This window comes from Nostoc sp. (genome assembly GCF_036916575.1).
Lineage (GTDB): Bacteria > Cyanobacteriota > Cyanobacteriia > Cyanobacteriales > Nostocaceae > Nostoc.
This window is the reverse complement of sequence record NZ_JBALGC010000090.1, coordinates 57,458-107,010: the sequence shown is the minus strand read 5'-3', so window position 1 is coordinate 107,010 and position 49,553 is coordinate 57,458. Positions and strand designations below refer to the sequence as shown.

Sequence of the window (49,553 nt, the reverse complement as noted above, 5' to 3'; positions counted from 1 at the left end):
GCGTTTAAAAATTTCCGGCGCACAGTGGAAATTAGAAAACGTACCTCGGATGCTACAACTTCGCTCTGCTTATCTCAATGGTCAACTTACTACCTAATATTTTTGCAAAAGTGAGATGCTCCCGATGAATAGATTACATCTTGGATTTACAAATAAAGAAATAGTGAATCAATTGAAATTACAATTAATGCAGAAGTGGCAACATGAAAAAATTAAGGGAGTAATTAGTAGTAGATTCGTGTATGTTTTAGGAAAAACCAAAAAATACCATAGTAATATTGTATTTCTAATATCCTGGCTTTTTTCCTGCACCACAATTAGTACATTTAACCCAACCGTCACTTTTATAATTAATTCCATAATGTTGTAAACTATTCTTACTATCAACAGTTGTAGAGCAGTTCCAACAATGATTTATGTAAACATTGTAATTATGATTTCTACCGTTTAATCCAGAAATACCTGAACATTCTATTGGATCAGCATTTGGACACCAAAAAACTGTTATCTCCTGTGTAGTTGAATACTTACTGTATTCAGGATTGAATGCCATTAGCTCTCCACAAAATTTACATTTTAATCTCTGAGAATTGTTTTGTACAAAATTAGCCCAAGCTTTAATTTTTCGTATATATTTATCTACATCTAAAGTAACTCGTAGAAATTGAATTTGAATACTTTTAGCAACTAAAAAATGTCTAAGGTTCCACTTGTAACATTTATTAGTACTACTTTCTTTTTCTAAGCAGCTTGTTAAATCACCATTGTCAAAGGAGATATCAGCAAGTAACATGGTTATATCATCCAATGAAATGTTATCAAATAACATTGAATCTTCATTTCTAAATAAAGGAAATAATTGAGATGTATCGCCATTAACACTAACTATCAGTTTCAGCAATGATTCATGTAATTTTAGAAATGAAATTTTAGGATATGCAAAAAGTTTTAGACAAAAGGAGACAAGACTAATATCGTTATTATCAGCTTTTTTTGTTAAAATATTTAAATCCAAGTTTTCTTCAACTGCTCTATATAAACTAAATACCTTTGCCTCTTGTGAAAGTTTTTCCCATATACTAACTGTGTCAGACTTAAATTTATTCCATATAATATCTACCTGAACTGTTGGGAACAAAAAATCAAAAATTATTGGTTGTGCTTGTAACTCAGAAGGAAGTATAGATACAATATACTCAAGTTCTGCTGTATTGGCAGTTTTTAATATATCAACTAGCTTGTTCAATTGTGACTTACTTAAATTATTATTAGATGTGCCAATAATATATTTTGCTTGAAGCTTTTTAGGGGCTATGTCATAGATTTTAGTAATTTTGAGAAGTTGTTGAGGTAATTCAGTTACAAGATTATCATGATTATGAATATATTCGAGTATTTCATCAACGATGTCTTTACTTTCAGTTGTCTCCAGAATTTGACTAAAGAAAGATTTTAATAGCTTGCTGGGGTTGTAATAACTTACGAATATCTTTAGAAATAAGATATAACTCTTGTGGTAAAGATTGTAGAAAAGAATCTTTTTGATAAGTGCTTAACAAATTAAACTTTTTTATACAAAGAGCAATCAATTCATCTACAGATTGGTTTTTATTACTCATACAAGTTTGCAAATATTTGTTAAAAATTGGCTGCCAAAATATGACTTGATTGCTTAAAGCACAGGTTTTTATAACATCCAAATCTTCTTCATTCTGGATTAAATTTATATCAAAAGATTGGTAATTTATATTGCAATTTTTATTGTTAACTGTTTTAAGGTAAAAAGAGACAATAGCATCTTGTTTAAGAGAATTTTCGCTACATTTCATATCACGTTTATTAAAGTATAAATCCTCAGAATTTGTCATATGAGAAATAAAGCCGTAATCATTAGGGCGACCTGTTTTTGAGTTAAACCCGCCATACCATTTAACTTTTCCAACTTCTCTATTCATATTCTGATAAACTTTCGTTCTAAATGTTTATCTAATTTAATATACATAAAAATAAGTAGTCTATGTATAAATACATATTTTTGTGTTAATAAAGAAGTTTTAGTGATTTTAAGTGTGATTACTAGAGTCTTAAAATAATTAGATACTCGACTCTTTTGTAGTTATTCAACTGTCGCGTCAGCCTAATGCCACAATATTTATATCAGTTTTATTCAATCGACCTCTTCTGAATCAGACCTGAATTGCCTTTAAAATGGAAAAATATCAAGAATTATTGGGAGGAATCAATCGTCATGAGTGGGATAGTTGCTAAGTGAACGATTGACGAATATCACCGCATGATTGACGCTGGGATTTTAAGCGATCGCCTTTCGCAGATGATTTCAGGTATCATTTACCGATATAATCAGTAGGCAAATCAAGTAAAGTGGATATGAAGCCCACAAATGAACAAACTCAGGGACTCTACAGGCTTTGTTATCGACTTACTAATGTCATTTACCCTGGATGGCCATATACAAACATCGAACTTGTTAGGGTAGATGAACGTACTGGTAACTTATATGTACTTGCTGGCGAAAATCTAGACTTTGAGATTAAACCAACCGGAGGGTATGAACCATGACAGTAGCTAAGTATGAAGCGATGAATCTCAATGAACTACGTCGCTATGTTCTCACTCACCGGGAAGATGTTGCAGCTTTTCATATGTATATTGATCGTTCAAAATCTGAAGGACGAATGATCACTATAGACTTGAATGATCAGAATTGGGAAGATAAAGTTAAAGAAGCAATTAAATATAGCTCAAATGCTATTCGTTGGTACTGTAATAATACACCAAAATATACTAAAGAAGTTCAGATAATTTCTGAATGGTGGAATCAGTTAGATAATAAATTTGTTACCAAGCATCATATTAGTGGAATAGAAATTGAGCAAGCAACTGGAATCTGGGAACCAATTCAAATTAACCCGCCAGTGCAAATACGCATCAGCGAACCAAGTTTAGAAATTGGCGAATCTACTACGTTGCTCAAATACAGAAGTCAAGATAACTCTATAAATAAAATAGAAGCCGTTGCTATTGATCTGGATATTGCAAAGCAAAACCTATTTGTTTGGCCGACTCAAGCAGCAGAGGTTTTTATTTTCTCAACAGAGGTTACTTAAGACTTTGCTGTACTCAGTTCTAATCTCACTGAGATATTTTTTACTCTCAACATCTCTGTATTTTGTGCGGTGATTCTCCTTTTATTCAAGATTAGAGCCGTGAACCAAAGGATTCCTATCGCTTTTGGGCATAGCTCTAATTTATTTTGGAGATGAAGTGCGATCGCTTTAGCAAGAATAGGTGGTACAGCATTACCTACCTGATTGTACTGGCAAAGAAACTTCTGGTCGAATCTCTCTTCCCGATGTAATAACGTGTAAGATACAACATACAGAAAGATTGGAAGCATTAGTTTGTCATAATGACTTAGAAACATCATCTTGCCGTTGCAACAAAGTTATGGTTCCAATCAAAAAACCGCCATTTGGCGGCTTTTTACGGCAGTTGTTCATGGGGTAAACTCCCTACAGCCCTACGGGCATCCTACGGCAGGTGCTAGCCTCTCCCTTTGGGAGAAGACCACACTGGCTCAACTATGGGCAGTACCAGACTCGAACTGATGACATCCTGCTTGTAAGGCAGGCGCTCTACCAACTGAGCTAACCGCCCTTTTGACTAATCCTTAACTAATATAGCAAAATATTTCGCGTCGCGCTAGTAATTATAAGAAAATCTTTTTTTCTCTTATACTGACTCAGTGAGAACTCTGAGCGGCGGCTACCGCCGTAAAGCCTGCGGCATAGCTACGCTTAGGGCGCAGCCCGCCGCAGGCATCAGAAGTTCGGTGATTCAGTTACTTAGCACTCAGGATTTAGGATGCCCTCTGGTCGGACGCACGATCGCATTACTATGTATGCTCTGCCGTTGGTGGCGGGTGTTACTTTCTGGCAGACTCACAGTAGCAATGCGACTTTGTTAGTTGCAGGCGGGTTTCTCTTTGGAGGGCTGATGTTTGGCCCCGATTTGGATATTTACTCTGTGCAATTTCAACGCTGGGGTTTCTTGCGCTGGATTTGGCTACCTTATCAAAAAAGTCTCCGTCATCGTTCTTTTTTATCCCACGGGCCGATTATTGGCACGATATTGCGGATACTTTATCTTGGCTGCTTGCTAGCTATCTTGGCAATTTTCGTTTTGACGATCGCCCAAAAGTTATGGAATCTGAGTTTTACTTGGCAGGATTTAGGACAAACTGTGGGGCGATCACTCGTACAATACGATACTGAATATATCGCCCTCTTTTTGGGGTTGGAACTCGGTGCGATGAGTCATTCTCTCAGCGATTGGGGCGGTTCGGCATACAAGCGCTTTCAAAAACAGGGCGTTCGGGGGTTGCTTCCTAGTGGCAAAATCAAAAAGCGGAAAGTCACCAGGAGTGGTAGTCGTCGGTCGAAGACAAAGAAATAATTTTTTAAACGCAAAGGTACGCAAAGGTACGCAGAGGTATGGAAGTGAATCAAAATGGGACTTTGGCGGCGTTGCAGGAATTAATTGAGGTGGTGGCGAAATTGCGATCGCCTGATGGTGGTTGTCCTTGGGATTTGGCTCAAACTCCTGAAACGCTGACAACCTATGTGATTGAGGAAGCTTATGAGGTGGTGGATGCAATTAAGAGTGGGGATAAGGGTGCGATCGCAGAAGAGTTAGGCGATTTATTATTACAAGTGGTACTGCAAGCCCAAATCGCTAGCGAATCTGGACAATTTTCCCTCAAAGAAATAACTCAGGGGATTTCCCAAAAGTTGATTCGCCGTCATCCCCATGTGTTTGGTGATGTGTCGGTAACAAGTGTGGATGAGGTGCGGCAAAACTGGGAACAAATCAAAGCTGCGGAAAAAGGCCAACCCTCTCCAGACGCCCAAAAACTTAGTGTTAAACTCGGTCGTTATCGGCGCACCCTTCCCCCACTGACGGCGGCGATGAAGATTTCTCAAAAGGCTGCGGCGATCGGGTTTGAATGGGAAAATATTCAGGGCGTCTGGGATAAGTTTCATGAGGAGTTGGGAGAGTTCCAGCAGGCTTTAGCTGAGGAAACACCAGAACGACAACAAGCAGAATTAGGCGATTTACTATTTGCAGTTATTCAGCTAGCTCGTTGGCATAATCTTGACCCTAGCGTTGCTTTGCAAGGCACAAATCAGCGATTTGTCGAGCGATTAGAAAAAATGGAGGCAGTTGTTGACCGTCCCCTTTCTGATTACAGTTTGGATGAGTTAGAAAACTTGTGGCAACAGGCAAAAGCCCAACTTGCTCAAGAAGGGAGTGGGGAGTGGGGCACAAAAGCAGAGGGGCAAAGGGACAGTGGAAGATGAAAATGGTTATTCGCTGATTCGCAAAGTGCGGGCGCAGGAAGCAGAGCAAGCAAAGAAGATTCCATCTGTAGCACTGACGGCATTTGCTAGTCAAAATAGGTGGTTCGCGATTATTTCTCGCGAACCATATTCCAATACGCTTGGGTTAAGGCTAAAACTCTTTCTTCAAGTCAATTTTTTTAACGTAGACGCGGAGCGGCTTGCCGCAGCGAAAAGTCAGAGCGGCGGTTCCCGCCGATCTGAACTTTTCAAGACAGGCTACCGCCAAGGACGCCAAGGACGCAAAGAGAAGGAAGAAATTCTTAACCCAAGCGTATTGAACCATATTCGACTTCAACTTGCTAGAGCAACCAAAATTAATCTCTTGATTTAAGCTTTTGGTGCAATGACCAGACTAAACCACGGGATTCGGCAAGTCCAGGCCGCGTGAGGATTTTGACTTGCTCAATGATATTCCAGGCGATCGCAAAGAAAGTCGTTACCAAACACAAGCAAAACCGACAGCATTGTTTGCACACCGTCGCGCACGGCTGACATAAATTCACATATTCAACAAGAATGTTTTCCCAGTGCTTAACTTGCTCTATAATTTTGCCAACTTGACTACTTAGTAAGATGGCTAGTGAAATCATAGAAATAGGTTTCAAACATTAATTCAATCAGGAGAATCAACATGAGAATGACTGATCCAGAAACAAGCGAACAAACCATTAACTCTGGATGGCTAACCGCGATCGCGGTTCTCATGATTCTGTTGGGCATTATTACAATTGCGTTTCCTTTCTTTGCTACTGTTGCTTCAACCTTAGCCTTTGGCTGGGTGTTCATCGTTGCTGGAATCGCTCAAATTGTTTATGCTTTTCAATCCAAAGGGGCAGGTCAAATCGCCTGGAAGCTGATTCTTGGTCTTTTGTATCTTCTGTCGGGAATTTTTGTGCTGGCAAATCCGCTTGAAGGTGTCCTTGCCTTTACATTGGTATTGGGAATCACCATTTTCGTGCAGGGCATCATTCAAGTGTCGATGGCGTTCCAACTGCGCCGAGTTTCACCGAACTGGGGATGGATGCTCGTGAGTGGCATTGGGGGCATTATTCTAGGTATTTTGATTTGGTCTAACGTTCCGGCTAGCGCCGTATGGCTGCTTGGAACTTTGATTGGGATCAATTTGTTGTTCGATGGTGTTTGGATGCTAACCCTGCATTCAGAACGCGCTGTTAATGGCAATGATTTATGATCGTTCAGGAAAAGGGAACGATTTGGTGATTGAAGGGGGTCATCCGCTTCAGGACTACCAACTCAAACTGATGTTAATATAACTGGCGATCATCGATCGCTCCGGTGACGAAGAGAAAATGATCGTTGTTGAGGCAAATGCGTAGGCGTAGCCAGCCTTCGGCATCAATGAAATAGCAAATGCGAGCGCCGAAATAGCAAATGCGAGCGCCGAAATAACAAAAGCGAGCGCCAAAATAACAAATGCGAGCGCCGAAATAACAAAAGCGAGCGCCGAAATAACAAATGCGAGCGCCGAAATAACAAATGCGAGCACTGAAATAACAAATGCGAGCGCCAAAATAACAAATGCGAGCGCCGAAATGGCAAATGCGAGCGCCAAAATAACAAATGCGTTGGCGTAGCCCACCGCAGGCATCACCGAAATAATAAATGCGTAGGCGTAGCCAGCACTTCTCTACGAGACGCTGCGCGTAGCTTGCTTCCCCGTAGGGGTACGACATGGTTCATAGGTGTCAACTTAAACCAAAAACCCCTTTAAAACCTCGTTTCTAGCATCTGGCTAGAAATGCTCGTCATTGCGGCTCTGCCGCAAGTAAGAGGCGGAGCCTCTCATTAGGCATTCCCAGTCAGAGACTGGGAACGAGGCAATCTCTAAAAGCTGGTTATAAACTGGCTTTCACGTTAAGTTGACACCAATGGACATGGTTCGACTACTTCGGCTGCGCTCAGTACAAGTGCGCTCACCAGCCGCTCAGTGACCATCGTAGGCATCGCCCGCAAATGCATTAAAAAAACGGAGGCAGTTACTAACTACCTCCTGAAAAATTAAAGCTTGGATGGACTGAGAAATGCTTTTACAGCAGGCTAGAAACTCAGCTAGCTGCTCAAGAACATAATCAAGACCACTCCCAGGATAATCGATCCACTGCCAAGGATGAATGACCAAAAACGATGGTAACTGTTGACAATAGTGCCATTTTCACTTTGGAGTTGAATCAGATCCATCCAAGGTGCAACACCCCGACGGAACCAACCCACAGCCCCAACTTGTTCACCAATCAAGCTTTGGACTCGCTTCATTCCAAACAGGAAATTGCCGATGGGGCCAAAGCGTGAGGCGTAATGCAGATAAAGCATTCCGCTACGATCCTGAATTTTTAAATCGGAACCAAATTTATAACCAGCGTCGCCACGACCAATTAATTGACCTTTAAGTTTTGCAGGTTGTCCACGTAACGGACTAGCGTAGGGATCTGACATCAGGGTGAGAATGTCGGTTTCTGCTGCTTGTTTGTAGTCGGGGAACATCACTAAGGCTTTGACCACAATTCCTATCCCTAAGCCAATAAGTGGCGCACCAAATGTTAAACCTGTGTTTGGGGAACTTGACCACAGAATTACACTTATTATCAAGCCAACTAAGAAACCAATTGTTTCAGCGCCGTACAGCATAACATCTAAAAAGAAGTTACCGTAAAGCTTACTCTTACTCAGAGTTTTGCCTTCTCCAATAACTCGCCCCATATCGAACTCAGTCGGTAAACCCAACTGTTCGGCGTATGTGCTTAACGCACGAACTCGTTTCCCTGTCAATGGGTGAGTGGAATTTAACTCCATCCACCAACCCCAAGGGTTAAACATATCCCACAAAAAGACGCGACCAACTTTTTGAGTATCGGATGTAATGCGGTAGGCGGTTCCTGTGGAAGCGGCGGCTTTATGGTCATAGATACCCAAGGCGCGAGTTCCTTCAATTAAACGGCTGGGTTCTTGTGTGCGCGAACCTTCTTCTAATATTCCATAAGCAATCTTCACTAAAGCGCGGGATAATCCATTGGGATTACCTGTACTTTCGGCTGCAAAGTGGTCAGCAAAGTATTCCCGTGTGCGGGAGAGGTACAGCAGTAGATAAGTACCAATCAGATAAAATACGTAGGCAGCTAAGGCAGCAGTTTGCATCGCATTTTTGATTTTGCTATCACCACCGCCGCGCCCAAATCTTCTAGCTGTGCTGTAAATCAAGTAACAAATTTGCACTAAGGTAGAAGCTACTGTCATCACTGCAAAGTCCCAGTGGACGATGTGCCCCAATTCGTGAGCGTAAACGGTAGCAATTTCATCGTCATCCAAGTATGTGAAAAGTCCCTGACTGACAATTAAACGGGCACTATTCGGCAATGAGCCATAAGTAAAAGCCGTGGGGTTTTGGTCGTTAATAATTCCTAAACGGGGCGCTTTCAGCTTTTTCTGCTGACAGACTTGGCGAATAACTTTAGCTGTCTCTGGACTGAGAGTTTCAACTTCTGCTAACTCTACCCAGCGAGTTTGGTAAAGCCACCTTTGGGTTAAGTCCATAAGAAATGGAGACAGGAAAAAGGCCGCGATATTAAAAACTAGGGTAATACCAATAGCGATCGCTAGCCCTTGGAGTGGATTGTTGCTACCCAAAATAAATACTAAGCTCAAACCTAAAGCCAAGACCATACCAAACAGCAAGGTCATGGTGACACCAGAAGCTAACGCTAAACTACCACCCACACCCCCCATCGCTAATTTCATTCCAGTAGCAACGGCGCGACCAGCTTTTTGGCTGGCGTTAGACTGAGTTACTGGCGTTTGGCGGAAGGATTGACTAGCTTGTTCAGCCCAACTACGAGCCTGTGGGTTTTCACTGATCATTAACTTTTGACACAGGGTCTTGGCTTTTTCGATTTCGCCTGTGGCTTGATAAGCTTTCATCAGCCACATCTGTGCTGAAAGATAATCTGAGGAATCGTGCTTAACACTATTGCGGCAGAATTGTTCTAGTAATTCAACCGCTTCTTGATAACGTTTTTGTTTTAAGGCATCTAATCCAGATTGCAATGACATAGGATCTCCCTAGCAAAGGAGTGGTATTTGATCGATCAATACTCAATAGATCCAGCGTTCGTCATCACAATTTCGTAAAAATTAAAATATCGGCAGTATAAATTATTTACTTAAAAAAAAGCTAGAGAAACATATATTACGATGTCTCTCTAGTCTTCGGTACGCATAAATCATTTTTAAGATTTTCAAATCAGCTCTGCAATAATACTTACAATATTCTTGTTGCTGTAAATTTCCTATCTCTAATTTATCTGTGTTCGATAATTACAGAATAAGTGTTTTGAACCAAGTCTTGCTTCACCCGATCAGAGTAATTATTGATTACCCAGATGGTTCACCCAATTGGGGGAAGACGATAAGCAATAGTGGACTGAGATTGATAAGATGAGGAAAAGGTAAAGATTTGTGCTATGACTATTCTTGATATTGCTTCTTCCCTAATTACGATCGCAGGGCAAACCCGCCAAGCTGCAAGTAAGCTAGCGATTCTCTCCACTGAGGCAAAAAATCAAGCGATTGAAGCGATCGCTCAAGCTTTAGAATCAGCTAGAGATGAAATTTTACAAGCAAATATTGCTGATTGTGAAGCTGCTACTGCCGAAGGAATTCCCAAACCACTTTATAAACGCTTGCAGTTGGATGAACATAAATTAAGAGATGCGATCGCTGGGGTTCGAGATGTTGGTAAGCTAGCTGATCCAATTAGTAAAGTACAGATTCACCGCGAACTTGACACTGGTTTAATTCTCAAGCGAATCACTTGTCCTTTAGGTGTTTTGGGGATTATTTTTGAAGCCCGTCCAGAGGCGGCGATTCAAATTGTTTCCTTAGCGATTAAATCGGGAAATGGTGTAATCCTCAAATGTGGAAAGGAAGCTGTGCGTTCTTGCGAAGCGATAGTCAAGGCAATTAAACAAGGATTATCTCAAACTGCTGTTAACCCTGATGCGGTACAGTTGCTGACAACTAGAGAAGAAACTCTAGAACTTTTGAAATTAGATAAATATGTAGATTTAATTATTCCTAGAGGTTCTAATTCCTTTGTGAGATTTGTACAGGAAAATACACGTATTCCGGTACTAGGTCACGCCGACGGTATTTGTCATCTTTATATAGATAAAGCCGCTGATATTTCTAAAGCAGTTCCAATTACCGTCGATGCCAAAGCGCAATATCCTGCTGTGTGTAATGCAATTGAAACTTTGCTAGTTCACTCCTCTATTGCTAGAGAATTTTTACCAAAAGTTGCCGAGGCTTTGGAAGAACGCCATGTGGAATTAAGAGGCGATAAACGCACATTGGAAATTTTACCTAACATCACTACGGCAACACAAATAGACTGGGAAACAGAATACAGCGATTTTATTTTGTCTATTAAAATTGTAGACTCTATAGAAGATGCGATCGCCCATATTAATGAATATGGTTCTCGTCATACTGACGCGATTATTACTGAAGATTCAGCATCTGTGGAAACTTTCTTTGGACTGGTCAATTCAGCCAATATATTCCACAATTGTTCCACCCGCTTTGCTGATGGTTTCCGCTATGGTTTCGGTGCAGAAGTAGGAATTAGTACACAACAAATGCCTCCCCGCGGCCCCGTTGGTTTAGAAGGATTGGTGACATACAAATATCAAATGACTGGCGATGGTCATATTGTAGCGACTTACACCGGAGCGAATGCTAAAGCTTTTACTCATCAGGATTTAGTGTAAAGTCTTCTCACATATAGGACTCATGTCTGATTTATGAACAAGATTTCAAATGAAACCCCGATAAAATCGGCTTTTCAGTCTCAGGATGTTTTCAAAAATCAAATCAGAGTCCTATAGTAGGGCCAGTTACAAAAAAGTAGATTTCGCATGAGTAGCAAAATATCCAAGATCGGTATTATTGGTGCGGGTAATGTGGGTTCAGACGTAGCAAATGCTCTAGTGCTACTCGGTAAATGTGTAACAGTCGTCCTTTTTGATCGAACCTTATCAAAAGCTGAGGGGCAAGCATGGGATATTGAAGACACCATTCCCCTACTTCGAGATATGGAGATTATACCATCAAATCAGTATGAAGATTTAACGGATTCTGATATTATTATCGTGACTGTTGGGGTGCAGAAAAAACAAGGACAGACCCGATTAGATATGTTGAGCGACAATGCACAGATCATGCGTTCGACGATGAAAGAATTGGATCGAGTTGCACCGAATTCAATCGTAATTATCGTTAGCAATCCAGTGGATGTACTAACGCGGATTGCAATTGCTAGTTCCACTAGAGCAGAAAACCTAATTTTCGGTTCGGGAACCGTTCTTGATACTGCTAGACTGAGATATCAACTTGGTAAGCGACTGAACGTTAGTAAACTAGACGTTCATGTTTATGTGATTGGAGAGCATGGAGACAGTGAATTTGTCGTTTGGTCTAATGCATTTATTGGGGGAATTCCGTTAATTAAATTTCCCATACCACAAGGAGCAACGCTGGAACAAATTCAGGAAGAGTACGCAGAGTTAACTCGTAAGCGAGGCTATAACATTTCTGAACGTAAAGGAAATACTAGCTATGGCATATCAATAGTAGTTTCTCAGTTAGTTGATACCATCCTGCGAGATGAAAAGCAGATATTTCCAGTATCGGTGAGAGCAGATTCTAACTATGGAGTTGGCAGTGAAGTTGTTCTTGGACTTCCATGTATCATTAGCTCAATAGGTATTGAGCGCCAACTGGTGTTACCAAGAAATGCTCATGAACAACGCTTATTAGAAGAGTCAGCCACCAAACTGAATGAAGCCTACAATTCTTTGGATAATTAAAATCAACTCATATAGCTGTTTAAAAATGCCCTTTTTTGAATATGTATAAGGGCTAGTACCGCAAGGCGGAAGTCAAAAGTCACTCATTCAAAAGTCAAAATGAATACAGGATAAGCGTTTCGTTGATTTGGAATAGGTTGTTTATTTCCGCCGCGCTGTACTAGTATGCAGATTAAATAGAGAGCATCCCAGATTTTTTAAAAACATACTTGTTATTACTTTTTGACATAAATTACTAAAAAATAAGAAAACATGCAGAACATTATTAATTTTCATCAGGATTTTAACAGATTCGTGGAAGATAGCTATTGTATTCTTCCAGAAATGCAGTTGCCAATCTCACCTCTTCAATATGTCTTGCGGGAGAAGCTTGTTAATCAAGATAGTCTTTGGTTAGAGTTTGGTGTTGCTAGCGGACGCACTCTCAATCTGATCTGTGAGTATCGGTTACAAGGAACTGTTTATGGGTTTGACAGTTTTGAGGGATTACCATCTGATTGGCGTGGATTACCTAAAGGAGCTTTTAAGCAACCAGAATTACCCCAGGTAAAAAGCAATGCGACTCTCATAATAGGTCTTTTTGAAGATACTATTCCTCAGTTTATTGCTGCTCACACCCAGGAGTATATATCTTTGTTGCATATTGATTGCGATCTTTATTCATCAACTAAAACTATCTTCAAGTATTTAGGAGAAAAACTCACAGAAGGTTCAATAATCGTTTTCGACGAGCTGATCGGATATCCGGGATTTGAGGAACATGAGTTAAAGGCGTTTTACGAATTTGCTCTGGCTTCAGAGAAAAAATTTCAATGGATTGGAATCAATGGAACTAAAGAAACTCAAGAACTACTTGAATATGCCCAACACGGATCAATGGGTGAACTTTTGTTTTCTCAAAATGTTCCACTCAAACAGCGTGTTGCCGTCAGAGTCATTTCTTAGAACCTATATTCTGCACTCTCAACTGTCACATGGATAAAATTAACCCTAGAATGTGGATATCTACTAGTGTTGAGGAGGCGACATGAAAGCTAAAAATTAGCTAAAATAAGTTTCATAGCCCGAATACCTCGTAAATAATACTCCAGCTTGTTACGATTTAATTTGATTAATTCCTCGACTGATCCCCAACAAGAATCCATGAATTTTACCCAACTTTGACCCTAAATTGGTGATTTCAAAAAATAGACTTCATATCGTCATCCTTAACGCTGTTATTTTAAATACAGCATGATTTGGGATTAAATAAGCCTCATCGCCCTTTATCCTTGTTGATAGTTATCAATGAACACGACATTTCTTGTCGTTCTCCACGAGATATGCAACGCGGTAAGTAAAAAAAGTAAACATGTTATTTGTCGTCAATCGCCTGGATTTCAAATATTACTTAAGCGCCTCAAAAAACCAAGTCAGCAGTATAACAAATAGCTGCACCCGACTCAAGCAAATTTTAGTGATTGAGTGTTGCAAAATCATCAGTATCTGAAAAATTAGCCATTAAACTAATGCTTTAAGTAAAGCCTGAAGTTTAAGCTGCACCTCTGCAAACTCTCTATCAGGATCAGATCCAGCCACGATACCAGCACCAGCATACAATCTCGCGCGATCGCCATTGATTAATGCTGAACGAATTCCCACAATAAACTCGCAGTTCCCCTCAGAATCTATCCAACCCAGAGGCGCAGCGTATAAACCCCTTTCAAAGCTTTCATAACGACGAATTTCGGCACAAGCTACATCTCGTGCTGCACCGGCAACCGCTGGTGTAGGATGCAATTGGGCGACAATCTTTAATGGATGGATATTAGCAGGAACCATAGCACTTATTGGTGTCCATAAATGCTGGATATTCGATAATTGTCGCAGGCGGGGTGCTAATATTTGGGGTAATAAACCTAGCTGGCATAGGCGTTGTGTAATGAAATCAAGTACCAGCAAATGTTCGTGCTTTTCTTTTTCACTATTGAGTAAGCGATTAGCATTAGCTGCATCTTCAGCCGGGGTTTTACCTCGTGGTGCAGAACCAGCCAAAGCATCAGTAATTAACTGTTGATTATTAATACTAATTAATCTTTCTGGACTTGCACCAATAAAATTTTGTCCTTTGCCATTACTGGTAGAAAATATATAACAATTAGAATGTATTTGCCTAAGATTATTTAAGGATTTAACTAAGTTAAATTGATTACTTGACTTGACATCTAATATATCTGCTAACACAATTTTACTTAAATAACTAGACCGAATTTTTTCTAAAGCAGATACTACTGAACGTTGAAATTGAGCAGCATTTCTAACGGATTTTTTGTAGAAATTTACTGAAAAATAATCAATATTAGCAGAGTAATATTCTAAAGATTGGATAAATTCAATTTTATTTTGCACATTCTCCAACAATGTTTGAATATTTACATTTGCATTGATAATTATATTTGTTACTAATATACAGCGCTGATTTTTTACAGCTACTTGCCAACGTGGAAGAAAGATGGTAGCAGATGGAAATGGATAATCTACTTGAGTATTTTTATCAAAAAAACTGAAATAACAAAAAAAGTGAGGCCCAGAAAAAGGTTGATTAGCGTTACCAAAATTAATTATATTTTTTAGACAAGATTTGATAAAATATTCTGCTTGACTAAAACGGTCAGCGCCATCAATCTCTAATTTTGCTACAGCATCAATTGCCGCGATCGCTTCTCCTTTACCTCTGTCCTCAAAGTAAAAATTTATTTCATTTGCTTGTGTAAGTTTATCCAATACAAGTAAAGGGTCAACTAAATCGATCTCTTGGGAGATACTAACAATTTGCCTGCAATTATTTTTGAGGCACTTTTCTTGCACTGCTACCAGAAATTGATATAAATCTTTGTGTACAAACAAGTTGCTACGACATGGTGAAACTGTCATGGATCTAAAGTAAATTTTTTTTAAGTTAACTTCCTAAAGTGTAATTAATCGTGGTCGTATTTTTACAGGTAACATATTAAGTTGTCATTTCACCAGCGTAGGATTTGCCTTGTTCGTGGTGTTCCTAGACCCTGACAAGCCAGTTCCAGCCTTGGGCTGCAACCGTGAGAGTGGAGTGTTAACAACACAAGGTTAATGAGCCAGAGTAAAAGTAGGAGTTGTTTTTCCATGATGAATATCTAGCGTCTCTTTAAATCATAAAATCTCAAGTGTGAGTAATATTCCGGCAATTTAATTAATCACCACTGATGACTACCAAGCAGATTTTATATCCCAACACTAAGTTATGGATGGCAGCGATTAAACCGCCAATGTACAGCGTTGCCATTATGCCCATTTGGGTAGGAACAGCAGTAGCATTTGCCGAAACTCAAATTTTCAATGGTGCAGTATTTTCTACTTTTGTAGCTGCGGCAATCTTAATTCTTGCCTGGGAAAATATCAGTAATGATGTCTTTGATTCCGAAACAGGAATTGATCAAAATAAGCACCATTCTCTGGTGAACTTAACAGGCAATAAGCTATTAATATTTTGGTTAGGAAATTTATGTTTAGGTTTAGGGTTGCTGGGCATACTAGCGATCGCCTTTTGGCAACAAGACCTAACTGTTATCGGTATAATTTTGCTGTGCTGCGGTTTAGGCTATATGTACCAAGGGCCTCCCTTTCGCTTAGGATATCAAGGTTTAGGCGAGATTCTTTGCTTTTTTGCTTTCGGCCCCTTAGCAGTGGAGGCAGCCTACTACAGCCAGACCCAAACTTGGTCAATCACAAGTTTAGCAGCCTCAGTGATTGTCGGGATTGCCACAACCTTAATTTTGTTTTGCTCACACTTTCACCAAGTTAAGGATGACATCGCCGCAGGTAAGCGATCGCCTATTGTACGTCTGGGAACTGCAAAAGGTGCCCAACTCCTAGCTTGGTTCACTGGTAGCATTTATCCCCTCATCTTGCTGTTTGTGCTGTGGGGAATTTCTCCAGCTTGGACGTTACTGAGTTGGCTAAGTTTACCCTTTGCCTTCAAATTATGTCGCCACGTCCAAGAAAATCACAACCAGCCCGACAAAGTTAGTAACTGTAAATTCATCGCCGTAGCCGTGCATTTCTGGAGTTGCTTGCTGTTGGGACTGGGATTTCTGCTTTAACAATTACTAATTGATGCGTTATCAATTTAAATTTCGTCCCTATCGGCGAAGATTTGTGCGATCGCTTACTACTAATCATGGTAAATGGCAGATTCGGGATGGCATTATTCTCCGTATTACCAACAAATCAGGTAGAGTTGGCTGGGGAGAAATCGCCCCCATCAGTTGGTTTGGTTCCGAAACCCTAGAACAAGCCTTAGATTTTTGTCGCCAACTCCCAGAAGAAATCACAGACGAGATAATTTTCTCCATCCCAGATGAGTTACCTGCTTGTCAATTTGGTTTTGAGTCAGCGCAAGAGTGGGGGAGCGGGGAAGATGAGAAAGATGAGGGAGATCAAGAAAATAATTTTATAACTTCTAACTCCTCACTCCTCCTCTACAGTGGCTTATTACCAGCCGGGGAAGCGGCTTTAAATCAATGGGAAACGCTGTGGCAGCAGGGATATCGCACGTTTAAATGGAAAATTGGTGTGGATGCGATCGCTGATGAACTAGAAATTTTTGAGTCACTGATCCACACCTTACCAGCCTCTACAAAACTGCGATTAGATGCCAACGGTGGACTCAGTTATGAAGAAGCTAACTTATGGTTGTGGACTTGCGACAATCTCAAAGCAAATGCAGAAATACCCCTAGAAATTGAATTTCTCGAACAACCGCTACCTATTGAGCAATTTCAGCAGATGTTGGAATTGAGTACGAGTTATGAAACTGCGATCGCTTTAGATGAATCTGTCGCCACACTTGGACAACTTGCTGCTTGTCATCAACAAGGTTGGCGAGGAATTTTTGTCATAAAGCCTGGGATAGTCGGATCACCATCTCGTCTCAGGCAGTTTTGCCAACAGCATAAAATTGATGCTGTATTTTCATCAGTATTTGAAACTGCGATCGCAAGACAAGCAGCACTCCAACTAGCAGCCGAATTATCCCGAAACAATAGAGCAATTGGTTTTGGTATCGACCATTTTTTTGAACAAGAAGAAACGTGGTTTCAAAGTTTATGGAACGACCTTTAGACTGTCTTAATAACCTGGATCAGGATGATTGGCTCATCGGTTATAACAGCCGTCAATTTAATCAAATAGCTCAAGAATTATATTTAGAACTAACACAACTATCAGCGTGTGGAACACCACCAAAAATTATCTTAGCCGAACGCGAACCATTACGATTTTTAGCAAGTTTTATTGCCGCTTGTGCAGCTAATTGTCCAGTTTTTCTTTGTAACCCAGACTGGGGAACACAAGAATGGCAACAAGTCTTTGATTTAGTACAGCCAGACATTATTTGGGGAATGGGGAATAGGGAATGGGGAATAGGGAATGTGAATAAATACCAATGCCCAATGCCTCATACCCCATGCTCAATGATTATGATTCCCACCGGTGGTTCATCGGGGCAGATTAAATTTGCTATCCATACTTGGGAAACTCTCATTGCATCTGTACAAGGATTTACAGAATATTTTCAATTAAAGCAAGTTAATTCTTTTTGTGTATTACCGCTATATCACGTTAGCGGTTTAATGCAATTTATGCGCTCTTTTACCACTGGAGGTAAACTGGCTATCCTACCATTCAAAGCAGTAGAAGCAGGTCAAATTTTAAATATTAAACAATCAGAATTTTTCATATCTTTAGTACCAACACAGTTACAACGTCTCCTAGAAAATCCACAATTAACTAAATGGCTATCCCAATTTAATACTGTACTTTTGGGAGGTGCGCCAACATGGAACGAACTACTAGAAAAAGCCAGATTTCATCGCATCCGGTTAGCACCTACCTATGGTATGACAGAAACCGCCTCTCAAATTGCTACCCTCAAACCGGATGATTTTCTTAGCGGTAAAATTAGCAGTGGTCAAATTCTTCCCCATGCAAAAATAACTATTCGCAATCAGCAAGACGAGATTTTAAATTCCAATCAAATCGGAAATATCATCATTTATGCTCAATCTCTAGCCCGTGGTTACTATCCGATAATCCGAGAAAATAAAGCTGATTTCCAAGTAGATGATTTAGGCTTTTTAGACGAACAAGGCCATTTAAATATAGTCGGACGTAACAGCGACAAAATTATTACAGGTGGAGAAAACATTTACCCAGCAGAGATTGAATCAGCTATACAAGCAACTCAAATGGTTGCTGATATTTGTGTCATCGGCATCCCAGATAAACAGTGGGGACAAGCATTAACAGCGATTTACATTCCCAAACAATCAGATACCTGTGCCTTAAAAATCCAAACCCTACTCAAAGACAAACTCAGCAAATTTAAAATCCCTAAATATTGGATTCCCCAGCAAAACTTACCCCGTAACTCCCAAGGTAAGATTAACCGCCACAAGTTACAACAAATAGCCACAGAATTCCTCCAAAATCCCATTACATAATCTCTCTAGACTTTCTTCTCTCTGCGCCCTCTGCGTCTCTACGGTTCGTATCCAACCACTGGATAATCTTTTCAGGTAATTCTTGCTTACTTCTACTACCTGCATCAATACAAACATGCCTAGTAATAGCCTTCGCAACTACCACCTCAGCCACTGTAATTTCGTAAGTAATTTCAAACTTATCAACACCTGTTTTTTGCGGAATTAAACTAATCAGCAACTTATCCCCTACAAACATAGGGCGCAAAAAATCCACACTAGTATGAACAATGGGAAAAGCCACAGATGGATTAATAAAAAAATCTTTGAGATTAATACTTGACGCTTCTAAAGATTCTTCATAAGCTTCATGGCAAAGACCCAAAGCGTTAGCAAAATAAACTACCCCAGCAGCATCAGTATCTTGAAAGCGAACCGTGCGGTTATAAGTAAAAGGCATTTTTGACAATTGAATTACGAATTATGTTGACTCTAACGACGGAACCTCGAAGTCATTAAACGAGCAAATATTGGAAGACGAAGCGGCTATTGCCCTCACCAGCTTACCGTCAAGAGTCAGCAAAGTAGCATTAATCTGCTGGGAAAGCGCGACATAAAAGCTATCGTAGGCAGAAGTTCCATAACTCAAGCTTATAGTAACTGCATCCGCCATCAAATCAGCTGTTGAAACAACACGCAACGGAAAAGCTTTCAGAGTAGCTAAATCTGTCTGAACCTCAGCAGTAGTGTACATCCTTGCACGGACATACTTCCAGAACGTGTTAGCACACTCAATGTAAAAAAGGTCTGGAACAAAAATTTCTGTCTGTGGATTGGCGAGATGACCGAAGAGTTGATTAACTTTGGCAGTTAGTTAGTGGGTCAGCAATGAAATACTTGATGCACACACTGGTATCCAACACGCATCTTAGAAGGGTGGTCATCTGTGGCGGTCTTCTCGAATCAGTTCAGTACTATCAGGTAATCCGAAGTCTGCTGGATTCACACGGCGACGCTGACGGCTTTCTTCTAGGACTTTAAGTACATTTTGTCGTTTCTGGTCTTCTATTTGTTGTGCTTCAGTTTTTAAAGCTTGTTCTAACAAAGTTATAACTTGGGCATTAATGGAACGGTGTTCAAATGCCGCTAACTCTGCAGCTTTGCATACAAATCATCGGGTAAATTTCTTACATAAAGGGTAGCCATCGTTTTACCTCAAAGTAGAATTTATCAAAATGATAGCACTATGCAAGCAAAGGGTAGAAGGGAGCGATCACTTGCTGTAAATTATCTACTTTTTTCGTTTTCCTTTGGGTTGATAGTCAACGCCTCGCAGAAAGTCACCTAAACTTGAATTCTTGCTAATATCGTAGTTACCTTTGCCAAATGTCTGCTTTAATTCCTGTTTATATTTATCAATTTCTTGCGGTACAGAACTGTTAGATTTAATATATGCTTTTGCAATAAAATTTAGTGATGGTTCAGACTGTTTCAAAGATTTTTTAAAATATGTATATGTAGTTATGACTTGCTCTGTAGCTGTTTTTACATCACCACCTTTCAATTCTACAAAGCAGATTATTCTTTTACTCTCTTTTGCATAGAAGATAATTAGATCACAGATTTTCATACCTTCTTGTTCTAATCCTAATATTTGACGCAATTTACAAGTAGGATTTGACTGATTGTCTATAAGAAAAAAGAGAATTGTTTCACCGCTAGATGGTTTTATATTTATCTCTACTCCATTTTCTGTATAACTTGTTTTCCCTGGTAGCAAACAACTTGAAAACAATAAATTATTAAAAAGCATTTTTAAATCACTCCTTAGCTTAAGAGTGATTATGGGAATATATGGGAAATATCATCAGATACATCACCAAACGTACCCCAATCTATACGGCCTTCTTGATTTAAGATATTCTTAGCCATACCATCCTCAAACAGATATACAGAAACTTTTTCTTGAGGGATAAAAGCTTCTGTTCGCTCTAAATAAAATTTCTCTTTTATACTTTCTTTATCTTTATATTTAGCAGCTTTCATCAAATTCGATAGATGATCCAAAATATAAGGACTATGAGTTGTAATTAATACTTTTAGACCAGCTTGGACTAACATTGCTAAAAATTCAGTAATTGCTACTTGTACAGATGGGTGTAAATGTATTTCTGGTTCATCAATAATTAGCAACTCACCCGGTTCAGCCAGATAGCGTAAGCAAAGAACTAAAGGTGTTAGTCCTTGAACCAGAGATGAAGCAGTTGTTATTTCCAATTTTATTTTTTCTGATGGCTGAAAAAATATTTTATTTTCTAATCCAGGTTCATTAAAATCTATTCTACCTTGCAAAATTTGCTTTTCTAATAATTCTGCTAATTCAGCATAAATGGCAACTTCTGGTCTTTTTTTAATTTCTTCTTCTCTTTCCTCTGTTGTCTTTATATATGCATTAGCTAATATTTCTATTAAACTTTGTATTGGCTCACTTGTATTTTTAGTTTTTGGTTTATCCGAGCGCTCAGATATTATTTTAACATCTAAATCAATATCAGAGGTTTCATCAAAATTATTAAAATTGACATTTTCAAATTCCAAACTTTCTTTTTTAAGAGAAAAAGTAAAGGTTGTAAAAGTAATTCTCTGTATAGGAAATATATAAACATCTGAATAAAAAGAACTATGAATTATCTGGAAAATTTCTTGAAGCAAAACTTTTTTAAATAGCTTTATAGGGATTTTTTTTAACCAGCTATTTTTGGAAATTATATTAAAGCAAATATTATTTTCACCATTATTTTTTAAGATATTTAAATACTCCTTATCTTGTGAGCCAAAATAAATTTCTTTTTCTAAGCTATATTTTTTTACATTCTCAAGTATTTCTTGTTTTACCGTAGCTAAATTCAAGCTTATCTTCCTTGATTGAAAATCACTACGTTCACTACTCATAAATGTTTTCATCAAACTGGGAGATGACTGAGCAACATCATTAATATATGCTTCTGCATACTCATCAGCAAAATTAATTAAGTCAAGACTAACATTTCCTTCTTGGATAAATTGCTCAATAGCATTATCTATAATCGGATATTTCTGCTGAGTTTTGCCATCAATGTAACTTTTGAAATACCTATAAAATCCATGTTTACCAAATATAGATGCTAAAGTATAAGCTGTCCAAGTTTTTCCAGTGCCATTTCTTCCAATAAAAACAGTAAGGGGTTTTAAGTCAATTTCAAGTTCTTCTATAACACCTAAGTTATGAATTTCTACTTTCATGGCATAATTTGATTTTATTTACTCAAGATAAATTCTATATAATTTCAACTAACCCTACCACGCTTTGTAAAGTCAGCAAATCATAATTTGTTGCTGAATAGCATATAGCAATCCTAATACCTTGAATGATAACAGGGCTATCTTTAGCCTTACTGTTATATGCAATATAACTTTGATTCACTCTCATAAACTTGAATCTGTTAGTCAGAGAGTTTATCTGTAACGTATCATGCAAAAATCTTTCAACGGAGAGGGGGAGATTCGAACTCCCGGAGGTTTTAGCCTCATCCGATTTCAAGTCGGACGCAATCGACCACTCTGCCACCTCTCCAATAAAATCTGTCAAACTCTTACCTACCCTACTTTCAGACGCTATTTAGACGCTTTTGTTGGTTAGCACTAAAGCTGACAGATAATACTATATCGTATCATCTACGCAGATTGCACTAGTAGATGCGAATGTCTACGACACACTATGCGATCGCTCGTACAAAATTTCCTTCTTAGCCACCTGGAAGTCATTGCCTACCCAAACTAGGGAAACTTGCGAAACCACACCTGCCTCTAGGGTGACAATGGAAAAATTACGCAATTTCTCGCTGTCATTTTCTACAATCCGTGGCACACTTGCCGCATTCAAGTAAATTATTCCCTCTGGACTTTTAAAGATAGATTTCCGCAGCACCTTAGTATGTCTTAGAGTATGGTGCATATGACCAAATGTCACCAGAGGAATGGTTTTACCAGCAGTCAAGGCTTGAGAAATCGCCTCGCCAAAATCTGGATCACCAAAATCGCCTCCAATTGGATGCCAGTCTTTGCCGCAGGGGTCTTCGGGGCGATCGCCTAATCCACTAGGGCCGTTGTGACCCAAAAATATAATCGTTTCGTAAGCGGCGCTTTTGACTGCTTTGAAGATGCGATCGGCGGATTCTTCCAAACTCCTCACACCGTAACGTTCTTTACAGATTTCCGCGAATTTCCACTCTGGCCCACCCCAGGTAAAGGGACGACCCCCCACTACAGTTAAATTCCAAGCGGGAAAATCCAGCTTACCGTAACTGACATGGGACGCGCCTAATAAATCGAGTTGTTCCTGTACCCAGTCTTCCTTAGAGCGGTCATAAGGAGCCTTTTTACGTCCCCACTCGGTAGCGGTGTACCAGGCATCGTGGTTGCCCATCACGGCTGCTTTGGGAATATCGAGGGAGGCGATCGCTCTAACCACTTCCACCGATTCATTGCCAAAATCCCCCACAAACAGCACTAAGTCAACATTTAGATGCTTGAGTGCAATACCATCTTCCACTTCCCATTGGTCGTGAACATCTCCAACTACAGCAATTTTCAGGGTTATCAATTGAGTTTTCTGACTGGTCATGCCACTTTCCTTGCCGTCTATCTCCAGGATAGGAAACTCAGCCCGATTTGGACACAACCCGAAAATATCAACCGCCCACTATTTTTGGTAAAAACTACTATAATTGATTCCACAGGACATAAATTTGCAACTTAGAGCACCCTTAACTGTGTTTACCACTGCACTAGCTCAACGAGAAAAAACCCAACCGGGTGAACTACCACTAGATTTGTTTGCTGCCATTGAGAGTCTCAAAAAAGAACTCAACGCAGTTATTCTGGCACATTATTATCAAGAGCCAGATATTCAGGATATTGCAGACTTTATTGGGGATTCATTACAACTGGCGAAAGCAGCAGAAAAAACCAATGCGGATGTGATCGTCTTTGCTGGTGTTCACTTCATGGCAGAAACAGCAAAGATACTTAATCCCGATAAATTAGTACTTTTACCAGATTTGAATGCTGGTTGTTCTTTAGCAGACAGTTGTCCACCAGAGGAGTTTGCAGCTTTTAAAGCAGCGCATCCAGATCATCTAGTGGTATCTTACATCAACTGCTCTGCTGATATCAAGGCGATGAGCGATATTATTTGTACTAGTTCCAACGCTGTGAAAATTGTCCAGCAGATACCAAAGGAACAGCCGATTATTTTTGCTCCAGATCGGAATTTGGGGCGGTATGTCATGGAACAGACCAGACGAGATTTAGTGCTATGGCAAGGTAGCTGTGTTGTCCATGAAACCTTTTCGGAAAAGAAAATTGTCCAGTTAAAAATTGCCCACCCACAAGCAGAGGCGATCGCCCACCCAGAATGTGAAAGTAGTGTATTGCGCCATGCCAGCTTTATTGGCTCTACAGCCGCCTTACTCAAATATTGTCAAAACAGCCCTGCTAGAGAATTTATCGTTGCTACGGAGCCTGGAATCATTCACCAAATGCAAAAACTAGCTCCTGACAAGCGTTTTATTCCTGCCCCGCCGATGAATAACTGCGCTTGTAACGAATGTCCTTTTATGCGGTTAAACACCTTAGAAAAACTCTACTGGGCAATGAAAAATCGCACTCCCGAAATTACCATGTCAGAGGATATTCGGCTTGCTGCACTGCGACCAATGCAACGAATGCTGGAGATGAGTGTGTAACTAGTATTTTTTATATATGTAGAGACGCAACAAAACCGCGTCTCTACCCACAAGTTATTTTTTCTAATCACTTGCAATTTATTAAGAGATGGTGCTACGATTTTAAATCGTGAGACAAATTGGGTCGGTGTCCGAGTGGTTAATGGAGACGGACTGTAAATCCGTTGGCTAGCGCCTACGCTGGTTCAAATCCAGCCCGGCCCACCACTTACGAAGTTATAGGTTATAATGACTGGGTAAAGAGCAAAGCTCCCAGCATTGTAACTTACAACTCAAAAAGCAAGATTGCATTTCGCCCGTGTGGCTCAGTGGTAGAGCACACCCTTGGTAAGGGTGAGGTCACGAGTTCAATCCTCGTCACGGGCTTTTTATTTAGCAAGGTTTTCAGCCAATTAACTAAAATCTCCTCCAGGAGAGTATGCCATTTTATGCCATCTTCTGAAAAGAGATTTTATTAAGTTATATAAATCGTTAAGTAAATATAGCTAGTGCGGTAGCATCATAGTACAAGTCTGCTGGAAACTAATTAAGTCTTCTTCTAACCCTTTCTATAACCCCATCCTGGTCAAACAGTGGGGTCTTACTAATCCTTTCAAAAGCTACTACTCTCAATTCTCTATCAATAAACTGAAACTCTTATCTAATATAGGTTACAGCCATCTTATTAGCTAAAATTAAATGCGATAAAACCCCATATTTTCAGTCAACTGATATACCAGCATAGTATCTGGGTAATTTAAGTATAGACATCCCATTGCTGATAAAAATGAGACTAACTAAAATTATTTTACTTATGATACTGGCTAGCACATTAGTATACCCAGCAGTAGCTCAAACAAGTAAGCCAGTTAGCTGTAATTTTGATATAGAAGACCCTTCTAAAATAAAAAGAGTAGTAGCTCTAACTAGTATGGGGATAAAAATGGAAATTCCAGCTAACTATAGAGCATTAGCTAGAACAGACGGTTCTATAGAATTTATAGATAATGGCACTTATCAATTATTCCAATGTGTAGCTAAGAATCCTAGAGCACTTGGCGGGGGTAGAGGATACATTGGTATAAAAGTTTATAAATCAAAGACTAATTACTTGTATGCTAATGTACAAGACACAGTTCCAGGCAAACCAAACTTTTTCATTGTCTGGGAAAAAAGACAAGATAATGATACTACCTTTCACGATCTAAAGTTAAGAATCAAAACCAGGAAAGGGATCTTAGAAGTAGAACAGATAAATGAGGAACCTATAACTACTGAACAGGAAGCTCAAGAATTAAGAACTGAACTAATTGAGATAGCTAGTATAATAGATATTATTTAAAAACATTGGGTCGTTTGAAGAAATTAAATATATAGGTGCAATATGCTGCAAAAGAGAAAGGAAGCTGTTAAAAATCTATGTGATGCGTATGAGTTATTACATGATGTTTATATTAGTGGAGATAAAGACAAACTATCTGAAGACACTACTGTATTTAAAGACTCAATTCAAAAATCCGCTAACCAAATCAAGGAACATATAGCGGAGATATGTTTAGTGGATAGAATTATTTTGAAGGATTCAAAAGGTAATTTTTGATTGGAGCAAAGTTAATAAGTATATAGAATAGCCTCTGTTACAATTCAGTCAAATGGGGTTTATTTAGGTACTGTTAAAAAACCCCATACTTATTAACCTAATAATGGCTAGCCCCTAAATTTCCTCCTCACCAGATTTTAACTATCCTTATACTTTTCCATAAGCTTTCTTCACCCAATACCCTCTAGGTGGCTTTTCTATCCCATAAGTCTTACACCACTTTTCTACAGCCTTATCAGACACGCCAAAATTTCTCCCAATTTGTGCAGTTGGCTTTTCCCAAACTAGTTTTTCTAGTTCTTCTTTTGATGGTCTTTCAATTTTTCTCGTATGAATTTTAGAGTCGGGGTTAACTTTTCTGGTTGTTAAGTCAACGCCAAACTCTTTGTAGGTTCGCTTAGACGCTGCTTCAGTTAAGTCTGTAAAATCTTCCCACCAATAAAACGGTGTAGCTGAATTAGGTATCTGAGTAGTAATGTAGCAACCATTAAAGTTAATTGACGGATAAACAACTTTATCTATGTCAGGTAGATAAACAGCATAAAAGTCAAAGTCATTTACTTTATACTTCTTCTGATGAGTACCATTTTTATCTACCCAAATAGTTTTATTGACTACTCTATTATCTCCCGCATATTTAGCTTGTATTTTGTAAAATTTATCGTCTTTGTAGACAACAAAATCAAAAGGTAAATGCTCACAAACAAATGGTGTGAGGACTAAATACCCTTTAAGCGTTAGATCCGCGATCGCTTTCGTTGCAGCAATATCGCCTTTGTTCTTGGTATGATGCAGCAATGACGAACCCTCAAATGTGGAAATCATCATATCATTTCACGCTGCTTGAGGGTTCATATTTAGTTAAAACGAGCGCGGCAGGGTTCGAACCTGCGGCCGATTGCTTAGAAGGCAATTGCTCTATCCACTGAGCTACGCGCCCAACATAAATTAATGGCTCCTCAAGGAGTCACCTACACTATTATATCGTCTTCAGCTACCAAGAAGCAATCGAAAATTGCAGATTTACCACTAGCAAGGCTAAGATGCTAGTCGCTAGTGTAGTCAATCTACACTAAAAACGAAACAGATGGGGTATTGGTTTAGATATATTGTGTTGTCAAGGGGTTATTTGCCTGTTAACGCCACCGCCCTCTGGGCGGCTACTTTCGGGAAGAATCTCGCGATCGCTAGGCTCATTCTCACAGTATGCTAGGTAATTTAAGCCTTGGCGATGCTGCCAAATGCCATTATATATTCCATATTAAGAGTGCCCCTGTGAGGAGTTATTTGCTAGTGCCATGTTTATTCTCAAACGGCAGGATGTTGAAATATCAAGCATTCAGCACCCAAAACGGGATCAGCAGGTGCCGATCCTCAGTTATCAAGGACAGACTTTTCGCTTGATTAGTGTCTTCAAAGCTAGTCAAGAGGAAGAAGCTAGAGCCTTATGGAGAGAATTAACGGATAACCGGGGTAAAGCCTGTGTTTTACTGGAGGAACCGGAACGCTTTAGCGTCTGGGGTAAAATTCGTTTAGAGCAGCTAGATAATGACACAGGTGGTCATGGCAAAACAGGGATTTTCATCCAAGCCAGTATTTTGCTGTTACAAGGTGTTTATATCGATATTGAAGAGTTTTTAGGTGCTCGGCAAGCTGCATTATTTGAAAAAGATATTGCGGAAGTATTACAACAGAAACAATTTCCCCAAGCATCTTCCCTAGAAGCAGTTAAATATTTGGTATCTACTAATCCTTTGCCGACAGCCAAAATGCCTGATTGGCAAGAAAACCATGTAGTTACCCTCTTGCAAGAACTGCATCGATTAGGAAAGGCGTATTTTGGCAACGCCAATTTTACCAAACAAGTAATTTATAAGCTAGAAGATATGCCAGAAGCCGAGCGTTCGGTGTTTATCAGTTGGCTAAATCAATCGTCACTGAGTAAACTATGGCAGTAGCATGGAAATTTTTAATAAAAGTTCCTGCCGTGGCACTTGCTTTTGGTGTCCGATTGTGTATTACGTAACAGACAAACTGCTAGGCACACAGTCATTTAACTCAAAATACTGCCAGAGTGCATCTACATAGTCAAGTCCTATGAATAACTCTTACGACAATTCGTTCCTTTCTAAATCCATTTTTACCACTCAGAACATTGTCTTAGCTAATATTGGCTGGGCGGTACTGGCACTGTTATACTATTTGTTGTTTAGTGCCAAAGTTCCCGGAGCAGATGGCATAGAAAGCCGGGCCGAGTGGTATGTGATTGGCACAAATATTTTTGAAGGTTTAGCTTATTTGAGTGCCGGTATCTTATGCTTGAGGAACTGGCTGAGTCCGCAAATCGTCAGTGGCCGGAATGTTTGGCTCTTAATTGCCTTAGGTATGCTTTCCTATTTAGTTGGGGGGATAATTTTTGGCTATACCGAAATAGTTTTAAAAGATGAACCAGATGTGTCTTCAGGCGATATATTTTTTGTACTCACTTATCTATTACTTGGCGCAGGCATGATTTTAGCTGTGGCTTCCAGACGAATCAATCTGGAAAAATGGCAGTGGCTAATTGTGTTAGCAATCGCAGTGTTCGGTAGTTTGTTGGCATGGTGGATTTCTATGCAACAGGAAAAACCCTCAGAACTGCTAGTTGCTATCTTGAACTGGTTTTACGTAGTTAGCGATGTGGTTTTGTTAATTATTGCTACCATTCTGCTGTTAGCCTTTTGGGGAGGAAGAGTTTCCCAGTCTTGGCGAATGATTGCAGCGGCGGCCTTTTCGCTTTACATTGCAGATATGTGGTTTAAATACGCCCAAGGCCCTAATTATCAAAGTGGGGAGATATTAGAAGTGTTTTGGGTGTTTAGTGGAGTGTTATTTGGCATGGGCGCTGTCTTAGAATATGACGCATCACTAAGACGAACGCGGCGTACCAGCGGACGAAAACGAGCTTAGTAAAGATTTTTGGTATCTACCGTGAGAAAATTAACAGACTCTGACAAGCAAGAAATTCTTAAGTTATATCGAGAGACTGCTGAAACAACCTCAACTTTGGCAGACCGCTATGGTGTGAGTAATTCGACAATTAGTCGCCTGCTCAAAAGCACTTTGCCAGAAGATGAGTATGAATACTTAGTCTCCTTAAAGCGGGCTGCAAGAACTCCTGAAGGAAGGGCACAGGTAAGCTACGAGCAGGTACCGCTGCTGATTCAACCAGAGCCTGAAATAGAAATTCCACCCATCGAGAGCCAACCCTTGGAAGTACCAAAGGTTGAGCCACAGCCACGTCGGGTAATTCATGTAGAGCAAGAACTTTACTCAGAGGAAACGGCGGAGTCACTGGCTGCTAGTAGACGGGTGCGGCGTCGTCCCTCGGCGACGGAAAAACCGAAGCTCCGAGTCACAGAGAAATTAGAAACTCCAGAGCAAAAGCCGCCGGAAATTGTCAGCATCCCCATCCCACCGCTAAAGAATGAACATCCAGGAGCGGCCGTCATCGCGCAGATGCTGGGCGAAGATTTACTAGACGAATCGGAGGATTTGGACGATTTAGAAGATGATGATTTAGAAGATGACGACTTTGAGGAAGAAGACTTTGATGATGATGACCTGGATGAGCAAAGACCTTTAGTCACAAGAAGAAGACCAGGTGAAGCATCAGTTCAAGTTTTACCGCTGTCTATAGCCAATTTGCCCAAAACTTGCTATTTGGTAATTGACCGTTCCTCGGAATTAATTACGCGACCTCTGAAGGACTTTGGTGATTTGGGGCAAATTCCTAGCCTGGAAACCCAGCAAAGAACTCTGCCGGTGTTTGATAATCATCGCGTGGCAAAGCGCTTTTCTACGAAGCGCGATCGTGTGATTAAAGTTCCCGATAGTAAAATGCTCCATAAGGCTCGTACTCATCTGCAAGCCAAGGGCATCACGCGACTATTGATTGATGGTCAGGTCTATTCCTTATCTACGACGGTTTAGAGGTTATGGAGACACCTGCTGGCTATGGTGTGGTATTGGTGACAGCTGGCAACATGCAGGAGGCAGAAGCAATTGCAAATGCCCTTGTAGAAGCTAAACTCGCTGCATGTGTGAGTCTGTTACCAATCCACTCAATTTACACCTGGCAAGGGGAACTGCATAAAGAGCAAGAATGGCAATTACTGATTAAAACTGATTTGGCGCAATTTCCTGCAATGGAGGCCAAAATTAAGGAACTGCATTCCTATGAAGTGTCAGAAATTATTGCCTTACCAATTGTTGCCAGTTCTCAAGCCTACTTGCAGTGGATTTCTCAGCAAGTTAAAAGTAAAGAGTGAGGAGTGAGGAGTTATGAAAATCTTAACTCCTCACTCCTCACTCTCAACTACTAGCTCTAAGCGTAAACAGCTGCTTCAAAACGAGTTGCCAAGTTAATAATGTCTTGTTTACGAGCAATTTGGTTCATCCATTTTTGAGGAATATTTTCCGCTCCGTAGTAAATTCCCGCTAATCCACCAGTGACGGCGGCGGTAGTATCGGCATCTCCGCCTAAGTTGACAGCTTTCAGTACTGCTTCGGAATAAGACGAGCTATTTAATAAACACCATAGAGATGACTCCAAGGTATCAATCACATAGCCACCAGAATTAATCTCTTCTACTGGTATCTTGGCAATCTCACCACTCAAAACTCTGCCAAAATGCGGCTTCTCTAACAGAAATTCCCGTACAGAATAAATTGTTTGGATATCTTGTAATCCTTGTAGATAAGCTGTCTTAAGGTCAGCCCCTTCTAAAAGCGCCACTGCAATACTAATATAAATGCCGCAGGCCATTTGCGATCGCGCATGAGCATGAGTAATCGCTGAAACATCATGCACCCGCGCCAGCAATTCACCCAAAGTTAAGTTTCTGTGACAATAAGCCATCGGCAAGATTCTCATTAAAGAACCATTGCCATTACTATTTTCAACCTTGCCGCCCGCCTGATGGGGAACAACTCCCTGTTTGAGGCGCATAATTGCTGTATGGGTAGTTTGACCAATATCAAAAACATCGCCACGGGGAGTCCAGTAAGCCTCCTTGTACCAGCGCCAGAAGGAATTGGCTATGGCATCTAACGAATACCCTCTACAAAGACATTCTGCCAAGCAAAAGGTCAGCGAACTGTCATCTGACCAAGTTCCTGGTGGTTGATTCCATGTGCCATAACCCAACATCGTTGTCACTGGAGATTTCACTCGTTCAGCACGGCTAGTAAACTCCACTGGCACACCCAATGCATCACCGACACATAAACCCATCAAACCAGACAACGTTTTTGCAGCGGTTAGCATTATTTAATCTCCACAAGAATTGCTAAAAATTAACTTTATAGATTCCCTCTATAGCTTGTTGCAACAGATGCTACAGCCTATTTTTTCATCCTATGTGAAAAGCTCGGCCAAAAATTGCTAATTGGATATTTTATTTACCAGAGCCAGACTCAGTTTTAGTTCCAAATATTGTGCCAGTTTTAAAAGCGTCTATTTTGGAAATAAAGAATCCGGATGAAAAGACATTAAAATGTAATTATAACAGCTTATTTATAAATTTAAGGAATAGTTTGCCTGTAAGCAGTATGCATCAATAACAACAGTTATTTCATAAAATATGGGAATCATTTTGAACATTATCACACGATTTTCGACCTGAAATATACAAGTAAAAAATACAAAACATGGTCAAAATTATGAAAGGCTTACTCAAGTATTTCATGACAATTTCTGCATTATCTTCCTTAATAGTTGCTCCTCTTGTTCTATCAACTGTCAAGCTTCTGCTGAAACCAAAAAAGGTACTGATGCTAGTTATGTTGGTGCTGGTATTGCAGCTGGCGTTACCAGCGGCGGACAAGGTATCAATGATGATGCTACCTTTGGCGGTAATGTCACAGGTCGCGCGAAATTAGAAAATACGCCATTTTCTGCACACGGTAATGTCCTCTGGAGCGATAAAATAAGTGCCATCATCCCAGAACTTTCTGTGGATGTGCCCATCGCTAATAGAACTAACGCCTATTTAACTGGTGGTTATTCTTTTGTAGAGAAAGATGGCTCACTAACTCCTATAGGTAACAGAGATTCGGTAGTGGTAGGTGCTGGTGTTGAATCGGAAGTTGCTAACAATTTCCTTGTCTATACTAATGCCAAAGTCGGACTTGGTGCCTACCAAAATAGTGATGCTTCTGCTGTTAGTATCAATGGTGGTATTGGCTATCGCTTCAAATAAAAAATTATTGAGTCCTCAGTCGCTCTATACTTTACTTAGTACTCTGGAACTCAGCACTAAAAACTAACTACTCCAAAAAGCTGGTTTTGTTAAGTATTACATCACTGACAAAGCCTGCTTTTGCCGTGGTAAAATTAAAATATTCCTCATTATTCCGGCCGGATTACCGGGGATAAAATAGCCGAAGGGTGCTGATTCGGCGTCTACTAAATGCTTTATTGAGAATACTATACAAGTCTAATGGTTAAATCTGCTCCTTCTCCCATCGCTAGCCGTAAGCCTTCCAAACTAGAAGGAATCAAGGAAAATAGTAATTTTTTGCGTGAACCTGTAGCAACTGAGATCCTTGAAGACACTACCCATTTTACCGAAAATGCGGTGCAGCTTTTGAAGTACCACGGTTCTTACCAGCAGGATAACCGCGACAACCGCCTCAAGGGACAGGAGAAAGATTACCAGTTTATGCTGCGGACAAAAAATCCGGGTGGTTTGGTACCGCCACAGCTGTATCTGGCTTTAGATAAACTAGCTGATGAGTATGGCAACCACACATTACGAGCAACTACCCGTCAAGGTTTCCAACTACACGGTATTTTAAAGAAGAATCTTAAGACATCAATTGCCACGATTGTCAAGAACCTGGGTTCGACTTTGGGAGCTTGCGGCGACATCAACCGCAACGTGATGGCACCACCAGCCCCCTTTAAGAATCGTCCAGAGTATCAATATGCTTGGGAGTATGCCCAGAATATTGCTGACTTGCTGTCAGCACAAACAGGCGCTTATTACGAAATTTGGCTAGATGGGGAAAAAGCAATTAGCGGTGAAGAAAACCCAGAGGTGAAGGCAGCGCGACAGCGCAATGGGAATGGCACAATTATCCATAACAACGAAGAACCGATTTATGGCACGTACTATATGCCCCGCAAGTTTAAAATTTGCGTTACAGTGCCAGGGGATAATTCGGTTGATTTGTATTCCCAAGACCTGACATTGGTAGTAATTACTAATAAAAAGAAACAGCTAGAAGGATTTAATATTTTTGCTGGTGGTGGTTTAGGTAGAACACACGGTAAAGAAGAAACTTTTGCTAGGTTAGCAGACCCCATCGGTTATGTCGCGAAGGATGATGTTTACGATGTAGTGAAAGCGATTGTTGCTACCCAGAGAGATTATGGCGATCGCACTGATCGTCGTCATGCCAGATTAAAATATCTAATCAATGATTGGGGCGTAGATAAATTCCGTGCCCAAGTTGAAGAATATTTTGGTAAATCAGTTGAAGCCTTCAAACCACTGCCAGAGTTTAAATATTACGACTTCCTTGGCTGGAATGAACAAGGTGATGGCAAGCTATTCTTAGGAATCTCCATTGACAATGGTCGAATCAAGGATGAAGGTTCGTTTCAACTGAAAACCGCTTTGCGGGAAATTGTCGAACAGTTCAACTTGTCTATCCGCTTGACACCCAACCATAACCTGATTTTTTACGATATCGAACCAGATAGCAAGCAAGCTATTCAAGACATTCTCAGCCGTCACGGTGTCGGAGACGACCCTAGTCAAATCGAACCTTTAGTGCGGTATGCAATGGCTTGTCCTGCTTTACCCACTTGCGGCTTGGCAATCACGGAATCCGAACGGGCAATACCGGGGATTTTGGAGCGGGTTCGCGCCCTGTTAGATAAAATAGGTTTACAAAATGAGCATTTTGTGGTAAGAATGACAGGATGTCCCAACGGCTGCGCTCGTCCCTACTTAGCAGAATTGGGCTTTGTCGGTAGCGCTCCAGAATCTTACCAATTATGGTTAGGAGGTTCGCCAAATCAGACTCGACTAGCGCAACCTTACACAGAAAAGCTGCACCATAATGACTTGGAAAGCTTCCTAGAACCGATTTTTGTCTACTTTAAGAAATCTCGAAAATCTAAGGAAAGATTTGGTGATTTTTGCGATCGCGTTGGTCTTGATACCATCCGCGAATTTGCTGCCACATACGAATCCCAAACAGCCAATGGTGCAAATAAATCGCGCCATCGGGTCAATTTGAAAGAAGAGATTTATAGCAAGTTGAAGGAAGTAGCTCAAAGTCAAGGTAAGCCGATGACTCAGTTAGTTACTGAAGCCCTAGAGGCTTACTTTCAGAATCTTTCGTAAACCGAAAATTTGAAGATAATAAAACTACAGATAGACACAGATAAATCCATCTGTGTCTATTTGGTTTGCGCGTTTACACCCTCAATGGTGGGCAATACTCGCACAGTGATAGTAGTCCAACTTTTGCGCCTGTGCTTGTGACGGAGATTCCCCGATTTATTCAAGAAAGCAAGAAAGTTGGACAAATAGCAGCAACCCGTGCTTTCCGCACCTGAGTTAGACAGTAGATGTCTACCGCAGGGCAGTAATTTATTAAGAAAAATGTCTCAACTGCAAAGAATTGCGATCGCACTCTCTCAATTCCAACAAGGGCAAATTTTGCTCACCAAAGAACAGCAACATTACTTAGGGCGTGTGTTGCGCTTGCATGAAGGCGATCGCTTTATTGCAATGGATGGTAGAGGAAAATGGTGGTTAGCGCAGCTAGCAGGGGAACAAGCACAGGTTTTAGAAGCACTTTCAGTAGAAACTGAATTACCTATATCAATTACACTCATGGTGGCGCTGCCTAAAGGCAATGGATTTGATGAAGTAGTGCGGTGTTGTACTGAGTTGGGAGTAACTTGTATTGCACCAGTATTGAGCGATCGCACTTTACTTCATCCGAGTCCTCAAAAGCTCGAACGCTGGCGGCGCATCGCTGTGGAAGCCGCCGAGCAATCAGAGCGCTCTTTTGTACCGACAATTTTAGAACCTGTTGCTTTTAACACTGCTGTCACCGCTAATCAGACAAGTCACCGTTACATTTGTGAGGCTCGTGGTAAGTATCCCCATTTAAACAAAGTGCTGAGTAGCATCTCTGGCGAGATTGTTATTGCTACTGGCCCAGAGGGAGGATGGACAACACAAGAAATTGAGAATGCGAAGTCAGCTGGATTCCAACCTGTTTCCCTTGGTCGCCGCATTCTGAGAGCAGTAACAGCCCCAGTAGTAGCATTATCCTTGATTACCGGAGCTTGTGAAGTATAAATGATTTATAGCTCACGCAAATCTACTTTTGCGCGAGACATCACTCCACCGTGTATTTAAAGTAAGTGATGATTGAGCAAGTTGCGATCGCCTTTGAGCATAAAGACTATCAAACAGCTGCTAAATTACTTAAACAGCTGCAAAAAGAATCACCCGAAAATCCTTGGGTACAATATTATCTCGGTCGGCTATATGAAGTATCTCAAAAGCGACAAGATGCAGAAAAAATTTATCGGCAACTACTGCGAGATATAAGGAATACCAAAATAGTGACACTCGCACGTCAAGGTTTGCAAAGACTACAAGAAATAAAGCTAGAAGAAAGACAAAGAGCCATTTCCCAAGCAACAGCCCAACCTAATAACACCGAACTCGGCGTACTAGTCTTAGAGCCACTTAGTAACGAGATGAAAACAGAAGCATCTCGAAAATTTGCCCAGATCATGCAGCTAGACCCCTATACTGCACGGCTCTTACTGCCAAGTCGTGGCTGGAGGTTGTACCGCACTGGCCAAGTGGGAGAACTAAAATTTTACGGGAAACAGTTACAGCAGGCTGGTATTCCTTGTTTTTGGGCAACAATAGCTCAAATTCAGCAAATTCAAGTTTATCAAGTCAAATATTTCCAAGAATCTACTCCACAAGCAACTGTTGTTTGCCGCAACGAGGGAAATCAACTCGGTTCTCTCACCTTTGACTGGTCAGAAGTTACAGCAAGAGTAGTGGGACTGTTGCCGATTTTTGAGGAAGTCGTAGATCGCGACGTGCGCGGTAAACTGGAACGGAAAACTCAAACACAAGACTATGCCCAGTTTTGTGATTTACACCTACCTGGTAGACGTTGCATTCTCCGATTTGATGACAACGGCTATGAATTTCAGCAAGGTTTAGAAATCATTCCTCAAGCTAGCCAAAATACAATCAGAATTAATTGGAATAGTTTATCGAGTTGGATTGACCAGCAACTACCTCAAGTCAAAATTTGGTCAGATTTCACGCTCTTTGCAGATACAACATTAGATCAAACAGAAATGCTGGGTCATATCAAGTCTCACATTCATTTGTTGCGTAGGGAACAGACTAATTGGGACCCAGCTTTTCATTTATATAGTGGACTGATGTTTGTTAAAGATGCCAATTAGTTATACAAAGAAACTATCTAACCTATCAATCCAGTAGCCAACCAAAATCAACAGTTAGGGGGTTTGTACGTTCAATCACCTCAAGGAGAGCAACTAGTTTTTCCGCTCAAGCATACGGAGGTTCTAGCAAAAATTGCAGGTAACTTATCACGAATTAAGGTGATTAAAAGCTTTGAAAATCCCTTCACGCAGCCATTAACCATCAGTTAGAAGTAATCAGCGTCACAGGCTTGGATGAAACAGGAATTACTGACCTAACCCAACACCTTCAACAACTAAACTTTCCTTCCGGCTTCAGTGGTGAAATCGTTTTTGAGTTCACCCTCAAGAAAGGTCGGGTAGGACGGGTAGTTTTGGATGATAAAACTTCGATCCTAAAAGATGCAGTTGTAGTGGAGACAATTAAGCGATCACTCCTAGTTTGGAGAGTTCCCCCATCTACAACTGCTAAACTTGTCTTAATCTTGCGTATTCACACTTAACTCATGACTACTATAGACACACCAAACAGACGCGAAATTTCGCATGTTTGTGACTTAACCACGGGTTTTTACCTGACGTGCCATGTCTAAATAAGCACTCATATTCGCTCCTGGACGACGACGACCATTAGAGCTAGTAGCCGAAGGAGCAAGATATTTTGGCGCAAATGTGGTTTCAGTTGGCTGCTCTTTAAGTACTTTGGCTGCTGCGGCTTTTTCATTTTTGCCTGGTTGAACTTTAAGACCCTCAGCAGTCTGGACTAGCTGAACATCGGCTGCTTTGGGATTTTTAGCTGATTTTGCCTTAGCCTCATCTGCGGCGGTTTTTGTTCCGTTCAATGAATCTGGCTTGGATAGAGCTGGTGCTTCTGATGCAATTGTTGCTGTTGCTTTCTTAGCATTCGATGCAACTGTCTCTGCTACTTTCTTCACATTCGATGCTACCTCTTTAGCAGCATCTTTAGCAGCATCTTTGGCTTCGTCCAATTCTAAGAAGTAGCCATTGCTTTTCTTCTTCCCTGGTAACAGTCCGGTAATGAAACCCAGAATACTGCTAAGAAAACCCTGAATGCCCGAAGTTAACTTTTTGATAAAACCCATTACAATTACTCCTGCTTTTACCTTTTATATTTGAAACTCGACCGTAATCGTTAAAAATTACGACAAAATCTTACATTTTCTGCTTTGCGCCACCCCATTCTGGTGACATCCCTTATAGGTTTGTGCTTAATCAACATTGTAGTAAAACTTGAGGGCAAATGTTTTCTTGCAAGCACTTGCGACCTGTATACATCGAGAACTAATTATTAAATTTTACTGTAACTAAGAGCAAGATTCTGAAAGCAGGCTTCACAAAAATTAACATTTCTTTGTTTGAAAATTACCGATCAAAGAAAAGCAAACGGTTTACTCTCAACCAGTGTGAGGAGTGTCATAGCCTGTTGGCAGATACCAACAGTACTCAGTTACATTTTCTACAGACTTAATTCAACCGGATTTTAGAGATGAACACTGAAAATCAGCAGCGCAATCCCGTGTTATTAGTACACGGGATTGACGACACAGAGGCAGTTTTCCATAAAATGAGGGCATACCTAATACAACGAGGTTGGTCTGTATATAGCCTGGATCTGGTTCCCAATAATGGTGATGTGGGTCTTGACCAGTTGGCAAAGCAAGTAGCTGATTATATTACGGTTACCTTTGCGTCAGAACAGCGCCTAGATTTAGTAGGCTTCAGCATGGGAGGAATTGTCAGCCGTTACTATGTCCAGCGACTGGGAGGAATTAACCGCGTTCAACGGTTTATTACGATCTCTTCACCCCATCATGGAACCGTGGTTGCTTATGGTTCCTGGCGTCCTGGTTGCGTACAAATGCGCCCCAACAGCATTTTTCTCAAGGATTTAAATTCTGATGCTCTAATATTGGGGCAGCTAGATTTGACATCTATCTGGACACCTTATGATTTGATGATTGTCCCAGCGAATAGTTCACAAATGTCCGTAGGAAGCGAAGTCATAGTACCAGTTGCTCTACACCCTTGGATGCTGACAGACCCCAGGAGTTTAGGAGTAGTGAAAGCAGCTTTAGCAAAGCGTATTAAGCTGCCCTTGCTGAAGAAAAAATCCAGTCAGTAGCTAGAATGCTTACCACGCTGAATTTATTCATCTTTAGTTATAAATTACGAATTTCTTAAGTCCTATCCCCAATTTGTGTATGTTCGTAACTCCCAAAAATCGCCTCTGGGTGACGATAATACTTGAACTCCATTAGGTTATAAAAGGGATCTTCTAAAAAGAAAGTGCGATGCTCAAGAGGAGAACCAACAAAGCGGTTTTTGGTTGATTCGCGAAAAAGTAACTGTTGTTGTTGTGCCCTTTCTAGTAAGTCTTGCCAGTCACGTTCTTGGGTAAAAATTAGCCCAAAGTGTCTGGGATAGATAGTGTGTTGCGGTGTCAACGGTTCTTTGGTGAAGTGAGCTACTAGTTGATGACCGTAGAGATTGAGAATCAGGGCATGGCGGTTTTCACGACCAGGAATGCAGCCCAAGCCATCCACGTAATATGCTTTTGTTTGGGAAATGTTAGTCACAGGGAAAGCTAGATGGAATAAAGTTTGGCTCATAGCTTGTGTGGAAAAGACTAATAGTTGATGCTATCTACAATTTCTGCTGTTAAGTCTTGATTGTGGTCAACTTGAACACAGTTTTAATTGATATTAACTTATATCCTTTATGCTGATGACTAAAATTGGGACTGAGTACCACTTCAACCGTCGCACATCCGGCTATACTAATTTAGGTTTGTATGGGCACACGCTTAAGAATGTAGATTTAATAACTTACAACTTTATTAGGGTGTGTTGGTTGTGTTAGGCACTTGAAGAGTCCACCCAATTAAACAGAAGTTTTGCATTTTGTGGAATCAACGTTCTTTAGTCAATGTTGCAGTGTATATCTAAGACAATGTTTGTAGTTTTACACTCAGCTTTCAGTGCTACGCCTACGCAATTGAGTTAATAATACAAACATATTATTTTAACTGGGGAGGTGTCATAAATTAAACACTAAGGGTGAGAAATCCGTTATTCTGTTGATATTCAGACAAAATTACTCATGATTAATTGCTGATGTCATCCTTAATTGATTCTGTAAATCCCTGGTTGGTAGCGGTAGGATTAAACACAATTTTATTGGGTTTAGCTTGGATTGCTCCGAAAAAGCTACTTACCCCTGCTGGATTATTCCACGCCTGGTTCCTAGCAATCTTAATTTGGGTAACTCTAGGCTGGCAAGGATATGCAGTAGTAATGTTCTATTTTCTGGTTGGTTCTGGCGTTACCCGCATCGGTATGGCGCAGAAGGAGGCAGAAGGAATTGCCGAAAAGCGTTCTGGGGCAAGAGGCCCAGAAAATGTTTGGGGTTCGGCTTTGACTGGGGCGCTGTGTGCCTTGGGAGTAGGGATGATCAATTCGGGATTTATTGTACCTAGTCCCCAATTCCTAGTCCCCAATACTTCGGCTGCGCTCAGTACAAGTCCCCAGTCCCTATTATTGTTAGGCTATATAGCGAGTTTCAGTACCAAGCTGGCTGACACTACTGCTAGTGAAGTCGGTAAAGCATATGGTAAAAGCACCTTTTTGATTACCACACTCCAACCAGTGCCTCGGGGCACAGAAGGAGCGGTAAGCTTGGAGGGAACTTTAGCTGGTATCGTGGCTTCTGTGGCGATCGCATTTGTTGGTTGGGGAGTTGGTTTAATTAATCTATTGGGAGTAGCTTGGTGTGTGTTGGCAGCATTTATTGCCACCAACGTAGAAAGTGTGATTGGGGCAACACTGCAATCTAAGTATACCTGGCTGACTAATGAAGTAGTAAATATTTTTAATACTTTAATCGGGGCGATGGCGGCTGTGCTACTTGCCTGGACATGGACAAGTATCATTAAGTAGACCAATGAGAATAAACAATTACTCGTTCAGGTCGCGCATGGGACGATTTTCCCACCTCAGTTGCTATAACTATGGTAACAAAAGCAACGCAGCTGCTTGACTTTTAGCAACTGGCATAGAAAACTGCTAAGAAACAATTCTTAATATGTTTTGCTTTATTTTCGTCTATCTACCCACCTGATTATTTATCTGAATCTATAAAGATTTGGTTACACAACTTGCTTTGCCTTACAACTGAGATTTTCAATCCTGTTCTGTCCCCGCTAGACCGTAAAAGTGATTAGGGTAAATTATTTTATTTATTAGCTATATAATTTTTTGACCATTTAGATGTAATTAGTTCATGGAATCTTTATTATATTTATCCATCAATAACCAGATTATTTCTATATGATTTAATTAAAAAGTTCTATAAGTGCTTAACCATTTTCAGATAATTAGTTCATGGAATCTTTATCATTTTTGACAATCAATGACCAAATAATTTCTATTGAGGAAGCAGTAAAGTACCTGCAAGCCTCTGGAAAATTAGGACAGTTCATTGGAGATATTCTCCGCCAGTATGTAATTGAGTCAGAAATCCGAACACGAAACGATATTGAGATTGGTACAGCAATAACTGAACAGGCAATTATTGACTTTAGGCTGAAAAATCAACTGACTGACCCCCAAAGTTTTCAAGAATGGTTAAAGACCAACAACACAGATTACACTACTTTTCACACATCGGTTAGTTTTGGTTACAAGTTAGAAAAGCTGAAAGCTGTAGTCACCCAACCAAAACTCCAAGAATATTTTATTGAACGCAAAATTTTTTTGGATCGGTTAGTACTTTCCCGGATTGTTGTTGATAACCGAGAATTGGCAGAGGAATTACAAACCCAAATTGAAGAAGGAGGTAGTTTTGAGCAACTAGCTAAAGAGTATTCACTTGCAGATGATCGAATTATGAACGGCATGATGGGAATCATCAGCCGGGGAAGTATGCCGGATATATTACGGGCAGCTATTGATGTGGCGAGTCCTGGACAATTGCTAGGACCAATAGAAATCGTTGGCAAAGACTCTCCCCAAGGAGAAGGACCTTATGGTTTGTTTCGAGTAGAACAATTTATGCCAGCGTCTTTAGAAGATACTCAACTAAAGCAAGCACTACAAAATGAGTTGTTTGAGAAATGGCTAGCAGAGAAAATTCAAAAACTGACAGTCAAATTACAAGTGAGTTAAAAAATCTGGATAATGAATCTTTACGGTTAAAAGTGCTAGCTTCTTTACCTTGGAATCAACCACCACTATGCTGGCTGACTCCCGAACAACAATCCCGATTGGAAAATGAGTCCCAAACTCGTCAGTATCGTCTTGGAGAAAAAATCTGGTCAAACGATGTCGGCGGTTACCAATTCTTGATTGTAGCTGGAAAAGTCCGTTTGCGAGAAGACAGTCGCGACAAGTCGGCAAAGCCGACGCCACTTGCTTCTCCTGTCAAAGACGCGCAAGGGACAACCGGGGAAACCCCGGCAACGCAGTGGCTCCCCAACGCGCTGTCTCAAGAAGGTGTTGGCAAACCTTTAGCAGCCCTAGATGTGGGGGATTGGTTTGGTGACTTACAAAAGCTATCTGCGGATTTTAAAGCTGTAGCTGCTAGTAAAGAAGTAGTAGTAGTGTGTTGGGATACAGCGCTGTGGGTAGAATTTTCTAACCCACAAATTCAAGAGTTTTGGCAAGTGTTACCAGTGGACATGAAGAGAGAGAAGGAGACATTTTCCTTCTCTTCCACTCGTTCACTAGCGCCAGCCTCAGAGGGGACTTCCAGCCCCCACAGCCTCCAACCTCAAAGAGGACTGCCAGCCGCCAATCTAATCATTTCAAATTATCCGTTTGTTGCCAGCTGGAACACTGCTGCTGCCTGTTTAACAATGGTGGCGCAACAGTTAGAAAATTCTGTGCAACTAGAATGGGTGCAGCGCCAACTCAGAGGACAACGCCCAAAACAGGTTGTGGAAGCAGGAGAAAAGTTAGGGTTAGTGTTGCGGCGGTTACAAGTGAATTGGGCTGAGTTGCGACAGCTGTCATTTCCAGCTTTACTACTGTGGAATTCTGACTCACCCCAGAGTCCATCCTGGGTGGTAGCCTATGGAGTTAAGGGCGATCGCCTAATTATCGCTAACCCTCTAAATCCCGATCGCATTTGTGAAAGCTTGCCGCAGTCGATAGTTGAGGCGTCCTGGGATGGACAATTGTGGCAAGTAGAACTCATATCTCAGCAAGAAAAATTTAACCTCAGTTGGTTCACCCCAGCAGTTTGGAAGTATAAGGGATTGCTAACAGAAGTATTGTTAGCATCTTTTACCTTGCAGCTTTTGGGGTTAACAACACCGCTAATTACCCAAGTCGTCATTGATAAAGTGATGGTGCAGGGGAGTTTGCCGACTCTCGATGTGATGGCGATCGCACTTTTATTCGTAGCCATATTTGAATCAATACTTGGCATCCTGCGCCTATTCATCTTTACCCATACAGCTCGTCGTCTGGATTTGAGTTTATCAGCACAGCTATTTCGCCATCTGATGCGTCTGCCATTAGCTTATTTTGAGTCAAGGCGCGTCGGAGACACAGTAGCACGAGTCCAGGAACTCGAACAAATTCGTCAGTTTCTCACAGGTACAGCATTAACTGTGATTCTAGATAGCATCTTTGCTGTGGTGTACCTGGCATTGATGTTTTACTATAATATCCCACTTACTTTTGTCGCCTTAGGAGTACTACCACTATTTGCAACTTTGACGATAGTTGCAACACCAATTCTGCGTAACTGGCTCAACGAAACTTTTAACCGCAGTGCCGATAGTCAATCGTTTTTAGTAGAGACAATCACAGGAATTCACTCCGTTAAAGCCCATGCAGCAGAACCAGTAGCACGCGATCGCTGGGAAGGCTTGTTTGCTCGCTTCATTCGCACAGGTTTTAAAGCTTCTACCACCTCCAATATCAGCAGCAACATTGGTGACTTTCTCACCAATTTTTCCACCATGCTGATTCTCTGGTTTGGAGCGAAGTTAGTCATCGAACAAAAGCTCACAATTGGACAGCTAGTTGCATTTCAAATGCTGTCTGGTAGAGTCACGGGCCCGCTTTTGCGCTTAGTACAGTTGTGGCAAAACCTCCAACAAGTGCTACTTTCTGTAGATCGGATTGGTGATATTCTTAACGTCTCCCCAGAAGCTGAACTAGGAACTGGCCTAGTTTTACCATCCCTGAAAGGACAAGTCACCTTCGAGCAAGTCTTTTTCCGCTACCGGCCGAACTTTGAAGCAGTTCTGCGGGGAATATCTTTCAATGCCGAACCAGGGCAATTTGTTGGCATTGTCGGACGCAGCGGTTCTGGTAAAAGTACCTTGTCTAAGATATTGCAACGCCTTTATCAAATTGAATCAGGACGCATCCTTATTGATGGTTTCGATATTAAAAGTGCCGATTTAGCCTCACTGCGGCAACAAGTCAGTGTAGTTCTTCAAGAAGACTTTTTATTTAACGGTTCCATTTTAGAAAATATCACTCTCGGTACTCCTGATATTACCGCAGAGCAAGTAGTAGAGGCGGCAAGACTAGCCGTAGCCCACGACTTCATCAGTCAATTACCCTACGGTTACGAAACCAATGTTGGTGAACGCGGTACTGCTTTATCTGGCGGACAGAGACAACGTATTGCCTTAGCAAGGTTATTTCTTTCCCAAGCGCCGATTTTAGTTTTGGATGAAGCTACCAGCGCTTTAGATAGTGAAACTGAACAGCAGGTATTGCAAAACCTGCAAAAAATTTCCGCTAACCGTACCGTGTTCCTGATTGCTCACCGCTTTGCTCCGCTCAAACGTGCTGATTTGATTTTGGTATTAGAGCAAGGTGTGATTGCCGAACGTGGTACTCACTCACAGTTGTTGCAACAAAAGGGTTTGTATTGGTCACTATATCAACGGCAGCAAGCAAACATTTAATACATTTAACTAGTACAACGCGGCGTAAATAGCGCAAAGTCGAGCCAGTCCGTTGGTGGGGTTCCCCCACTTAAAGGAACTGGCGTTGAGCAGCGGTTCTCGCCGTTGGTGTAGCCCGCCTTCTCTACGAGACGCACTCGCGTTCGGCATCAGTTACCGTAGCGTAAAGCCTACGGCATAGCTTTTCTTCGAGACGCAGGAGCGTCACTTTGCAAGACGAGCAACCATTTCAAATGGCGCAAAAGCCCGGAATACAATTCTTTTGAATGAGTGACTTCCGCCTTGCGGTACTAGCTCAAAGCTTGTGGGTATATAAAAGATAAACATCTAGAAATTGGCTTAAGGATAGTCTTTAGCGAATGGAGTATAACTCTATTCGCCATTTTATTTGGTTGCAAACTTGTCATCCAACAGGATGATAAATATTGCGATCGCAAATATCACCGAATAATTTGTTATTACAAATTTATCAAAACATAATTCAACATGAAATGAATCCGAGTGGCGGATGAATAAACGGCGTTTATTCATCCGCCATGCTTTTAATTATGACCCTAGGCGGAGCTTTCCTTGCTCCGCTCCTGAATTCTAACTTCTGAATTTTTATTCAAATAACGTACTATTCTAATTTTTGCTTTAGTCTTCATTAATACATGCCAAAGATTTAAGATTTACTTGATGAATTTACTTTTAATAAAAATCACACTACTCAAAAGATTTTTTAGTAGTAAAATTAGCATTTTCTTATGAAATTTCATAGTAATTATTGACAAGGGGGATTATTTACACCTTAAAATCTTTTTCTTTTAAAGATTTTAACGTTTCAAACTGTCAAAAAATGATTGATATCTTTGAGAGAAAAATACTTATGCTCCGTAATGATGTTAATAACAATATGCTGTTAAATAAACAGCTAAATGCATCTTCAATCCCCTCATCAAATACCTTTAATACAAAGGATGACTATAGCCTCAACCTCAACAGACGTAGTAGCTACAACTTAGCCGATGCTGATATGCAGTTGCTAAATAACGGTGACTTTGAAAATAGCAGTAACGCTACTGCTAATGCTTTTAGCACTGGGAATTATAACTCCACCAATGGCTATGGCTTGATTAATGGAGCAGCAGCAGTGGCTAGAGCTATTGGTCAAAATCCCTTTGCCGATGTTCCTGATCTTGGTGGCAATAATTGGGGAGCAGACCTTGTTAAAGCACCGGAAGTCTGGGCACATGGATACACAGGTAAAGGTATTGTTGTCGCTGTTGTAGATACTGGAGTTGACTACAACCACGAAGATTTAAAGGATAATATCTGGACGAATCCCAAGGAAATTGCTGGCAATGGTAAAGATGATGATGGCAATGGCTATGCTGATGATATCCACGGCTGGAACTTTGTTGACAATACTAATAATGTCCTAGATGACAACGGTCATGGCACTCATGTTTCCGGCACGATCGCAGGAGAAAATAATAACTACGGTGTCACTGGTATTGCCTATGATGCCAAGATTATGCCCGTCAAAGTTTTGGATGAATCTGGCTCCGGTTCCTTTAATTCCATATCTAAAGGTATTCGCTACGCTGTGGATAATGGAGCTAATGTGATTAACCTCAGTTTAGGAGGTACATCTTCCAATCGGACTCTAGAGTCAGCCATTGACTATGCCAGCAGCAAAGGAGTAATTGTCGTTATGGCAGCAGGTAATGATGGTGACTCATCACCAGAGTATCCCGCCCGCTATGCATATAAGTCGGGAATTGCCGTTGGGGCAGTGGATAAGAATAATAATATGCCTGACTTCTCTAACCGCTCTGGAACGAATGAAATTGCTTACGTCACAGCCCCAGGAGTCAAAGTTTACTCTTCAGTTCCGAATAATCAGTATGCCACTTATAGCGGCACGTCTATGGCTACTCCCCACGTTGCTGGTGTAGTTGCTTTGATGCTTAGTGCTAACCCCAACCTTACTGATGCCCAAGTACGTCAGATTGTCACAGAAACCGCAGGAAATAGTACACAAACTACAAGCTCTAGTTTTAATCTTTCTAATGTCACTTCTCTGGCGAATCAGGTGATTGCAAACACAGCAGCAAATAATACACAAACTACAATCTCTAGTTTTAATATTTCCAATGTCAGTTCTCTGGCAAAACAGGCGATGTCTGATGACAACCTGCTACACATCGACGCGCAAACAGCAAATTATCTCAGATCACAGACAATTTCTAGTTTTAATAGTTTCACTTTTGGTTCTCTAATTGGTCAGACGATTACAGAAATGTCAAAATATTTGACACCAGAGACTATGACTACTTTTAAGAATTCAGATGTCGGTTCTCTAATCGGTCAGACGATTACAGAAACGCCAAAATATTTGACACCAACTGAAGATAATAACGGATTAGCCAATCCCGAATTATGGTCACAATTCCAAAATAATGAGAATATTTTGGGCAGCATCAATGTGGATAGTAATGATGATAATAATCCTGATTTTGGTAAATTACTAGAGGGAATGCAAAAACAAATAGAACAGTATAGAAAATTCTTGGGTATGCTTTGAAAATTATAGCAATTTACAGTTGAGTGTAATATAGATCGGTTAAGAAAATCAACCAACCCGCTCATCTGTCGTCAATGAATATAGAGGTTTAGCAATGCTAAACCCTTACGTTTTAGGTGTGGATTGTAGAAAGCGTAGGCTATAAAAAACCGTAGGCATCGCCTTTGAAACGGTTATGAAAATAGAGGAAGGTACAAATTTATCTAACCGAAAATGCCTCGCTAAATCGCCGTGTCACAGGCTCCGTAATGAATGTCAAAATAGACTTTTTACGAGTGACAATTTCACCTGTAGCAGCCATACCTGGTGTAAATTCTACTTCTTGACCGCGGACGTTAACTGAGTGTTTATTTAGCTTAATTCTTGTAGGAAAAACTAAGCCTAATTCTTTATCAATAATTGCATTTGGACTGACTTGCATGACTTCGCCCTCCACAGTGCCAAATTCCTGGAAGGGGAAAGTCGCCATTTTCACTTTTGCCTTCATTCCTTGACGAATAAACCCAATATCGCGGTTGAGAACTTTTACCTCTAGGAGCATTTCTTCCCCTTCCGGCAAAATTGACAGCAATTCTTCACCTGATTGCACTGGGCCCTTGGTGGCTTTAACTCTGTAAATCGTACCCGCAACGGGAGCCTCAATCGTTTCTAAAGCTTGCTGCTTCCTCGCCTGCTCTAATTGACCTTGAACAGTTGTCAGTTCTTCTTTACGCTTGTTAAACTGGGTCAAAATTTCACTTTGGCGTTCTGATGCTACACGCTGGGCCTGGCTGCGTGCAGCGTTGTAAGCTTGTTCTGCTTGGCGAATTTCTTGGACTTGGGCAGCAATATCTTTTTCTAATGATGTGACTTTATCTTGAGCCTCTGTGATTTTATTCTGGGCGTTAGTCACTTCATCTTGCGATCTAGTGATTTCTGTCTTTGCACGAGTTAATCTTTCTTGGGCATCCAAGTAATCGACACGAGGTACAGCGCCAGGAGTAATCAGGGTGCGTAGGCTTTTTTCCCTTTCTTGAGCAAGCGCCAAATTACTTTCAATTTTAACTCGGATGCTATCTGCGTTGACAAGGTTGGTTTTGGCATTCGCAACGCTGCTTTTGGCATTAACTAAGTTGTCTTGCAACCGAGTCAAGCGGACTTTGGCTTGATCGATGAGTGCTATTTGGCGATTTGCTTCTGCTTCCGCCGCTGCTTGACGGGCTTGGTAGTCTTGCAGGCGAGAGCTTAAAAGTTCGTCTTGCAGTTTTGTCCCAGCAGTTTTGCCTCCGGTGCGTTCTGCATCCAAACGTTGCAAATCGTCTTGAATCAATCTACTAGATTTGGCTAAGCGGGAAACATCGGTTATTTGCAAGTCTGGATCTTTTTGAATCAGAACTTCACCTTTAGTAACATGATCGCCTTCTTGCACTTTGACAGCGACAATTGACCCCCCACCCAAAGATGTCACCGGTCTTACCTGTGTAGAAGCAATTAATTCCCCTGGTGCTGTTGCTACTTCATCTATTTGCGAGAAATACGCCCAAGCGATCGCCCCAAATACGATGACGCTCATCGTTCCCGCTAATAATCTAGTATACAGGGGTGGCAATTCCTGTACCGCCTTCCCCAATTCATAGGTGAGTTGTTCCTCTGGTTGGGCGAATCGCTCTTTTGTCTGACGTGCTTGAGCAGCATTTGTAGCTAGGGAAGATTTCATTTTTGTCCTTTGTCCTTTCTTCTTTGTCCTCTGTTACAAAGTTCTGATGCCTACGGCAGGCTACGCCAACGGAGGAAACCTCCGCTCAGACTTTGCGCTTTATCATTAGTCATTTGTCCTTTGTTATTCACTAATGACTAATGACTAATGACTAATGACTTGTATTTAATTTAAACTGCTAGATAGCGCCGCAAAAAATTTTCTAATGTTTCCAATTTGAAGTAAAAAATCGCCTCTAAATTGGCAATTTCATCTTTTGTACAAAAAAATTCATTTGCTAGCAATGTGCGAAAAGTTCCCAAAGCTTTTTGGGTTTGTGGATTAAATAAACCCAATGCATTCTGTAACCCATCAATGACAAATAGTGGTGAGTTAATTATTACTGGTTCTTTGGTGAAGATCCGACCAAAAATCCGGGGAATATCTTCTCGTAATAAAATCTCCGGCCCTCCCACTGATAAAATCTGATTGTGAGCGCCTTCAACTGTCACAGAATCCACCACTATCCTTGCCAAATCATCAGTACTGACAATTGAAGTACGATTTTTGCGATCGCCAATCAGCAAATACAATCCCGTTTCCCGAAATCGTTCTACTAGTGGCAGCAAGTTAGATGCTAATCCAGCTGGGCGTAAAATAGTGTAATTCAAGCCACTAGCTGCCAAATATCGCTCTACTGCTCGTT

48 protein-coding genes, 5 tRNA genes and 1 pseudogene (1 of these 54 cut by a window edge) are annotated in these 49,553 nt (G+C 40.8%); 32 read left to right on the top strand and 22 right to left on the bottom strand.

The genetic code is table 11. The annotated features are described in order from the left end of the window. Positions 1–286: 286 nt before the first annotated feature. Both V7L29_RS18990 and V7L29_RS18985 read right to left on the bottom strand, forming a co-directional pair. The gene (locus V7L29_RS18990) at positions 287–1,246 is read right to left on the bottom strand and encodes a hypothetical protein (RefSeq protein WP_334736473.1); all 960 of its coding nucleotides are present in this window, start codon (positions 1,244–1,246) and stop codon (positions 287–289) included. 193 nt (positions 1,247–1,439) lie between these two features. Then, entirely contained in the window at positions 1,440–1,955 is a 516-nt protein-coding gene (locus V7L29_RS18985; RefSeq protein WP_334736472.1) for a hypothetical protein, read from the bottom strand. A gap of 433 nt (positions 1,956–2,388) precedes the next feature. Here V7L29_RS18985 and V7L29_RS18980 point away from each other — a divergent pair, with 433 nt between their 5' ends. Both V7L29_RS18980 and V7L29_RS18975 read left to right on the top strand, forming a co-directional pair. Then, positions 2,389–2,580, top strand: coding sequence for a DUF6888 family protein (locus V7L29_RS18980; RefSeq protein WP_190876219.1), 192 nt, complete (start codon positions 2,389–2,391; stop codon positions 2,578–2,580). Then, positions 2,577–3,128 carry a DUF6887 family protein gene (locus V7L29_RS18975; RefSeq protein WP_334736471.1) on the top strand — a complete coding sequence of 184 codons (552 nt, stop codon included), beginning with the start codon at positions 2,577–2,579 and terminating at the stop codon, positions 3,126–3,128. Before V7L29_RS18980 ends, V7L29_RS18975 begins: the two co-directional genes overlap by 4 nt. On the opposite strand, the gene V7L29_RS18970 is transcribed toward V7L29_RS18975, so the two are convergent. Continuing rightward, positions 3,125–3,418, bottom strand: coding sequence for a hypothetical protein (locus V7L29_RS18970; protein ID WP_334736470.1), 294 nt, complete (start codon positions 3,416–3,418; stop codon positions 3,125–3,127). The genes V7L29_RS18975 and V7L29_RS18970 overlap by 4 nt on opposite strands. Before the next feature lie 31 nt (positions 3,419–3,449). Here V7L29_RS18970 and V7L29_RS18965 point away from each other — a divergent pair, with 31 nt between their 5' ends. Continuing rightward, the gene (locus V7L29_RS18965; RefSeq protein WP_334736469.1) at positions 3,450–3,629 is read left to right on the top strand and encodes a hypothetical protein; all 180 of its coding nucleotides are present in this window, start codon (positions 3,450–3,452) and stop codon (positions 3,627–3,629) included. Here the strand turns inward: V7L29_RS18965 and V7L29_RS18960 are convergent. Next, positions 3,606–3,678, bottom strand: a tRNA-Val gene (locus tag V7L29_RS18960). The two genes, V7L29_RS18965 and V7L29_RS18960, sit on opposite strands and share 24 nt — an antisense overlap. 207 nt (positions 3,679–3,885) lie before the next feature. Here V7L29_RS18960 and V7L29_RS18955 point away from each other — a divergent pair. From V7L29_RS18955 to V7L29_RS18940, 4 genes are all read left to right on the top strand, one after another. Next, on the top strand, positions 3,886–4,476 hold the full coding sequence (locus V7L29_RS18955; protein ID WP_334688675.1) for a metal-binding protein: 591 nt from the start codon (positions 3,886–3,888) through the stop codon (positions 4,474–4,476). Positions 4,477–4,514: 38 nt separating this feature from the next. Then, a complete protein-coding gene (gene mazG, locus V7L29_RS18950; RefSeq protein WP_334688676.1) occupies positions 4,515–5,381 on the top strand; it encodes a nucleoside triphosphate pyrophosphohydrolase in 867 nt (288 codons plus the stop codon). Further along, positions 5,371–5,754, top strand: a complete 384-nt coding sequence (locus V7L29_RS18945) for a hypothetical protein (protein WP_334736468.1) — start codon at positions 5,371–5,373, stop codon at positions 5,752–5,754. Before mazG ends, V7L29_RS18945 begins: the two co-directional genes overlap by 11 nt. Positions 5,755–6,054: 300 nt before the next feature. Then, a complete protein-coding gene (locus tag V7L29_RS18940) occupies positions 6,055–6,615 on the top strand; it encodes an HdeD family acid-resistance protein (protein WP_334688679.1) in 561 nt (186 codons plus the stop codon). Between the two features lie 54 nt (positions 6,616–6,669). Here the strand turns inward: V7L29_RS18940 and V7L29_RS18935 are convergent, their stop codons facing one another. Continuing rightward, complete coding sequence (locus V7L29_RS18935; RefSeq protein WP_334736467.1) at positions 6,670–7,032, bottom strand: hypothetical protein; 363 nt, start codon at positions 7,030–7,032, stop codon at positions 6,670–6,672. A 461-nt stretch (positions 7,033–7,493) separates the two neighbouring features. Continuing rightward, a complete protein-coding gene (locus V7L29_RS18930) occupies positions 7,494–9,488 on the bottom strand; it encodes a zinc metalloprotease HtpX (protein WP_334736466.1) in 1,995 nt (664 codons plus the stop codon). A 410-nt stretch (positions 9,489–9,898) separates the two neighbouring features. On the opposite strand from V7L29_RS18930, the gene V7L29_RS18925 reads away from it, so the two are divergent. From V7L29_RS18925 to V7L29_RS18915, 3 genes are all read left to right on the top strand, one after another. After that, complete coding sequence (locus V7L29_RS18925; protein ID WP_334736465.1) at positions 9,899–11,206, top strand: glutamate-5-semialdehyde dehydrogenase; 1,308 nt, start codon at positions 9,899–9,901, stop codon at positions 11,204–11,206. A gap of 147 nt (positions 11,207–11,353) precedes the next feature. After that, positions 11,354–12,304 (top strand): malate dehydrogenase, encoded by a 951-nt coding sequence (locus V7L29_RS18920; RefSeq protein WP_334736464.1) that lies wholly within the window; start codon positions 11,354–11,356, stop codon positions 12,302–12,304. Positions 12,305–12,556: 252 nt separating this feature from the next. Continuing rightward, complete coding sequence (locus V7L29_RS18915; RefSeq protein ID WP_334736463.1) at positions 12,557–13,249, top strand: class I SAM-dependent methyltransferase; 693 nt, start codon at positions 12,557–12,559, stop codon at positions 13,247–13,249. A gap of 555 nt (positions 13,250–13,804) precedes the next feature. On the opposite strand, the gene V7L29_RS18910 is transcribed toward V7L29_RS18915, so the two are convergent. Then, entirely contained in the window at positions 13,805–15,217 is a 1,413-nt protein-coding gene (locus V7L29_RS18910) for an isochorismate synthase (RefSeq protein WP_334736462.1), read from the bottom strand. Positions 15,218–15,525: 308 nt separating this feature from the next. Between V7L29_RS18910 and menA the strand changes: the two genes are divergently transcribed. The 3 genes from menA to V7L29_RS18895 are packed head-to-tail and all read left to right on the top strand — an operon-like array spanning position 15,526 to position 18,822. After that, positions 15,526–16,422 (top strand): 2-carboxy-1,4-naphthoquinone phytyltransferase, encoded by an 897-nt coding sequence (gene menA, locus V7L29_RS18905; RefSeq protein WP_334736461.1) that lies wholly within the window; start codon positions 15,526–15,528, stop codon positions 16,420–16,422. 13 nt (positions 16,423–16,435) lie between these two features. After that, on the top strand, positions 16,436–17,443 hold the full coding sequence (locus V7L29_RS18900) for an o-succinylbenzoate synthase (protein ID WP_334736460.1): 1,008 nt from the start codon (positions 16,436–16,438) through the stop codon (positions 17,441–17,443). Then, the gene (locus tag V7L29_RS18895; protein WP_334736459.1) at positions 17,428–18,822 is read left to right on the top strand and encodes a 2-succinylbenzoate--CoA ligase; all 1,395 of its coding nucleotides are present in this window, start codon (positions 17,428–17,430) and stop codon (positions 18,820–18,822) included. Before V7L29_RS18900 ends, V7L29_RS18895 begins: the two co-directional genes overlap by 16 nt. On the opposite strand, the gene V7L29_RS18890 is transcribed toward V7L29_RS18895, so the two are convergent. From V7L29_RS18890 to V7L29_RS18860, 7 genes are all read right to left on the bottom strand, one after another. Next, positions 18,815–19,261: an acyl-CoA thioesterase gene (locus tag V7L29_RS18890; protein WP_334736458.1), complete on the bottom strand. Its 447-nt coding sequence runs from the start codon at positions 19,259–19,261 to the stop codon at positions 18,815–18,817. The two genes, V7L29_RS18895 and V7L29_RS18890, sit on opposite strands and share 8 nt — an antisense overlap. A 21-nt stretch (positions 19,262–19,282) precedes the next feature. Next, positions 19,283–19,597: a type II toxin-antitoxin system VapC family toxin gene (locus V7L29_RS18885; protein WP_334736477.1), complete on the bottom strand. Its 315-nt coding sequence runs from the start codon at positions 19,595–19,597 to the stop codon at positions 19,283–19,285. 144 nt (positions 19,598–19,741) lie between these two features. After that, a complete protein-coding gene (locus tag V7L29_RS18880) occupies positions 19,742–19,906 on the bottom strand; it encodes a hypothetical protein (protein ID WP_334736457.1) in 165 nt (54 codons plus the stop codon). A gap of 186 nt (positions 19,907–20,092) precedes the next feature. Further along, a complete protein-coding gene (locus tag V7L29_RS18875; RefSeq protein WP_334736456.1) occupies positions 20,093–20,614 on the bottom strand; it encodes a hypothetical protein in 522 nt (173 codons plus the stop codon). Positions 20,615–20,643: 29 nt separating this feature from the next. Then, a complete protein-coding gene (locus tag V7L29_RS18870; protein ID WP_334736455.1) occupies positions 20,644–22,083 on the bottom strand; it encodes an AAA family ATPase in 1,440 nt (479 codons plus the stop codon). Positions 22,084–22,329: 246 nt separating this feature from the next. After that, positions 22,330–22,414: transfer RNA gene (locus V7L29_RS18865), tRNA-Ser, on the bottom strand. 132 nt (positions 22,415–22,546) lie between these two features. Next, entirely contained in the window at positions 22,547–23,464 is a 918-nt protein-coding gene (locus tag V7L29_RS18860; RefSeq protein ID WP_334736454.1) for a TIGR04168 family protein, read from the bottom strand. 148 nt (positions 23,465–23,612) lie between these two features. Here V7L29_RS18860 and nadA point away from each other — a divergent pair, with 148 nt between their 5' ends. The 5 genes from nadA (at position 23,613) to V7L29_RS18835 (ending at position 26,166) form a co-directional block, all read left to right on the top strand. After that, positions 23,613–24,587 carry a quinolinate synthase NadA gene (nadA, locus tag V7L29_RS18855; protein ID WP_334736476.1) on the top strand — a complete coding sequence of 325 codons (975 nt, stop codon included), beginning with the start codon at positions 23,613–23,615 and terminating at the stop codon, positions 24,585–24,587. A gap of 121 nt (positions 24,588–24,708) precedes the next feature. Further along, a tRNA-Tyr gene (locus V7L29_RS18850) sits at positions 24,709–24,794 on the top strand. Between the two features lie 87 nt (positions 24,795–24,881). Next, positions 24,882–24,953: transfer RNA gene (locus tag V7L29_RS18845), tRNA-Thr, on the top strand. 400 nt (positions 24,954–25,353) lie between these two features. Next, positions 25,354–25,908 (top strand): hypothetical protein, encoded by a 555-nt coding sequence (locus tag V7L29_RS18840; RefSeq protein WP_334691443.1) that lies wholly within the window; start codon positions 25,354–25,356, stop codon positions 25,906–25,908. 42 nt (positions 25,909–25,950) lie between these two features. Then, the gene (locus V7L29_RS18835; protein ID WP_334736453.1) at positions 25,951–26,166 is read left to right on the top strand and encodes a hypothetical protein; all 216 of its coding nucleotides are present in this window, start codon (positions 25,951–25,953) and stop codon (positions 26,164–26,166) included. Between the two features lie 147 nt (positions 26,167–26,313). On the opposite strand, the gene V7L29_RS18830 is transcribed toward V7L29_RS18835, so the two are convergent. Both V7L29_RS18830 and V7L29_RS18825 read right to left on the bottom strand, forming a co-directional pair. Then, positions 26,314–26,991 (bottom strand): group I intron-associated PD-(D/E)XK endonuclease, encoded by a 678-nt coding sequence (locus V7L29_RS18830; RefSeq protein ID WP_334691531.1) that lies wholly within the window; start codon positions 26,989–26,991, stop codon positions 26,314–26,316. A 42-nt stretch (positions 26,992–27,033) separates the two neighbouring features. Beyond that, a tRNA-Arg gene (locus tag V7L29_RS18825) sits at positions 27,034–27,106 on the bottom strand. Positions 27,107–27,464: 358 nt separating this feature from the next. Between V7L29_RS18825 and V7L29_RS18820 the strand changes: the two genes are divergently transcribed. The 4 genes from V7L29_RS18820 (at position 27,465) to cutA (ending at position 30,476) form a co-directional block, all read left to right on the top strand. Then, the gene (locus V7L29_RS18820; RefSeq protein ID WP_334736452.1) at positions 27,465–28,124 is read left to right on the top strand and encodes an Npun_F0813 family protein; all 660 of its coding nucleotides are present in this window, start codon (positions 27,465–27,467) and stop codon (positions 28,122–28,124) included. Between the two features lie 139 nt (positions 28,125–28,263). Continuing rightward, positions 28,264–29,115 carry a hypothetical protein gene (locus tag V7L29_RS18815; RefSeq protein ID WP_334691446.1) on the top strand — a complete coding sequence of 284 codons (852 nt, stop codon included), beginning with the start codon at positions 28,264–28,266 and terminating at the stop codon, positions 29,113–29,115. Positions 29,116–29,136: 21 nt separating this feature from the next. Further along, positions 29,137–30,138, top strand: coding sequence for a transposase (locus V7L29_RS18810; protein ID WP_334691447.1), 1,002 nt, complete (start codon positions 29,137–29,139; stop codon positions 30,136–30,138). Positions 30,139–30,143: 5 nt separating this feature from the next. Continuing rightward, a complete protein-coding gene (gene cutA, locus V7L29_RS18805; RefSeq protein WP_334736451.1) occupies positions 30,144–30,476 on the top strand; it encodes a divalent-cation tolerance protein CutA in 333 nt (110 codons plus the stop codon). A gap of 56 nt (positions 30,477–30,532) precedes the next feature. On the opposite strand, the gene V7L29_RS18800 is transcribed toward cutA, so the two are convergent. Further along, positions 30,533–31,474 (bottom strand): ADP-ribosylglycohydrolase family protein, encoded by a 942-nt coding sequence (locus tag V7L29_RS18800; RefSeq protein ID WP_334736450.1) that lies wholly within the window; start codon positions 31,472–31,474, stop codon positions 30,533–30,535. 395 nt (positions 31,475–31,869) lie between these two features. Here V7L29_RS18800 and V7L29_RS18795 point away from each other — a divergent pair. The 5 genes and pseudogenes from V7L29_RS18795 (at position 31,870) to V7L29_RS18775 (ending at position 37,158) form a co-directional block, all read left to right on the top strand. Beyond that, positions 31,870–32,408 (top strand): annotated as a pseudogene (locus V7L29_RS18795) (hypothetical protein). A 240-nt stretch (positions 32,409–32,648) separates the two neighbouring features. Further along, a complete protein-coding gene (gene sir / locus V7L29_RS18790) occupies positions 32,649–34,565 on the top strand; it encodes a sulfite reductase, ferredoxin dependent (RefSeq protein ID WP_334736449.1) in 1,917 nt (638 codons plus the stop codon). 261 nt (positions 34,566–34,826) lie between these two features. Continuing rightward, on the top strand, positions 34,827–35,534 hold the full coding sequence (locus V7L29_RS18785) for a 16S rRNA (uracil(1498)-N(3))-methyltransferase (protein ID WP_334736448.1): 708 nt from the start codon (positions 34,827–34,829) through the stop codon (positions 35,532–35,534). A gap of 68 nt (positions 35,535–35,602) precedes the next feature. After that, the gene (locus V7L29_RS18780) at positions 35,603–36,676 is read left to right on the top strand and encodes a tetratricopeptide repeat protein (RefSeq protein WP_334691453.1); all 1,074 of its coding nucleotides are present in this window, start codon (positions 35,603–35,605) and stop codon (positions 36,674–36,676) included. Positions 36,677–36,870: 194 nt separating this feature from the next. After that, positions 36,871–37,158 carry an after-VIT domain-containing protein gene (locus V7L29_RS18775; RefSeq protein ID WP_334736475.1) on the top strand — a complete coding sequence of 96 codons (288 nt, stop codon included), beginning with the start codon at positions 36,871–36,873 and terminating at the stop codon, positions 37,156–37,158. A 54-nt stretch (positions 37,159–37,212) separates the two neighbouring features. On the opposite strand, the gene V7L29_RS18770 is transcribed toward V7L29_RS18775, so the two are convergent. Continuing rightward, positions 37,213–37,758, bottom strand: a complete 546-nt coding sequence (locus V7L29_RS18770; RefSeq protein WP_334691454.1) for a hypothetical protein — start codon at positions 37,756–37,758, stop codon at positions 37,213–37,215. A 404-nt stretch (positions 37,759–38,162) separates the two neighbouring features. Between V7L29_RS18770 and V7L29_RS18765 the strand changes: the two genes are divergently transcribed. Further along, entirely contained in the window at positions 38,163–38,798 is a 636-nt protein-coding gene (locus tag V7L29_RS18765) for an esterase/lipase family protein (RefSeq protein WP_334736447.1), read from the top strand. 55 nt (positions 38,799–38,853) lie between these two features. Here the strand turns inward: V7L29_RS18765 and V7L29_RS18760 are convergent, their stop codons facing one another. Further along, positions 38,854–39,285 (bottom strand): VOC family protein, encoded by a 432-nt coding sequence (locus V7L29_RS18760; RefSeq protein ID WP_334736446.1) that lies wholly within the window; start codon positions 39,283–39,285, stop codon positions 38,854–38,856. Positions 39,286–39,789: 504 nt separating this feature from the next. On the opposite strand from V7L29_RS18760, the gene V7L29_RS18755 reads away from it, so the two are divergent. The 3 genes from V7L29_RS18755 (at position 39,790) to V7L29_RS18745 (ending at position 44,603) form a co-directional block, all read left to right on the top strand. Continuing rightward, on the top strand, positions 39,790–40,611 hold the full coding sequence (locus tag V7L29_RS18755; RefSeq protein WP_334736445.1) for a DUF92 domain-containing protein: 822 nt from the start codon (positions 39,790–39,792) through the stop codon (positions 40,609–40,611). Positions 40,612–41,055: 444 nt separating this feature from the next. After that, a complete protein-coding gene (locus V7L29_RS18750) occupies positions 41,056–41,838 on the top strand; it encodes a peptidylprolyl isomerase (RefSeq protein WP_334691457.1) in 783 nt (260 codons plus the stop codon). Next, positions 41,787–44,603 carry a peptidase domain-containing ABC transporter gene (locus tag V7L29_RS18745; protein WP_334736444.1) on the top strand — a complete coding sequence of 939 codons (2,817 nt, stop codon included), beginning with the start codon at positions 41,787–41,789 and terminating at the stop codon, positions 44,601–44,603. Before V7L29_RS18750 ends, V7L29_RS18745 begins: the two co-directional genes overlap by 52 nt. 9 nt (positions 44,604–44,612) lie before the next feature. Here V7L29_RS18745 and V7L29_RS18740 read toward each other — a convergent pair whose 3' ends face one another. Then, positions 44,613–44,753 carry a hypothetical protein gene (locus V7L29_RS18740; protein WP_334736443.1) on the bottom strand — a complete coding sequence of 47 codons (141 nt, stop codon included), beginning with the start codon at positions 44,751–44,753 and terminating at the stop codon, positions 44,613–44,615. Between the two features lie 718 nt (positions 44,754–45,471). Between V7L29_RS18740 and V7L29_RS18735 the strand changes: the two genes are divergently transcribed. Next, positions 45,472–47,172: a S8 family peptidase gene (locus V7L29_RS18735; protein WP_334736442.1), complete on the top strand. Its 1,701-nt coding sequence runs from the start codon at positions 45,472–45,474 to the stop codon at positions 47,170–47,172. A gap of 199 nt (positions 47,173–47,371) precedes the next feature. On the opposite strand, the gene V7L29_RS18730 is transcribed toward V7L29_RS18735, so the two are convergent. Then, positions 47,372–48,868, bottom strand: a complete 1,497-nt coding sequence (locus V7L29_RS18730) for an HlyD family efflux transporter periplasmic adaptor subunit (RefSeq protein WP_334736441.1) — start codon at positions 48,866–48,868, stop codon at positions 47,372–47,374. A gap of 170 nt (positions 48,869–49,038) precedes the next feature. Beyond that, positions 49,039–49,553, bottom strand: partial view of an SDR family oxidoreductase gene (locus tag V7L29_RS18725; protein ID WP_334736440.1) — the 3' portion only. Its footprint extends 361 nt past the window's final position; 515 of the gene's 876 nt are visible here — the last part of the coding sequence; the start codon falls outside the window, past its right edge; its stop codon occupies positions 49,039–49,041.

Excerpts from the sequence above, each read along its gene's own strand:
- V7L29_RS18985 (WP_334736472.1), bottom strand. The coding sequence starts at position 1,955 with ATGAATAGAGAAGTTGGAAAAGTTAAATGGTATGGCGGGTTTAACTCA.
- V7L29_RS18980 (WP_190876219.1), top strand. The coding sequence starts at position 2,389 with ATGAAGCCCACAAATGAACAAACTCAGGGACTCTACAGGCTTTGTTAT.
- V7L29_RS18975 (WP_334736471.1), top strand. The coding sequence starts at position 2,577 with ATGACAGTAGCTAAGTATGAAGCGATGAATCTCAATGAACTACGTCGC.
- V7L29_RS18970 (WP_334736470.1), bottom strand. The coding sequence starts at position 3,418 with ATGCTTCCAATCTTTCTGTATGTTGTATCTTACACGTTATTACATCGG.
- V7L29_RS18955 (WP_334688675.1), top strand. The coding sequence starts at position 3,886 with ATGCCCTCTGGTCGGACGCACGATCGCATTACTATGTATGCTCTGCCG.
- mazG (WP_334688676.1), top strand. The coding sequence starts at position 4,515 with ATGGAAGTGAATCAAAATGGGACTTTGGCGGCGTTGCAGGAATTAATT.
- V7L29_RS18940 (WP_334688679.1), top strand. The coding sequence starts at position 6,055 with ATGAGAATGACTGATCCAGAAACAAGCGAACAAACCATTAACTCTGGA.
- V7L29_RS18935 (WP_334736467.1), bottom strand. The coding sequence starts at position 7,032 with ATGCCTGCGGTGGGCTACGCCAACGCATTTGTTATTTTGGCGCTCGCA.
- V7L29_RS18930 (WP_334736466.1), bottom strand. The coding sequence starts at position 9,488 with ATGTCATTGCAATCTGGATTAGATGCCTTAAAACAAAAACGTTATCAA.
- V7L29_RS18925 (WP_334736465.1), top strand. The coding sequence starts at position 9,899 with ATGACTATTCTTGATATTGCTTCTTCCCTAATTACGATCGCAGGGCAA.
- V7L29_RS18920 (WP_334736464.1), top strand. The coding sequence starts at position 11,354 with ATGAGTAGCAAAATATCCAAGATCGGTATTATTGGTGCGGGTAATGTG.
- V7L29_RS18915 (WP_334736463.1), top strand. The coding sequence starts at position 12,557 with ATGCAGAACATTATTAATTTTCATCAGGATTTTAACAGATTCGTGGAA.
- V7L29_RS18910 (WP_334736462.1), bottom strand. The coding sequence starts at position 15,217 with ATGACAGTTTCACCATGTCGTAGCAACTTGTTTGTACACAAAGATTTA.
- menA (WP_334736461.1), top strand. The coding sequence starts at position 15,526 with ATGACTACCAAGCAGATTTTATATCCCAACACTAAGTTATGGATGGCA.
- V7L29_RS18900 (WP_334736460.1), top strand. The coding sequence starts at position 16,436 with ATGCGTTATCAATTTAAATTTCGTCCCTATCGGCGAAGATTTGTGCGA.
- V7L29_RS18895 (WP_334736459.1), top strand. The coding sequence starts at position 17,428 with ATGGAACGACCTTTAGACTGTCTTAATAACCTGGATCAGGATGATTGG.
- V7L29_RS18890 (WP_334736458.1), bottom strand. The coding sequence starts at position 19,261 with ATGCCTTTTACTTATAACCGCACGGTTCGCTTTCAAGATACTGATGCT.
- V7L29_RS18875 (WP_334736456.1), bottom strand. The coding sequence starts at position 20,614 with ATGCTTTTTAATAATTTATTGTTTTCAAGTTGTTTGCTACCAGGGAAA.
- V7L29_RS18870 (WP_334736455.1), bottom strand. The coding sequence starts at position 22,083 with ATGAAAGTAGAAATTCATAACTTAGGTGTTATAGAAGAACTTGAAATT.
- V7L29_RS18860 (WP_334736454.1), bottom strand. The coding sequence starts at position 23,464 with ATGACCAGTCAGAAAACTCAATTGATAACCCTGAAAATTGCTGTAGTT.
- V7L29_RS18840 (WP_334691443.1), top strand. The coding sequence starts at position 25,354 with ATGAGACTAACTAAAATTATTTTACTTATGATACTGGCTAGCACATTA.
- V7L29_RS18835 (WP_334736453.1), top strand. The coding sequence starts at position 25,951 with ATGCTGCAAAAGAGAAAGGAAGCTGTTAAAAATCTATGTGATGCGTAT.
- V7L29_RS18830 (WP_334691531.1), bottom strand. The coding sequence starts at position 26,991 with ATGATTTCCACATTTGAGGGTTCGTCATTGCTGCATCATACCAAGAAC.
- V7L29_RS18820 (WP_334736452.1), top strand. The coding sequence starts at position 27,465 with ATGTTTATTCTCAAACGGCAGGATGTTGAAATATCAAGCATTCAGCAC.
- V7L29_RS18815 (WP_334691446.1), top strand. The coding sequence starts at position 28,264 with ATGAATAACTCTTACGACAATTCGTTCCTTTCTAAATCCATTTTTACC.
- cutA (WP_334736451.1), top strand. The coding sequence starts at position 30,144 with ATGGAGACACCTGCTGGCTATGGTGTGGTATTGGTGACAGCTGGCAAC.
- V7L29_RS18800 (WP_334736450.1), bottom strand. The coding sequence starts at position 31,474 with ATGCTAACCGCTGCAAAAACGTTGTCTGGTTTGATGGGTTTATGTGTC.
- sir (WP_334736449.1), top strand. The coding sequence starts at position 32,649 with ATGGTTAAATCTGCTCCTTCTCCCATCGCTAGCCGTAAGCCTTCCAAA.
- V7L29_RS18785 (WP_334736448.1), top strand. The coding sequence starts at position 34,827 with ATGTCTCAACTGCAAAGAATTGCGATCGCACTCTCTCAATTCCAACAA.
- V7L29_RS18780 (WP_334691453.1), top strand. The coding sequence starts at position 35,603 with ATGATTGAGCAAGTTGCGATCGCCTTTGAGCATAAAGACTATCAAACA.
- V7L29_RS18770 (WP_334691454.1), bottom strand. The coding sequence starts at position 37,758 with ATGGGTTTTATCAAAAAGTTAACTTCGGGCATTCAGGGTTTTCTTAGC.
- V7L29_RS18765 (WP_334736447.1), top strand. The coding sequence starts at position 38,163 with ATGAACACTGAAAATCAGCAGCGCAATCCCGTGTTATTAGTACACGGG.
- V7L29_RS18760 (WP_334736446.1), bottom strand. The coding sequence starts at position 39,285 with ATGAGCCAAACTTTATTCCATCTAGCTTTCCCTGTGACTAACATTTCC.
- V7L29_RS18755 (WP_334736445.1), top strand. The coding sequence starts at position 39,790 with ATGTCATCCTTAATTGATTCTGTAAATCCCTGGTTGGTAGCGGTAGGA.
- V7L29_RS18750 (WP_334691457.1), top strand. The coding sequence starts at position 41,056 with ATGGAATCTTTATCATTTTTGACAATCAATGACCAAATAATTTCTATT.
- V7L29_RS18745 (WP_334736444.1), top strand. The coding sequence starts at position 41,787 with ATGGCTAGCAGAGAAAATTCAAAAACTGACAGTCAAATTACAAGTGAG.
- V7L29_RS18740 (WP_334736443.1), bottom strand. The coding sequence starts at position 44,753 with ATGCCGAACGCGAGTGCGTCTCGTAGAGAAGGCGGGCTACACCAACGG.
- V7L29_RS18735 (WP_334736442.1), top strand. The coding sequence starts at position 45,472 with ATGCTCCGTAATGATGTTAATAACAATATGCTGTTAAATAAACAGCTA.
- V7L29_RS18730 (WP_334736441.1), bottom strand. The coding sequence starts at position 48,868 with ATGAAATCTTCCCTAGCTACAAATGCTGCTCAAGCACGTCAGACAAAA.